This is a genomic window from Cellulosimicrobium composti, from assembly GCF_009711085.1.
Lineage (GTDB): Bacteria > Actinomycetota > Actinomycetes > Actinomycetales > Cellulomonadaceae > Cellulosimicrobium > Cellulosimicrobium composti.
Genome location: NZ_WMKA01000003.1, coordinates 1 through 57,671 on the forward strand (window position 1 = coordinate 1; position 57,671 = coordinate 57,671).

A 57,671-nucleotide genomic window follows, 5' to 3' on the forward strand; every position below is an offset into this window, starting at 1 on the left:
CGGCCGCGGTCGCACGCGCGGCGTCGGGAGCGGGCGCCGGTGCAGCCGCGCGCGCGGGTGCGGCGCCGCCGACGCTGCCGAGCGGGACCAGGGGCTCGCGGTACGCGAGGTCGAGGTGCACGGGGCCGGGGTGACCCGAGCGCGCGCCGAGCGCCTCGCCGAGCGCGCGGCCCGCGAGCGCGAGCAGGTCGCGCACCTCGCCGGGCCGGCCGTCGGGCGCGGGGACGTCGGCCGCGAACCGCACGGCGGGGCCGAAGATCCCCGCCTGGTGCGTCGTCTGGTTCGCCCCCGTGCCGCGCAGCTCGTGCGGCCGGTCGGCGGTGAGCAGCACGAGCGGGACGCCCGTGTGGTGCGCCTCCAGCACCGCGGGGTGCAGGTTCGCGACGGCCGTGCCCGACGTCGTGACGACGGCGACCGGGCGCGGCAGCGCCACGCCCGCGCGGTCGAGCGGGCCCGCGCCGCGCGAGAGCCCGACGGCGAGGAACCCGGCCGAGCGCTCGTCGACGCGCACGTGCAGCGTCAGGAGCCCGTGGTCGGACGCCGCCGCGAGCGCGTAGGCGAGCGGCGCGCTGCGCGACCCGGGGGCGAGCACGACGTCGGCGACGCCGCCGAGCACGAGGCGGTGCACGAGCGCGAACGCGCTGCGCACCGCGGGGGGCTGGGCGTCGAGGCCGTCGAGCAGCAGGTCGCTCACCGGGCACCCCCCGCCGACGCGAGGAGGCCCGCGACGCGGTCGAGTCGCTCGCGCCAGCGCCGGTCCGTCCCGGGGTCGGGCGCGGTCGTGGCGAGCGCGGCGGCGGACGGGGCGGGGCGGGTCACGGGCAGGGCGCCGCCGACGGGGACGAGCGGGGCGTCCGTGACGTCCGCCGCGAAGAGGTTGACGGTCGCGAGCCCGCACGCGTACGGCAGCTCGGGCAGGGCCGCGGCGAGCGCGACGCCCGCGGCGATGCCGACGGACGACTCCAGCGCGGACGACACGACGACGGGCAGCCGCACCTGCTCGGCGAGGTCGAGGCACGCGCGCACGCCGCCGAGCGGCTGGACCTTGAGCACGACGACGTCCGCGGCGTCGGCGCGCACGACGGCGAGGGGGTCCTCGGCGCGCCGGATCGACTCGTCCGCGGCGACGGGCACGGCGGTGTCGCCGCGCTGGCCGCGCCGGACGGCCGCGAGCCCCGCGACGTCCGGGCACGGCTGCTCGACGTACTCGAGCCCGCCCGCTGCGCGGTCGAGGTGCGGCAGGCGCCGCAGCGCCTCGTCGGGGTCCCACGCGCCGTTCGCGTCCACCCGCACCCGGCCGTCCGGGCCGAGCGCGTCGCGCACGGCCTCGAGCCGCGCGACCTCGGCGTCGAGCGGTTCGAGCGCGCCGTCGGGGCCCCGCTGCGCGACCTTGACCTTCGCGGTCCGGCACCCGCCGGACGCCGCGACGAGCTCGCGCGCGCGGTCGGGCCCGACCGCGGGCACGGTGACGTTGACGGGCACGCGGTCGCGGACGGCGTCGGGCCACCCGTGGTGCGCGGCCTCGTGCGCCGCGCGCAGCCAGGCCGCGGACTCGGCGTCGTCGTAGTCCCAGAACGGTGAGAACTCGCCCCACCCGGCGTCGCCGCGCAGCAGCACGCCGTCACGCGTGTCGAGGCCGCGGAAGCGCGTGGTGAGCCGGGTGCGGTAGACGACGGTGCGGGAGTCGGGCACGCCTCCAGGCTATGTCACCACCGGCGGCAGCACGCCGCATCACCACCCGGGCGCCGCGCTCAGGAGCTGACGAGCACGACGACGACGAGGGCGACGATGACCGCGTTGAACGCGAACGCGACGACGGCGTGCGTCGTGACCATGCGGCGCGTGGCGGTGTCGAGCACCGTGACGTCGGCGGTGGAGAACGTCGTGCTCACGCCCGCGGCGAGGTACACGTAGTCGGCGAAGGCCCGCGGGCCGTCACCGGGGAACCCGAACCCGCCCGCGCCGCCGGCGGCGACGTCGCGGCGTGCGTAGTGCACCGTGTAGGAGACGAGGACCGTGACCCACGACGCGACGATCACCGCGACGCCGAGCACCGTCATCCCGGGGACGGCGGCCCACGCGGACCCCTGGGCGAGCGCGACCCCGACGAGCAGTGCCATGACGGCGAACTGGACCGACCACGCGGCCGACCCGCCCCCGAGGAGCAGCCTGCGGGCGCGCCCGCGCCCGTCCGGGTGGGCGTCGAGGAGCGCCCGCTCGAGCGCGCGCCCGCGGCGTCCCGCGAACGCGACGCACGTGAGCGTGCAGTAGAGCCCGGAGAGCACGGCCCACGCCAGGAGCCCGGCGGCCACGGGCACGCCGTCCGGGTCGAGGCCGAGCGGGCCCGCCGTGAGCACGACGACGAGCGGGGCGACGACGAGCGCGACGACGGTCGACGTGACGGCCCGCACGCCCTCCGGGACCAGGCGGTCGCGCACGGAGGGCCGGGGGGCTGGTGGTCGGCGGCTCATGGCCCGCGAGGCTACCGGGCGGCCGGGGCCGGTCGCGCCCGCCGCCCGCCGGGGTCAGCTCGCGGCGGCGCGCCCGACGAGGTCGGCGACGAGCTGGACGGCGAGCGCGCGCACGTCGCGACCCTCGCTCAGCGCGCTCACCGCGGCGCCGTCGACGACGGCCACGACGAGCGCGGGCGGGACGCTGCCGAGGCCGCGGACGGCGAGGAGCTGCGCGATCGCGTCGTCGAGGCCCTGGCGACCCTCGCCGTAGGCGCGCGCGAGCGCCGGGTAGCGCCCGGCCCCGACGAGGTGCTCGTAGAAGCCCCGCACCTCGGACTCGCCGCCCGGCGGCAGCACCGCGTCGACGAGCACGTGGGCGTCGAGGCGCGCGCGGTCGCCGCCGCGGGCCGCGCGCTCGGCGGCCCCGCGGGCGTGCTCGGCCCAGCCCGCGACGATGACCTCGCCGGCCGCGCCGATGAGGTCGTCGAGGCCCGTGAAGTAGTAGGTCGTCGCGGCGAGCGGGACGTCGGCGCGGGCCGCGACGGCGCGGTGCGTCACCGCGGCGGGGCCCTCGCGGAGGATGAGGTCGGCGGCGGCGCGCACGATCGCCTCGCGGCGTGCGACGCCGCGGGCCTGGCGGCGCGGCGCGGGCCGCGACGGGGCGGTCTCGGTCGGCATCGGTGTCAGTGCCCTCCCCCGGAGAGGTTGAGCCCGACGACCCCGGCGACGATCAGCACGAGGGAGATCACCTTGAGGACGGTCACGGGCTCGTCGAACAGGACGACGGCGAGGACCGCCGTCAGCGCGGCGCCGATCCCCACCCAGACACCGTAGGCCACGCCCACGGGCAGCGACTTCAGGGCGATGCTCAGCCCGACCATGCTCAGCACGAGCATGACGACGAACCCGACGCTGGGCCACAGGCGCGTGAAGCCGTGCGAGGCCTTGAGGCTCAGCGCCCAGCCGGCCTCGAGCATGCCGGACGCGATGAGGACGATCCATGCCATGGGGATGCTCCCTGGGGTCGGCGCACCGGGTGGCAGGGCCCGCCGTCGTGCGCAGAACTGGTACTAACGTACCAGTTCCTCGTCCGGCGTCAAGCACGCGGCCCGGAGCACCTGCACGACCCCCGGCACGTCGCCCTCCCGGACGCGTGCCGTGCCCACGACCACGCCGTGCCCGGCACGACCCGAGGACGTGCCCCCGAGAGGATCCGCCGGCACGCCCACGGCGCGCAGCCCCGCGACCGCGGCCGCTTCCGCGGCCGGGCCCGGGACGGGGACGACGAGGTGCAGCCCCGCCGCGACACCGCCCACGCGGACGCCGGGCAGGGCGGTCGCGAGCGCGTCGAGCAGCGCGCGCCGCCGCCGCAGATACACGAGCCGCGCGCGCCGCAGGTGCCGCTGGTACGCGCCCGAGCCGAGCAGCGCCGCGAGCGCCGCCTGCTCCGGCACGGACGTGCCGAGGTCCGCACGGCGCTTCGCCTCCACGAGCGGGCCCACGACGCGCGGCGGCGCGACGACCCAGCCGAGGCGCAGCGCCGGGGACAGGAGCTTGGAGACCGAGCCGAGCAGTACGACACGTTCCGGGTCGAGCGCCTGCACCGACGCCACGGGCCGGCGGTCGTAGCGCAGCTCGGCGTCGTAGTCGTCCTCGAGGACGAGCCGGTCCCCCGCCGCTGCCCACGCGAGCAGGGCACGGCGCCGCGCGGGCGCGAGCACGACCCCGAGCGGGAACTGGTGCGCCGGCGTCACGAGCGCGGCGCGCGCGTCGTCCGGCAGCAGGTCGGCCCGCAGCCCGTCCGCGTCGACCGGCACCCCGGCCGTGCGCAGACCCGCGTCGTGCAGCAGGTCGAGCGCCCCGCGCGACGACGGGTCCTCCACCGCCACGCGCACCGGATCCCCCGGCGCGGGGCCCCCGCGCACGCCCGGGCTCGGGGCGACCCGGCCGGTCGCGAGGAGGCGCGCGAGCAGCGCGAGCCCCTGCGCCACGCCGCTGACCACGACGACGTCGGACGCCGTCACGTGGGCGCCGCGCGCTCGGCGCAGGTGCACCGCGAGCGCCTCGCGCAGCGCGGGCAGACCCTGCGGGTCCGGGTAACCGAGGTCGGCGTCGGCGAGACCGCGGACGCCGTCGCGCACCGCGCGCGCCCACGCCGCGCGCGGGAACAGCGCCGGGTCGGGCGTGCCCACGCTCACCCCGCGCGGCGCACCGCCGCCCGGCGCCGGCTCCGCTCGGGTCGCCGCGCGCGCGGCGCGGTCGGGCGCGGGCAGAGACGCCACGACGACGCCCGAGCGCGGGCGCGACACGAGCAGACCCTCGCCCACGAGCACGTCGACGGCGGCCGTGACCGTCCCGCGCGAGACGCCGAGCGCCGCCGCGGCGTCCCGGCCCGAGGGCAGCACGGTCCCGGCCTCGAGCCGACCGTCCACGACCGCGGCGCGCAGCCCGTCGCCCAGCCACCGGCCGACGTCCCGGCCGGGGCGCGGGCCGAGGACGAGCAGCAGCGCGTCGGGCTCGAGGCGCGTCGTCATCTGGCCCAGTGAACCAGGCACGACCTGGCTCTGCACGGTGGTCCAGCACGCTCCTACGGTCGACGGGTGACCACCGCTCCCGCCCGCTCCCTCCCCACCGGGACGCTCGCCACCCGGACCGGCGACCTGCGCTGCGCGGCCGCCATGGCGATCGTCGGCGCCTCGTTCGTCGCGTCGGCCGCGCTCGCCGGCTTCCCCGTGCTCGGCGGTCAGGCCGTGCGCTACGCCGTCGCCGCGCTCGTGCTGCTCGCCGTCCTCGCCGTGCGGCGCGCGCCCTGGGTCGTGCCGTCGCCGCGCGCGCTGCTGCGGCTCGCCGCCCTCGCGGCGACGGGCCTCGTCGGCTTCAGCGTCCTCGTCGTCGAGAGCGCCGCGCGCACCGACCCGTCGCTCGTCGGGGCCGTCGTCGGAGCCTCGCCCGTCGTGCTCGCCGCGTCCGCCGCGCTGCGCGCCCGGCGCGTCGCCGCGCGCACGCTCGCGGCGGCGGTCGTCGTGACCGCCGGCGTCGTGGTCGTCGAGGGCGGCGGCTCGGGCGACGCCGTCGGCGTCGTGCTCGCGCTCGGCGCGCTCGCGTGCGAGGTGTGCTTCTCGCTCCTCGCGGTGCCGCTCCTGCCGACGCTCGGCGCGCTGCGCGTCTCCGCGTACGCGTGCGTGCTCGCCGTCCCCCAGCTCGCGGCGCTCGGCCTGGCCGCGCAGCACCTCGCCGGACGCCCCTTCCTCGCGGTGCCGGACGCCGGGGAGCTCGCCGCGCTCGGCTTCCTCGCCGTCGTCGTCACGGCCGTCGCGTTCCTCCTGTGGTACTCCGGGCTCGCGGCGATCGGCCCCGCGCGGGCGGGCCTCCTCGCGGGCCTGCTGCCCGTCGCCGCGCTCGCCGCGTCCGTCGTGCTCGGGTTCGAGGAGCCGGGCCTGCGGCCCCTCGTGGGGACGCTCGTCGTGGCGGCGGGCCTCGTCCTCGGCCTCACGACGTCGCGCGCACGCCGCCCGGCCGCGCACCGGCTACCGTGGCGGGCGTGAGCAGCACCGACGACTCCCCCGCCCTCCCCCGCCAGGTCTCCGAGACGTTCGACCCCCGCGCGTGGCGCGACGTCGACGGGTTCGAGGGGCTCACCGACATCACCTACCACCGCGGCGTCGAGCGCGACCCGGACGGCGCCGTCGTGCGCGACCTGCCGGTCGTGCGCGTCGCGTTCGACCGCCCGGAGGTGCGCAACGCGTTCCGGCCCCACACCGTCGACGAGCTCTACCGCGTGCTCGACCACGCGCGCATGACGTCCGACGTCGGGACCGTGCTCCTCACGGGAAACGGGCCCTCGCCCAAGGACGGCGGCTGGGCGTTCTGCTCGGGCGGCGACCAACGCATCCGCGGCCGCTCCGGGTACCAGTACACGACCGCGCCCGACGGTGGGGGCGACGTGCACACGCGCGATGCCGTCGACCCGGGGCGCGTGGGGCGCCTGCACATCCTCGAGGTGCAGCGGCTCATCCGGACGATGCCCAAGGTCGTCGTCGCGGTCGTCAACGGGTGGGCGGCCGGGGGCGGGCACTCGCTGCACGTCGTCGCGGACCTGTCGATCGCGAGCCGCGAGCACGCGCGGTTCAAGCAGACCGACGCGAACGTCGGGTCGTTCGACGGCGGCTACGGGTCGGCGTACCTCGCGCGGCAGGTGGGGCAGAAGCGCGCGCGGGAGATCTTCTTCCTCGCGCGGGAGTACTCGGCGCAGGACGCCTACGAGTGGGGCGCGGTGAACGAGGTCGCGGACCACGCGGACCTGGAGGCGCTCGCGATCGAGTACGCGCGAGTGATCGCGACGAAGTCGCCGCAGGCGATCCGGATGCTCAAGTTCGCGTTCAACCTCGCGGACGACGGGCTCATGGGCCAGCAGGTCTTCGCGGGCGAGGCGACGCGCCTGGCGTACATGACGGACGAGGCCGTCGAGGGGCGCGACGCGTTCCTCGAGCGGCGCGACCCGGACTGGGGCCGGTTCGGCTACGCGTTCTGAGCCACCGCGGGGTGGCTGCGAGCGGCGCGCGACCGGTCGGGTCAGGAGCCGCCGACGAGGCTCGTGAGCATCTCGATGAGGCCGCGGCCGACGAACGCCGCCGCGACGGCGAGGCCGAAGAGCAGGCCCACGGAGACGGCGACGGGGGCCGCCGAGCGCGCGACGCCCGGCTCGTCGTCGCGCGCGGCGCGCGGCGCGTACGACGGCGGGAGCGGCGTCGGCGAGGCGCCCTCGCGCGGGGCGTCGGGCTGGGACGGGTGGACGGGGTGCGGGACGACGGTTGCCATGACTCCACGGTGCCGTCCGCGGCCCCCTCGCCGCGTCGGCCCCGCGGCTCGACCTGCGCGGCGGCCGGTCCTCCTCGGGACGGAGCGGTCGTCCGCCCGCGGGATGAGCGCCGCACGAGCGGGCGCCCGCGCGTCAGCCGATCTCCCAGCTCCCCGAGCCGAGCGGGACGAGCTCGAGCCACGTCGTGCCCGGCTCGAGCTCGACGGGCGCCCCGTCCGCGCCCGTGAGCACGAGGGGCGCGTCGACGGCCTCCTTGGACCACGTCACGGACACCTGCCGGCCGCCGCTCGCGACCACGCCGTCCCCCGTGCCGACGAGCAGCGTCTCGGGCACGGGCACCCCGGCGGGGTCCTTGAACCGGGTGTTCTGCAGGGGCGCCGCGAGGAGCACGACGTTGGTCGCCGCGAGCCGCACCTCGTCGGACGACACGGCCGGGGCGTCGCCCTCGCTGCGCACCCAGCGCCCCTCGCCGCCGTCCCACTCCCACACCGCGCGGCTCGCGAACGTGAGCCGCACGTCGAGGCGCGCCGCCTCGGTACCCGTCGCGGTCGCGGTGCCCGTCCCCGGCTCGCGCGCGAAGACGAGCTGGGCGGGCGGTGGCGCGGCCCGACCGTCGTCGGCCTGCGCCCACAGCTCCTCGGGGCTCGCGTAGACGTTGTGGGGCGCGCGCCGGGCCCGCGTCGTGACGAAGCCGTCGTCGCCCTCGTCCATGACCACGGACTGGGTGCCGGCCGCCTCGACCGCGTCGACGAACGGCTCCTGGCCGCCCGTGTACGCGAGGACGCCGTGCAGCGGCGCGACGATCGCCGGGTCCATCGGGCGCACCGACCGGACGGGGCCCACGAGCTCGGGGACCTGCGAGTGGTAGACCGCGACGAACCGCGTGATGCCGCCCTCCACGACCTCCTCCCACACGACGTCGGCCTGCTCGAGGCCCGTCTGCGGGCGCGCCTGCTGGGCGTTCTCGATCTTCACCGCGAGCGCCGGCCGGTCCGCGACCTCCTCGGCCGCGACGCCGGTGAGCGGCCAGACGAGCGGGACCTCCGGCGTCGGGGGCGTGCCCTTGTCCGCGGCGACCTCCGCGTCGACCGTCTCGGTCACCGGCGTCGCGGGCTCCTCGCCGCCGCACGCCGTGAGCGCGAGCAGCGCCGCCACGAGCAAGACCGCCCGCGCGGGGCCGAGCCCGGCCCCTCGTCCCGTTCTCGTCACCCTCGACCCTCCCGTCGGCCCAGGGCCCGAGCCCCGTGACAGCCCCTCGACGGACGTGCGTCCGGGGTCACCCTACGGCCCGGCCTACGCTGATCCGGTGACCCGCGCCGTCGTCCCCGCCGATCTCGACGACCTCGTCCGGTCCGTGGGCGCCGCGCTCGACGGCGCGGGGCCGGCCGTCGCGCCCGTGCCCCTGCTCCCGTTCCGCGGTGCCGGACGGCCGGGTGCCGTGGACCTGCCGCCCGGGACCGCGCTCGTCCTGCGCACGTCGGGGTCGACCGGCGACCCGCGAGAGGTGCTGCTGACCGCCGCGGCCGTGCGCGCCTCGGGCGCCGCGACGCACGAGCGTCTCGGCGGGCCCGGGCACTGGCTGCTCACGCTGCCCGCCACCCACGTCGCGGGCGTGCAGGTCGTCGCGCGCGCGCACGCGGCCGGCCGCGGGCTCACCGCGGCCCCGGCCGGGGAGCCGTTCACCCCGCGCGGCTTTGCCGACCTCGTGGCGCGCTCCCCGCACGGCGAGCGCCGCTACGTCTCCCTCGTGCCCACGCAGCTGCACCGGCTCGTCGCGGCCGCGGACGCCGGCGACGACGACGGCGCCGCGGGCCTCGACGCGCTGTGCGCCCTCGACGCCGTGCTGCTCGGCGGCGCGGCGACGCCCCCGGTGCTGCTGCGCCGCGCGCGCGAGGCCGGCGCGCGCGTCGTGACCACGTACGGCATGACGGAGACGTCCGGCGGGTGCGTCTACGACGGCGTCCCGCTCCCCGGCGCGCGCGTCCGGCTCGTCCTGTCCACGGCGCAGGACGGCGCCGGTGTCGTCGAGCTCGCCGGGCCGTTCCTCGCGACCGGCTACCGCGGCGCCCCGGACGCGACCGCCGCCGCGTTCCGCACCGACGACGACGGCACGCGCTGGTTCCGCACGAGCGACCTCGGCCGGCTCGACGGTCCGCCCGGCGGCCCCGTGCTCGCGGTGCTGGGGCGCGCGGACGACGTCGTCGTCACGGGCGGCGTCAACGTCGCGCCGGCGGCGGTCGAGGACGTCGTCACGGAGGTCGACGGCGTGGGCGAGGCGTGCGTCGTCGGGGTCCCGCACGCCGAGTGGGGCCAGGAGGTCGTCGCCGTCGTCACGCTGCGCGACGCGGCGCGCGGCGACGACGTCCCCGACGGTGCCGCACCGGTCGCGGACGCCCCCGCCGACCTCGTCGCCGCCGTGCGGGCCCGCGTCGCCGATAGGCTGGAGCGGCCGGCCGCGCCCCGCCGCGTGCTCGTCGTCCCGGGACTCCCGAGGCGCGGGCCCGGCAAGGTGGACCGCGCCGCGGTCGCCCGGCTCGCCGCCGCGCACGTCGCGGCCCCGGGCGGCTGAGCCGCGACCCGCACCCCGCACGAGCCGCACGACCGAGACGGAGCACCATGGCCAGCACCACCGAGTGGATCGCGGGCGCCCGCCCGCGGACCCTGCCCGCCGCCGCGACCCCCGTCCTTGTCGGGTCGGGCGCCGCGGCCCAGGTGGGCGGCTTCGCGCTCGGACCCGCGCTCCTCGCGCTCGGCGTGGCGCTCGCGCTCCAGGTGGGCGTCAACTACGCCAACGACTACTCCGACGGCGTGCGCGGCACGGACCTCGACCGCGTCGGGCCGATGCGCCTCACCGCGACCGGGGCGGCCCGCCCCGGCCAGGTGCGCGCCGCCGCGTTCGGCGCGTTCGGCGTCGCGGCGGTGCTCGGGCTCGTGCTCTGCGCGGTCACCGGCCACTGGTGGCTGATCGCCGTGGGCGCGCTCGCGATCCTCGCCGCCTGGTACTACACGGGCGGACGCAACCCGTACGGCTACCGCGGCCTCGGCGAGGTCGGCGTGTTCGTGTTCTTCGGGCTCGTGGCCACGCTCGGCACCACGTACACCCAGGCGGGCGTCGTCACGTGGCCGTCGGTCGTCGGCGCCGTCGCCGTGGGCCTGCTCGCGTGCGCGATCCTCATGGTCAACAACGTCCGCGACATCCCCACGGACGTCGTCGCGGGCAAGCGCACGCTCGCCGTGCGGCTCGGCGACTTCCGGGCGCGCCGCGCGTACGTCGCGATGATCTGGCTCCCGCTGCTGCTGGCGGTCGTGTGCGCGTTCGCGTCGCCGTGGGCGCTCGCGACGCTCCTGCTCCTGCTGCCCGCGGCGCTGCTGAGCGTCCCCGTGATAGCGGGCGCGCGAGGCCCGCTGCTCGTCCCGGTGCTCGCCGGGACCGGCCTGTACGAGCTCGCCTACGGCGTGCTGCTGGGGGTCGGCCTCGCCCTGTGACCCCGGCCCCCGGCGAGGGCCGAACTCTCGACGAGGGCCGGGCTCCCGACGAGGGCCGCGGCTCCCGGTGAGGGAGTCCGCTCAGCGCGCGGGCGCAGCCCCGTCGCCGGCCGGCGCGTCGCCCGACTGCGCGTCGAGAGCGGCGTCCTCCGCGGCGGCGTCGTCCTCGATCTCGCGCGAGAACCGCTCCCCCGTGCGCGCGCGGTGCTCGGCGCGCGCCGCGAGGTAGCGCGAGGCAGCCTCGCGCGGCCCGCGCAGGGTCAGGTAGGAGAGCATGAGCGCGACGACCGCGGCGACGAGCACGAGGAGCCAGTCCCGCAGGCCGGCGAACCAGAGGACTCCCAGCGCGACCGCGAAGAGCAGCAGGCGCAGGACGGAGTAGACGACGACAGGCACGACTCCAGGGTACGGCCCGTAGGCTGGAGCCATGCTTCGCGTGCTGCTCCCTCTCCTCGCCGTCGGCCTCGCGGTCTACGCGCTCGTCGACCTCGCCTCGAGCGACGAGGAGGAACGCGGCGGGATCCCGAAGGGGCTGTGGGTGGTCCTCATCATCCTGCTGCCGTTCCTCGGGCCGATCGCGTGGATCCTCGTCAAGCGCGCGGGCCGCTCCGGCTCGCGCTACGCGGGCGGCCGACCGGGCACGCCGCCGGCGCCCGGTGCGCGGCGGCGGCGCAACGCGCCCGTGGCGCCCGACGACGACCCGGACTTCCTCTGGCGGCTCGAGCAGGAGCGCCGTCGTCAGGCGCGCGGCACGAGCCCCGGCACGGCGGACGGCCCGCCCACCCGCCCGGAGGACGACGGCGACGCCCCGCGCCCCGGCGCGAGCAACGGCTCGGACGACGGGGACGACTCCGTCCGCTGACCGCGGCCCGGCGGGGGACGCGGCGGCGCCGAGCATGCGGACGGCGCCGCGGCACGGGTGTGCGGCGGCGCCGTTCGCGTGGTGCCTCTCCTCCGTAGTGAGGCCCGGGTAGCCGGTGCCGCTACTCCGTGGTGAGGCCCGAGTAGGAGTGCTTGCCGTTGAACAGCAGGTTCACGCCCGTGAAGTTGAACAGCACGCACGCGTAGCCGACGAGCACGAAGTACGCGGCCCGGCGCCCGGACCACCCGCGGGTCGTGCGCGCGTGGAGGTAGGCCGCGTAGACGATCCAGACGACGAAGCTCCAGACCTCCTTGGGGTCCCAGCCCCAGTAGCGGCCCCACGCGTGCTCGGCCCAGATGGCGCCGCCGATGATCGTGAAGGTCCACAGCACGAACGCGACCGCGTTGAGGCGGAAGCTCAGCGCCTCGAGCTGCACCGGCCCGGGCGTCGTGTCGAGCCAGCGCCAGCCGCGCGCGCCGAGCACCGCGTTGCCGCCGTCCCGCGAGTCGCGCAGGAGCTGCAGCGCCGACGTGACGAACGCGACGGTGAAGATGCCCGTGGCGATGATCGCGACGCCCACGTGGATGACGAGCCAGTAGGACTGCAGCGCGGGCTGGACGCCCGTCGCGACGACGAAGAAGGCGTTCTGGGCGAGGCCGAGGAAGAGCACCGACAGGCCCGTGACGAACGAGCCGAGGAAGCGCACGTCGCGCGTGACGGACACGCCCAGGAACACCGCGAGCGCGACGAACGCGCCGACGAGCGTGAACTCGTACATGTTGGCCCAGGGCGCGCGCCCGGCGGCGATGCCGCGCGTGACGATCGCGACGAGCAGCAGCGCGGTGCCGAGCCACGTGACCGAGATCCCGATGTTCGCGGCCTTGCGCGACGGCGCGGGGGCCGCGGCCGGTGCCGCAGGGGCCACCGCACCGGGGCCGTAGGGCGAGGCGGGCGTCGTCCCGCCCGCGGCGGCGGTCGCGAGCACCTCGGTGCGCTCGGCGCCCTCGTCGTGCGCGTCCGCCTCGGCCTCGGGACGGCCCGCAAGCCGCGTGAGGTCGATCGCGAACGCGACGAGCGCCACGGTCAGCGCGGTCGCCGCGGCCCAGACGAGGTCCTGGCTCAGCTCGGCTACGGTCATCGGTCAGCCTTTCGTGCGCGGTCGCGCGCGGTCGGGTCCTGGGCGGGGGCCGCAGGCGTGGAGGTGCGGTCGGCCGGCGTGGGGCCCGCCGGGTCGGTGAGGTCGCCCTCACCCGATGGTGCCACGCCCGGGAGCGCGGCGAGAAGCGCGTCGACCTCGCCCTGCAGGCCGGCGTCGTCCCCGCGGGCCAGCCCGGCCACGGCGACGACCGTGCGCTCGCGCGGTGCGCCGTCGTCGTCCGACCCGGGCACGTCCTCGCGCCACGCGCGCACCCACACGCGGCGACGCGGCGTGAACAGCGAGACGGCGAGCCCGGTGAGCGCCCCGAGCGCGAACACGAGGACCCACGTGAGCGACGGGTCGTGGCGCAGGTCGAGCGCGACGTACCGGGGCAGCGAGTCGAACGAGATCGTGCCGAGGCCGTCCGGGAGGTCCACGGTCTCGCCCGGGGCGACGAGGAGGCGCACGCGCCGGCCGTCGGCGTCGACCGAGGGCGTGAGGTCGTCCGTGTCGAGGCGGTAGACGTTCTGCGGCAGCCCCTCGTCGAGGCCGAGGTCGCCGCGGTACACCTCGAGCACGAGCAGCGGGTTGATCGGCTGCGGGTACACGGACGTCGCCGTCGCGCCGTCCTCGCTGAGCTCCGCCGTCGGCAGGAAGTACCCGACGAGGCCGATCTGGTCGAGACCGGGCGAGACGTCCGGCACCTTGATGACGCCGCGCGACGTGTACATCGTGTCCTCGGGGAGGAACGGCACGCGGCCGGAGAACGCGACCTCGCCGTCGGCGTCGCGCACCGTGACCTCGGGCGCGAAGCCGTTGCCCTGGAGGTAGATCTTGGCGCCGCCCGCGGTGAGCGGGTGGTTGACCTTGATCGTCTCCTCGTGCGTCTCGCCGTCGGGGTCGCGCACGGTCACGGTCGCCGTGAAGTCCCGCGACTGGGCGAACGCGACGGAGTCGGCCGCGAACTCGGACTCGAAGGCGTCGAGCGTCATCGAGAACGGGACGAGCGACGACGGACGGAACCAGGCGCCGTTCTCGAACGTGTCGTAGTCGACGACGGCGTTCGCGAACCCGCGGCCCTCCGTGACGATCGCCTGCCCGCGGTAGTGCAGGAGCTGTCCCGTCGCGACGGCGACCAGGAGGCCGACGAGGGACAGGTGGAACAGCAGGTTGCCCGTCTCGCGCACGTACCCGCGCTCGGCCGACACCGTGCGCGCGGCGGGACGCGCCGCGGAGCGGCCGCGCGCGGGGGCCGCGTCCTCGGTCCCGGTGTCGACGCGGAAGGTCGGGAGCCAGGACAGCCGCCCGCGCAGGTGGGTGCTCGCCGCCGCGACGACGTCGTCGGGCGTCGCGTCCGTCACGGCGCGGGCCTGCGCGGGGAAGCGGTCGAACCGGCGGGGCGTGCGCGGGGGGCGCGTGCGCAGGGCCTGCCAGTGCGCCTTCGTGCGCGGCAGGATGCAGCCGACGAGCGAGACGAACAGCAGGAGGTAGATCGCCGAGAACCACACCGAGGCGTAGACGTCGAAGAAGCCGAGTCGGTCGAGCCACTCCCCCGTCGTCGGGTTCTCCTGGAGGTAGCGCAGCACCGCGGCCGGGTCCTGCGGGCGCTGCGGCAGGACGGAGCCCGGCACCGCCGCGACCGCGAGCAGCATGAGGAGCATGAGCGCGACGCGCATGCTCGTGAGCTGGCGCCACGTCCAGCGCAGGGTGCCGCGCCAGCCGAGGCTCGGGAGCGCGGGTGTCGTGCCCCCGCCGCCCCCGGCGGCGAACGCGTCGTCGATGCCCTCGGGGCGGTACCCCGCCGCCTGCTCGCCCGACCTCTCGGCCTGACCGGTCCGTTCGGTCATCTCACACCACCGTCACGTAGCCGCCGATCCAGCCCTGCAGCGACGTCGTCCACGTCGTCCACAGGCCCGTGACCAGCGCGAGGCCGATGAGCACCAGCAGACCGCCGCCGATCCGCATGATGGCGAGGCGGTGCCGGCGCAGGAAGCCGAGCATGCGCTGCGAGCTCTGGAGCCCGAGCGCGATGAGCAGGAACGGCACACCGAGGCCGAGGCAGTACGCGACCCCGAGGATCGCGCCGCGACCCGCCGAGGCCTCGCTCAGCGAGAGCGCCTGCACGGCGACGAGCGTCGGGCCGAGGCACGGCGTCCAGCCGAGGCCGAACACGACGCCCAGCAGCGGCGCCCCCCACAGCCCGGCCCGCGGGCTCAGGTGCAGGCGCCGCTCGCGCTGGAGGAACGGGACCGCGCCCAGGAACGCGAGCCCCATGAGGACGACGACCACGCCGAGGACGCGCTGGATGACGTCCTCCCAGCGGACCAGGTGCACGCCGACCGCGCCCGCCGCGAACATGAGCGCGACGAACACGAGGGTGAACCCGGCGACGAACAGCCCGACGCCCGCGAGGACGCGGCCACGGCTCGGCGCCGCGACGCGCGTGGCCGTCGTCGTGCCGCCGGACCCGACACGGCCGCCCCCGGCGCTCGCCGCGGCCATCCCCGAGACGTACCCGACGTACCCGGGCACGAGGGGCAGCACGCACGGCGACGCGAAGGACACGAGCCCGGCGAGGATCGCGACCGGGACCGCGAGGAGCATCGACCCGCTGAAGACCGTCGTGGCGAACGTGTCGCCCACGCTCGTCGCGGCGGCCGCGGGGAGCACGGCCGGGGCGGTGGCGGCGAGGGGCGCGAGGGAGACCACGATCAGCCGTCCGCCTCGTCCTCGCCCAGGACGTCGTCGACGAGCGCGGTGAGCGTCGAGCCCTCGGCGAGCCCGATGACGCGCGCGGCGACGCGGCCCTCGCGGTCGAGCACGACGGTCGACGGCACGGCCTGGAGCGGCACGGTGCCCGAGAGCGCGGCGACGACCTCGCCGCTGCGGTCGTCGATCGACGGGTAGGGCACCTCGAAGCGGCGCTGGAACGCCTGCGCGGCGCCGGCCTCGTCGGTCGTGTTGATGCCGAGCACCCGCACGCCGTCGTCGGCGCGGTCGTTCGCGAGGGCGACGAGGTCGGGCGCCTCGGCCCGGCACGGCGCGCACGCCGCGTACCAGGTGTTGAGCACGACGACGTCGCCGACCCACGCGCTCGTGTCGACGGGCTCGCCCTCGTAGTCCGTGCCGGTGAGCGTCACGACGTCGCCCCGCTCGCCGGCGTCCCACGTGCGGACCGAGCCGTCGCCCGAGACGTAGCCCTGGCCCACGACGTCGGTCGTCGCGCCGGAGTCCTGGGCGCACGCGGCGAGGCCGAGCGTCGCGGCGAGCGCGACCCCGGCCGCGAGCGCGCGGCGGCCGGCGCGGGGCGCACGGCGGCGCGGGGCCGGCGTCGGGCCGGTCGCGACGGGGAGGGCGTGCGCGTCGCGCGCGCGCGAGGGTGCGGTCACAGCGGCATCACAGGGAGCACCCTGCCCGCGGTTCCTGGACGCCACCTGGGAGACGTGACCTGCGCCACGCCCGAACGGGACGGTTCGGGCGCCGCGGCCCCCGCGACCGCACGGACCATGACCGACGTCACGCCCCCGCGACCTGCGCGGCGCCCGGCAGGAGGTCGGCGACCGGCTCGGTGTAGTGCAGCGCGACGAGGCGGTCGTCCTCGAAGTGCAGCGACGTGAGGGACGCGAGCGAGCACTCGCGCTTGCGGGGGTCGTGCCACAGGCGGCGGTTCTCGTAGCTGAGGCGGGTGAGCCAGACGGGGAGCTGGTGGCTGACGAGCAGCGCCTCGCGCCCCGCGGCCTTGTCCCGCGCGTCGGCGACGGCGGCCCGCATGCGCGCGACCTGCTCGACGTACGGCTCGCCCCAGGACGGGCGGAACGGGTTCCACAGGTGGCGCCAGTGCTGCGGGTGCCGCAGCGAGCCGTCGCCGACGCCGAACGTCATGCCCTCGAAGTGGTTCGCGGCCTCGATGAGTCGGTCGTCGGTGCCGAGCTCGAGGCCGAACGCCTCCGCGGCGGGCGTCGCCGTCTCCTGCGCGCGCTGGAGGGGGGACGCGACGACGACGGCGAGGTCGGCCCGCGGCCGCGACGTCCCGTCGGGGCCGGGCTCGCCCGCGAGGTGCGCGGCGACGCGGCGGGCCATCTCGTGGCCGCGCTCGGACAGGTGGTAGCCGGGGATGCGGCCGTACAGGACGCCGTCGGGGTTGTGGACCTCGCCGTGGCGCAGGAGGTGGACGATGGTGGAGACCATGCGCACCAGTGTCCCGCACTCCGCGGGCCGGGTGGCACCGCGCCCGGGTGACGCGCGACGTCAGGAGGCGCGTTCCCCCTTGCACGCGGCGGCGACGGCGGCCATCGCCTCGCCGAGCGCGCGGAACTGCTCGGGGGTGAGCACGTCGACCATGTACCGCCGCACGGCTGCGACGTGCGCGGGCGCGGACGCGACGAGCACGCGGTAGCCCTCGCTCGTCATCGCGCAGTTGACGCCGCGCCGGTCGCCCGTGCTCGCCGAGCGGCGCACGAGGCCGCGCGCCTCCATGCGCGCGACCGTGTGCGTGACGCGGCTGCGCGAGCGCGCGAGACCGTCCGCGAGCGCCGACATGCGCAGCGTGTGGTCCGGGCTCTCCGAGAGCCGCACGAGCAGCTCGTACTCGTTGAGGGAGACGTCGGAGCGCTCCTCGTGGTCGCGGCCCACGGCTTCGATGAAGCGCACCGTCCCGTCGAGGTAGGCGCGCCAGAGCCGCTGCTGCTCGGCGTCGAGCCAGCGGGGCTCGTCGGTCGCGGAGGCGGTGCGGGGTGCGGACGTCATCGGGGGGTTGTCGACGTCGTTGCTCGTCATGGGTCCTCGTGCGGTGTGCGGAGGGGCGCGGTCAGGTGCGGGGCGTCGTCCCACATTGTTCCACCCCACCGGGAATAGACGGATCGACCGTCGCTGTTGATACGCTCCGTACGAAGTTGAACCTTCAACCAAGTCGGTCCGCGGACCACGACCCTCACAGGAGCATCCATGGCCTCGTCGCTGCCCACCGGGCTTACCTCCGGCACCTACGCCCTCGACTCGTCCCACTCGCAGGCGGCCTTCAGCGTCCGCCACGCCGGCATCTCCAAGGTGCGCGGCACGCTCGCCATCACGGCCGGCACCATCACCGTGGGCGACGACCTCGAGTCGACCGCCGTGACCGCCGAGCTCGACGCCGCGTCCGTGAGCACGGGCGACGAGAACCGCGACAACCACCTGCGCAGCGCTGACTTCTGGGACGCCGAGAACAAGCCGACGTGGACCTTCACGTCGACGCGCATCACCGGCGACGGCGACGACTACGTCGTGGCGGGCGACCTGACCATCAACGGCGTGACCAAGCCGGTCGAGCTCGAGACCGAGTTCGCGGGCACCGCGACCGACCCGTTCGGCAACTCGCGCGCCGGGTTCGAGGCCACCACCGAGATCTCGCGCAAGGAGTTCGGCCTCACGTGGAACGCCGCGCTCGAGACCGGCGGCGTCCTCGTGGGCGACAAGATCAAGATCTCGCTCGACGTCTCGGCCATCAAGCAGGCCTGACGACGTCCCGGGGCCTCCCGGGAAGGGCGCTCCCGGCAGGGCGCCGGGCGACGGGGTCGCGTGCGCGAGCACGCGGCCCCGTCGTCGTTCCCCGGCGGGCCCGCCCCGGGTCCCGGACGGGCGCCGCGGCCCGTCGGCTCAGCGGCCCTGCGACTCCGCGAGGGCGCGCGCCTGCGAGTGGAACGCGAGGATCTGCAGCTCGCTGCCGACGTCGACCCCGCGCACGTCGACGTCCGGGGGCACCTGCAGCGCGCGCGGCGCGAAGTTGAGGATCTCGCGCACGCCCGCCGCGACGACCCGGTCCGCGACCGCCTGCGCGTGGGCCGCGGGCGTCGCGAGCACGACGATCGACACCTTCTCGCGCTCGACGACCTCCTCGAGCGCGTCGACGTGCTCCACGACCAGACCCGCCGCGCGCGTGCCCACCACGTCCGGCGACGCGTCCAGGAGCGCCGCGACGTGGAAGCCGCGCTGCTCGTAGCCCGAGTAGTTGGCGAGCGCGTGCCCGAGGTTGCCGATCCCGATGATCGCGATGCGGTGCTCGTCGACGAGGCCGAGGGCCTCGGTGATGTACTGCGCGAGCGAGTCGACGTCGTACCCGACGCCGCGCGTCCCGAACGAGCCGAGGAACGACAGGTCCTTGCGCAGCTGCGCGGGCCCGACGCCGGAGAGCTCCGCGAGCTCGACCGACGACGTCGTCGCCACCCCGCGCGACACGAGATCGCGCAACGCCCGCAGGTAGGAGGGGAGCCGCGCCACCGTCGCGCTCGGGATCCCCGGCGCCGTCACCTCACCGACTACCTGCTCAGCCACCCGTCACCTCGCCGTCACTGGGACCGTCCTCGTCGACGGTCGCGCTCTTCCGGGGGAATCATCCCAGGTCCGTGCGCGCGGCCGAAATCCTGGCGACCGCGCGCGCGAGCCGCCGGGCGTCGACCCGCCAGAAGCCCTGCTGCACGCCCCCGACCGTGACGACCGGGACGTACTCGCCGTACTGCTCGCGCAGCGCCGGGTCCGCGTCCGGGGCGTCGACGTCGACCTCCGCCCACGCGACCCCCGCCTCGGCGCACACCGCCTCGACGACGGCGCGCGCGTCGTCGCACAGGTGGCACCCCGCGCGGCCGTACAGCAGGACGGGAGGGGTCGGGGCGTCGGGCGTGCTCACGCCCCCAGCGTACGAGGAGCCGCGGGCGCGACCGCCTAGAGTAGACGCATGGCGACGTCTTCCGGCCCGGGCCCTGACCTGCCCCCCGGGTCGACCGGCGAGGACGCGCCCGGCGCCGGACGCCCCGCCCCACCGCCCCCGCACCGCGTCGCCGCGTTCTTCGACGTCGACAACACGATCATCCGCGGCGCCTCGTCGTTCCACCTCGCACGCGCCCTCTACCAGCGCGAGTTCTTCTCCACGCTCGACATCGTGCGCTTCGCGGTGCACCAGGCGCGCTACCTCCTCTTCGGCGAGAACAAGCAGCAGATCGACCGCATCCGGTCGCGCGCGCTCGCGCTCATCGCCGGGCGCTCCGTCGCGGAGGTCACCGCGATCGGCGAGGAGGTGTACGACACCGTCCTGTCGCTGCGCATCTACCCCGGCACGCGGCGCCTGCTCGACGAGCACCTCGCGGCGGGGCACCAGGTGTGGCTCGTCTCGGCGACGCCCGTCGAGATCGGCGAGCTCATCGCCCGCCGTCTCGGCACGACCGGCGCCCTCGGCACCGTCGCGGAGCACGAGGACGGCTTCTACACCGGCCGGCTCGTGGGCGACATGATGCACGGCCGCGCCAAGGCCGCCGGCGTGCGCGCCCTCGCCGAGCGCGAGGACATCGACCTGGCCGCGTCCTACGCCTACGGCGACTCGCTCAACGACGTCGCCATGATGGAGGCCGTCGGGCACCCGTGCCCCATCAACCCCGACGCGCGCCTGCGCCGCCACGCCCAGGACGTCGGGTGGCCGATCCGCGAGTTCCGCGGCCGGCGCCGCCGCGTCGCGCGCAGCAGCGTGCGCACCGCGAGCTGGGCCGGCGCCGCGTGGGCCGCCGCGCTCGTCCTGCGCTCCGTGCGCCGCGCCGTCGACCGCCGCATCGCCCGCCTCTGACGCCCTGGGGCTGCGGGTCGGCGGGGCGGTGGCGGCGCCGCACCGCGGGCGCAGACGCGTCGAGCCCGGTCCCTCGGGAGGGGCCGGGCTCGACGACGGGTCGGCGCGTCAGGACGCGCGCGACGTCACTTCTTGTTGCGACGCTGGTGACGCGTCTTGCGAAGCAGCTTGCGGTGCTTCTTCTTGGCCATGCGCTTGCGGCGCTTCTTGATGACGGAGCCCATACGGTCCTCGCAATGCTCGAACGGCGTGTCGGTCGGCGACCGGTCGACCGGCCGCGTGTGGTCCACGGTTGATCGGGGCGCCCCGGCGACCACTGGGGCGCCGCGAGCCGACCAACACGAGAGAAATCCGCCCCCTAGCCTACCTGCTCGCGCTCGTGCCCCGGTACGTGGACGGGCACCCGGGCACCGGACGGGCGCACGACGGCGCGCGGTCGGGCCCGCTCAGTCGAAGTGCGGGTCGAGGCCCAGGAGCGGGAAGACGGCGCGGCGCGTGGCGGCGACGGCGCGGTCGACCTCGTCGTCCGGGTCGTAGCCGCTGCGCCAGCGCCGCACCTCCACGGGCGGGCCGAACTCCCGCGGGGCGTCGAACCCGGCGACCTCGGCGACCCGCGCGCGCCACTCCTGCGGCAGCGGCGCGCCCGCGGTCACGGGACGGTGCACGACCTCCCCCACCACGGCCGACCACACGAGCGGCACGACCCGCGCGATCGCGTACCCGCCGCCGCCGAGCGCGAGCCACCGCCCGCCCGTGAGCTCGTGCGCGAGGTCGTGCACCCACGCGGCGGCGGTGCGCTGCGCGTCGACCGAGACGTCGAGGTCGGACAACGGGTCCTCGCCGTGGGCGTCGCACCCGTGCTGCGTCACGAGGACGTCGGGCCCGAAGGTCCGCAGCACCGCCGGCACGACGGCGTCGACCGCCCGCAGCCACCGCGCGCCGTCGGTGCGGCGCGGCAGCGCGACGTTGACGGCGGTGCCCTGCGCCCGGGGCCCCCCGACGTCCGTGGCGAAGCCCGTCCCGGGGAAGAGCGTCGTGCCGCTCTGGTGGACGGAGACCGTGAGCACGCGCGGGTCGTCCCAGAACGCCTCCTCGACACCGTCGCCGTGGTGCGCGTCGAGGTCCACGTACGCGACGCGCTCGACGCCCTCGTCGAGCAGGCGGCGGATCGCGACGGAGGCGTCGTTGTAGACGCAGAACCCCGACGCCGCACCCGCGCGCGCGTGGTGCATCCCGCCCGCGACGTTCACGGCGTGCACCGCGCGGCCCGCGGCGATCTCGCCCGCCGCGGCCCACGAGCCCGCGACGATCCGGGCCGCGGCCTCGTGCATGCCCGGGAACACCGGGTCGTCCTCCGTGCCGAGCCCGCGGTGCGGGTCGGTCGTCCCGTGCTCGGACGCGGCACGGACCGCCGCGACGTACTCCGGGTCGTGCACGAGCTCCAGCACCTCGTCGGACGCGGGCTCGGGGTGCACGAACGTCACGCCGGGGCCGTCGTCGAGCAGACCGAGCGCGCGCACGAGCCCCATCGTCAGGTCGAGCCGCGCGGGCGCCATCGGGTGGCCGGGACCGAAGTCGTACCCGAGGAGCTCCGGGCTCCACACGACGCAGGCTCCGGGTGCCGCGGCCGCCGCACGGGCGGCCTCGGGCGACGACGTCGGGTCGGTCGAGGGCATGGCTCACGGTAACGCCCGACGGCGCGCGCTCGCCCCGCCGGACCGTCGGACGGACCGGCGTCCCCCGCGCAGCCGCCCGGGAGGGCATGATGTCCCGGCGCCGGAGCGGCGACATGACGGGCCGCCCCGCCCGTGGCAGAGTGACGCGAGTGGTGAGGGAGGCTCCATGCCGACGAGCATGACGGGGCGCCTGTTCCGAGGGCGGGAGATCGTCGACCGCCTCGCCCGGCAGTCGCCCGCCCGCCTCGCCGTCACCGTGTTCGCCGCGGTCATCGCCGTCTTCACCGCCCTGCTCATGGCGCCCTGGGCCACCGCGAGCGGGCGCGCCGCGCCGTTCGTCGACGCGCTGTTCACCGCGACGTCCGCGGTGTGCGTCACGGGGCTCGTCGTCGTCCCGACCGGGACCTACTGGTCCACGTACGGGCAGGTCGTCATCCTGCTCGGCATCAAGATCGGCGGCCTCGGGGTCATGACGCTCGCGTCGATCCTCGGCATGGCCGTGTCGCGCCGGATCGGCCTCACGCAGAAGCTCCTCACCGCGTCGGAGACGAAGACGACGCGGCTCGGCGAGGTCGGCTCGCTCGTGCGCGTCGTCATCATCACCTCGACGTCGCTCGAGCTCCTCATCGCGCTGCTCCTGCTCCCGCGGTTCGTCGTGCTCGAGGAGACGTTCGGCGAGGCGGCGTGGCACGGCATCTTCTACGGCATCTCCGCCTTCAACAACGCGGGGTTCATCCCGACCGAGCAGGGACTCGCGCCGTACGTCGGCGACTGGATGCTGTGCCTGCCGATCATCCTCGGCGTGTTCATCGGGTCCCTCGGGTTCCCCGTGATCCTCAACGTCATGCGCAACCGCCGACGCGCCGCCAAGTGGAACCTGCACACCAAGCTCACGCTCTCCACGAGCGCGGTGCTCGTCGTCGTCGGGACGGTCCTCTTCGCGGCCCTCGAGTGGACGAACGAGCGCACCCTCGGACCGCTCGCGCTCGGCGAGAAGGTGCTCGCGTCCCTGTTCGCGGGCGTCATGCCGCGCTCCGGCGGGTTCTCCACCGTCGACACGGGAGGCATGCACGAGGCGAGCTGGCTCATCACCGACGCGCTCATGTTCGTCGGCGGCGGCTCCGCGTCCACCGCGGGCGGCATCAAGGTCACGACCCTCGCCGTCATGCTCATCGCGATCGTGTCCGAGGCCCGCGGCGACCGCGACATGGAGACGTTCGGCCGCCGCATCCCGCGCGACACGCTGCGCCTCGCCGTCGCGGTGTCGTTCGTCGGCGCGACCGCCGTGCTCGTGTCCAGCCTCCTGCTGCTCGAGATCACCGGCGAGACGCTCGACGTCATCCTCTTCGAGACCATCTCCGCGTTCGCGACCGTCGGCCTCACCACCGGCATCACGCCCGGGCTCCCCGACGCGGGCAAGTACGTGCTCGTCGCGCTCATGTTCGTCGGGCGCACCGGGACCATGACCTTCGCCGCGGCGCTCGCGCTGCGCGACCGCCGCCGCATCGTGCGCTACCCCGAGGAGCGCCCCATCATCGGGTGAGCGACCCGCCCGCGGCGCGCACCGCCGTCGGGCACCCGCCGACCCTCCGGACCGACGAAAGGCCCCACCGTGACCGACCCCTTCTCCCGCGCCGCCGACGGGAAGGACGACGCGCCCGCGGGCGCCGTGGCGCGGCGCATCGCCGAGCGGGGCCGCGCCGAGCGCGCGCGCCGCGACGAGGCGAAGGCGCCCCGCAAGGACGCCGGCGTCCTCGTGATCGGGCTCGGCCGCTTCGGCACGGCGATCGCGGCGACGCTCGACCGGCTCGGGCAGGACGTGCTCGCCGTCGAGCGCGACCCCGACCTCGTGGCCCAGTGGAGCGGGCAGCTCCCCCTCGTCGAGGCGGACGCGTCCAACCCCGTCGCGCTCGAGCAGCTCGGCGCACGGGACTTCCCCGTCGCCGTCGTCGGCGTCGGGACGTCGCTCGAGGCGAGCGTGCTCATCACCGGCAACCTCGTGGACCTCGGGACGCCGCAGATCTGGGCCAAGGCGGTCTCCGCCGAGCACGGGCGCATCCTCCAGCGCATCGGCGCCCACCACGTCGTCTTCCCCGAGGCCGACGCGGGCTCACGCGTCGCCCACCTCGTGTCCGGCAAGCTCCTCGACTACATCGAGGTCGAGGACGGCTTCACCATCGTCAAGATGCGCCCGCCGAAGGAGGTCCAGGGCTTCACCCTGGCCCAGTCGAAGCTGCGCGAGCGCTACGGCGTCACCGTCATCGGCGTGAAGTCCCCCGGTGAGGACTTCCTCTACGCCACGCCCGAGACCCGCGTCAGCGCCAACGACCTCCTCATCGTCTCCGGCCACGCCGACCTTCTGGAGCGCTTCGCCGCCCGCCCCTGATCCCCGCCGCCCGTGACGTCGGCAGTTCGTGTCGAGCTCGGCAGCTGCACCTGCCGAGCTCGGCACGAACTGCCGATCTCGGCGCGGGGTGCCGATCGGCGGACGGGCCTCAGGAGGCGGCGCCCGCGCGGCCCGCGCGTCGGCGCAGCACCGCACCCGCGGCGACCGCGAGCCCGGCGAGCACCGCCGCGGCCACCAGGCCGGTGCCGGTCGTGGCGAGGCCGCCCGGGCGCGGCGACGCCGTCGTCCCGCCGCCCGTCGCGCCCCCGTCCGACGTGCCGGCGGTCGGGTCGGTCCCCGGCTCCTGCGGCTCGCCCGGCGCGGCGAGCACGAGGAACGGCGCGGACACGACGTCGGTGCCGCCGGGGACGACGACCCGGACGTGGTGCTCGCCGGGGACGGTCGCGAGCGGGACGGTCGTCACGAGCTCGAACGCGCCCGCGGCGTCGGTGGTGACCGTCCCGAGGAGCACGGGGTCGCTCTCGAGCCAGACGGCGTACGACGTGCGCGGCGCGAGGCCGGACCCGCGCACGACGAGCTCTCCCCCGACGACGACCGGGCCGACGACGACGACGGCCGGCGGGGCGGAGGTCTCGCGCTCGCCGATCTCGACGCTCACGCGGACGCCGTCGGACGGGTCGGGCGCCTCGGCGGGGGCGGCCGAGGCGGCACCGGCGGGGAGGGCGAGAGACCCGGCGATCGCGAGGGCGGCGAGCAGCCTGCGGGTGGTCGTCGTCACGCGGTGAACCTCTTCGTCCGGCCCGGGGCGGGCGCTGCCAGGGTCCCCCCGAACCCGACTGGACGTGCGTCCAGCCGCGATCATCTTGCCATCTTGGACGCCCGAACTGAACAGGCGTCCAGGTATGTTCACCCGCTCGTCCGGACCCGGCCCCGGCGCCGGGCAGCGCTCGGCCCCCGCCGCTGCGAGGAGCGACGGGGGCCGAGCCGGACCCGGGCGGCGCCGGCACACCGCCCGGGGGTCGAGGGCCGCCCGGGGTGCCGGGCGGGGACGTCAGCCGCAGTCGAGCGCGTCGTACGGGGCGTCGACGCTCGCGGTCACCTCCTCGCCGTCGAGCACGGTCGTCGCCGTGACCGTCGCGGACCCCGCCGGGACCGCCGACGCACGCGCCGCGAACGACTGGTACGCGCTCCTGCCGGGCGTCACGTCCGCGAACGCCTTCTGGCCGAACGGCGTCGAGAGCGTCACCGCGACCGGGACGTCCTCGCCGTTCGTCGCGCGCACGGCCACGTACGCCGTGCCGGCCAGGCACCGCGGCGACACCTCGACGTCGACCGCGAGCGCCGGCCCCGAGCCGAGCGCGGGCAGCACGACCTGCTGCCGCGCCTCCTCGTTCCCGGCGGCGTCGGTCGCCGCGAACTCGATGACCTGGGGCTCGTCGGTGAGCGCGCGCGTGAACGGCTCGGTGTACGTGCCCCAGAACGTGCCGGGGCCCTCCCACTGGACCTTGTCCACACCGGAGCCCGCGTCCGTGGCCTGGAGCGTGATCTCGACGCTGCTGCCGGTCTCACGCAGCGTCGCGACGGTCACGGGCGCGACCGTGTCGACGCGCAGCTCGCGCGACCCGGTGCCGACGTTCCCGGCCTCGTCCGTGGCGCGCACCTCGACGGTGCGCACGCCCTCCTCGTCGACCGCGAACGGGCCCGCGTACGGGGCCCAGGGGCCGCCGTCGAGCGAGACCTCGACCGTCGGGGCGGGGTCGCGGTTGTCGGACGCCACGACCGAGACGGTCGGGTGCTGCACGTACCAGCCCGACGTCGCCGGGCCGGGTTGGGCGAGGACGGTCACCGTGGGCGGCGTCGTGTCCTCGCCCGTGTCCGGCGCGACGACGAACACGACGGCCTCGGCCGGGAGGTCCGTCCCCTCGACGTCGCCGGCGACGAAGAAGAAGAAGCCGTCGGGCTCGGCGTACTCCGCCGGGTCGACCGCGTCCCACGTGACCGGGACGCGGCTGTCCTTCGACGCGTCCTCGTACGCGGCCGTGACGGTCGCGGGGAGCCGCGGCGCGGCGCCGGCGAGCGTCACGACGCTCACGGTGTCGACGGCCGTGATCTCGCCCGGGTCGCCGTCGCGCACCCAGACCGTGCCGCTCACCGGCTCGACGAGCTCGGACGACGTGCCCGTGACGTCGAACGACCCGGGCTCGGCCACGTCGGAGGCCGCGACCTCCTCCCAGTCCACCGGCACGGTCTCGACCCGGCCGTCCGTGAAGACGGCGTCGATCTCGGCGGGCAGGTCCGGCAGGACGCCCACGTCGGTCGGCACGTGGACGGGCGTGAGGTCGATCGGCCCGTGGGGGTCGACGGGCTCGGGCTCGGCGACGCCGCCCGTGCCCCAGACCTCCCACTCGGAGACGCCGACCGCGGACCAGGTGCTCACGGTGGCGTCGCGCAGGGCCTGGAACGTGGCGCGCAGGCGTGTCGTCGTGACCGCGTCGAACGTCGTCTCGTTGAGCGCGAGCCGCTCGGTCGGGTAGCCGCTCGGGTTCGGCACGTCGACGAACGCTCCCGCGTCGGCGTCCCAGTACTGGATCACCCAGGACGCCGGGACGCGCACGTTGTCGCCGTTAGCGTCGGCGCCGTCGGTCCAGAACCGCACGACCGACCGGTCCACGGTGACGGGGGCGGGCCACGAGTACTCGAGCCACTGGCTCGCGGGCCGGTCGCCGCTCCACGTGGCCCACGTCGCGTCGTGCGCTCCCCCGGTGCTCACGCCGGCGCCGTCGTTCACGGCCTCGACCCGGTTCCACGACGCGGTGTAGCTCGCCTCGGGGGTGCCGATCAGGGCGACGTTCGACGACGCCTCGTCCGCCGCGGCGACGAGCTCGCGGTCGGCGGAGCCGCCGACGGCCCACGCCCCGACGCCCGCGCCCGTGAGGGCCAGGGCGAGCGCGGCCGCCGTGGCGACCACGCGGCGTCGGGCCCGGGACGCACCCGCCCCGGGCCGCTCGTCGAGCGGGATCACGACGGTCCCGCGTGATGCCTCGGTACGCCCGTTCATGCCAGCCTCGCCTTCCCCGCGGTGACCAGGACCCTCTGACCGTCGCGGCGGCTGAGGAGGCCGTCCGCGGTGAACTGCTCGACCGTGCGCTGGACCTTCGTGAGGAAGTCGGCGCGGTCGGCGAAGCCGCCGTCGCCCCACACGGCGTCGAGGAACGTCGTCCCGTCCGGCCGGGACGCGTTGGCGACGCCGCTGTCGAGACCCGCGAACACGACGCGGGGCTCGGAGCGCTCGACGTACATGTGGTACTGGGTGTCGTCGCCCGACCACGCGGGCTCGAACGTGAGGTCGCCGAGGCGGAAGTACCCGTCGCCCAGGTCGGTGAACGCGCCGTCGAGCGTGCCGTCGAGGCCCATGTGCGCGTACAGCGAGAGCCGGAGGTACTCGCGCGACGCGCTGCGCGCGAGGAGGACGGTCGGCCCGTTCTCGATGCTCTGGATCGCGGGGTTGTCGATCGTCGGCACGGCGCGGATGCTCAGCGGCATCGTCACCTCGACGACGTCGCCGGGCGACCACGAGCGGGACACGCTCACGTACGTGCCCGGAACGGCGTCGAGCTCCTGCTCCACGCCGTTGACCGTCACCGTGAAGCCCTTGCGCACCCACCCGGGCACGCGCAGGCGCAGGTCGAGGGGTCCGGTGCCGTGCACGGTGAGGCGCGTCGCCCCGACCTTCGGGTACTGCGTCTCCTGGACGACCTCGAAGCCCTTCTCCTCCCACGTGAGCGTGGAGGCGAGGTAGAGGTTGACGTACAGCACGTCGCCGTCGACGGACCGGAAGTAGACCGAGTCGCGGTACTTCACGTGGTTCTCGAGCCCGGTGCCGCCGCAGCACGTGCCGGTGTTGCCGTACTCGCGGCGCGTGCCGGGGTTGACGCCGTACATGTACGTGACGTCGGGGCTCGTCGACGACTGCGTGTTCCGCTTGGAGCCCACGACGTGGTTGAGCAGGCCGCGCTCGTAGAACTCCATGTACTTCGGGTCGAGCGAGTGGAAGTACAGCAGCCGCGAGAGCTTGAGCATGTTGTACGTGCCGCACGTCTCGGCGTTGCGCGCGCCGATGTCGCCCGCCACGGTGTTCGGCGGGCCGAACAGCTCGCCCTCGCCGTGCCCGCCGTGCGCGTACGTGCGCCCGGGCACGACCATGCCCCAGAACCCCTCGACCGCCCGGAGGTAGCGCTCCTCGCCCGTGCGGTCGTAGACCTTGAGGTAGCCGGGGAACTGCGGGATGTGCTGGTTCGCGTGCTTCCCGTCGAGCGTGTCCGTCCCGGCGGCGCAAGCGTCGACGAGCGTGTTGAGGTCGAACAGCCGCGCCGTGGCGACGTGCGTGTCGTCGCCCGTGATCGCCGCGATGTCGGCCAGCGCCTCGTTCATGCCGCCGTACTCGCCCGCGATGTAGATGCCCCACATGCGGTCGAGCTGGCTCTGCGGGAGCACGGAGAGCCGGCTGTGCACCCACGCCGCCATGGACGTGGCGATCTCGAGCGCCTGGTCGTTGCCCGCGAGGCGGTACGCCTCGACCAGGCCCGCCATGATCTTGTGGCACGTGTAGTACGGCGCCCAGATCTCCCCGTACGGCGCGTACTTCTCGAGCTGGCTGAACTGCCACTCGCCGTACGCGGCGAGGAACCCGGGGTGGCTGAACCGGCCCATGGCCGCGAGCGCCGCCTGGACCTCCCCGAGGCCCTCGACGATCTGGTCCACCTTGTCGCGGAACACGGTCTCGCCCGTGCTGGCGTACGCGAGGGACACCATGGACAGGAAGTGCCCGCCGTAGTGCCCGCGCAGGAGGTTGGCGGTCTGCGTGCTCGCGCGGCCCGGGTAGTCGTCGGGGCCCCACGGCTCCTCGTTGGCGTGGCCGAAGCCCTCCCAACCGCCGGGTGCGGAGGCGCCCTGGGTGTCGAGACCCGCGTTGCGCCGGAACACGGCGAGGACGCGGTCCACCGGGTACTGGCGCGCGAGGTGCAGGATCTGGTCCTGCGAGCGCGTCGCGACGCTGGGCGCGAGCGTCACGTCGGACATGGGGAACGGCTCGGCGACCCAGCCGTCGAGCGTGACCGACCGGTCGAGGGACCGCAGGAAGGCCCGGCTCACCGGGGGGCCGGACGGGACGGGGAGGGCGGGCACCGGTGGTGCGGCCGCGGCGCCGCCCGCGAGGGCGACGGCGCCGGTGGCCCCGGCGGCCAGGGCCCCGAGCCGCAGGACGGCCCGTCGCGAGAGGGTGGAGTCGTGCACGTGCATGAGCTGTCGCTCCTTCTCACTCGTCGTCGAGTGGTGGGAAGCGCCGTCGGCGGCAAGGAGGGAAGCCCCGCGTCCGACGCTCGTGCTGGTCGTCCGGTCGCCGTGCGCCGAGAGGGCGGCGTGCCGCGAGGGAGGGGCCGGTCGTGCGTACCCGGCCCCTCCCCCGCCGGCCGCGCCTCGGTGGCGGCGACCTCGCGGTGGTGCGTCAAACGCAGTCGAGCGCGTCGACCTGCGCCTCGTGCGTGGTCGTCACCTCCTTCCCGTCGATCGTCGCGACGCCGGTGACGGCGGCGGTCCCGGCCGGGACCGCCGTCGCGCGGGCCGCGAACGACTGGTAGGCGTTCGTGCCCGGCGCCACGTCGGCGACGGTCTTCTCGCCGTACGGCGTCGCGAGCGTGACCGTCACGGGGACGTCCTCGCCGTTCGTCGCGCGCACGGCGACGTAGGCCTTGCCGGCGAGGCAGCGCGACGTCGCCTCGACCGCGAGGTCGAGCTCGGGCGCCGGCGGCTGCTCGCCGTAGGCCGCGAGGAGCGCGGCGTGCTCCGCGGCCGTGATGGGCAGGACGGTGCCGTGGCGCGGGCTGCTCGGCAGGTGCGCGTCGACGGACGTCCACACGCCCGAGTCGAGGTCGGTGGACTCGAGCGGCAGGTAGCCCTGGCCGCCGTGGTAGCTCGGCTGGTCGACGAAGAGGTACCACCTCTCCTCGGTGTTGGACTTGAAGACGGTCGGTCCCTCGCCCGCGGTGAGCGTGCCGCCCCACGGGTTGGGCTGGCCGTAGCCGATCTTCTCGGCGACGAGCTCCCAGTCGGTCGAGCGCAGGTCGGTCGACTTCTCGAGGCGCGGGATCATGTACGCCTCGTCCTTCGTGAACCGGTAGTAGGTGCCGTCGTGCTCGACGATCGACGAGTCGATCATCCCGAGCCCGTTGCCGCGCTTCTCGTCGATCCACACCTGCGGCTCGGAGAACGTCACGAAGTCGCGCGTCGTGGCGTACATCATGCGCTGGTAGGAGTCGGCGATGCGGCGGCCGTCGGTCGACGTCGTCGGGTACAGCGCCGACGCCCAGTAGACGATGTACTCGCCGCGCTGCGCGTCCCAGAACGCCTCGGGCGCCCACGTGTTGCCGGCGTACGCGCTCGACACGGTGACCATGCGCTGGTCGGACCAGTGCACGAGGTCGGTCGACTCCCAGATCATCAGCGCGCGCGACCCGCGCTCCTGCGCGTTGCCGAAGTCGTTGCCGCCGTAGATGCGCAGGTCGGTCGCGAGGAGGAAGAACCGGTCGCCCTCGGGCGAGCGGATGACGAACGGGTCGCGCAGGCCCTTCTCGCCCAGCGACGACGTGAGCACGGGCTCGCCGTCGTTCAGCTCGACCCAGTCGAGCGGGTCGTTGCCGTTGCTCACGCTGAAGTAGACGGACTCCCCGTCGGGCGTGCTCTCGCCCTCGAAGTAGGGGAAGAAGTAGCCCTCGTAGTCCGCGTCGGCGGGCAGCGGAAGCACCGTGGCGTCGTAGGTGTGCGTCGCGGTCGCGCCCTCCTTCGTCGCGGTGACGGTGAGCTGCACGACGGCGGCCGGCTCGCCGTGCGGGGGCCGGGTCACCTCGCCCGTGGCGGAGACCGTGGCCGGGTCGGAGCTCTGCCACGCGAGCGTGGAGCCGTTCGCGCCCTCGGTGGGGAGCGTGAGGTTGCCGCGCACGTCGTCGAGGTGCGGCACGACGACGTGGCTCGCGTCCCACGCGACCGCGTCGGCGGGCGCGAGGTGGGCGAGGACGGTGACGTCCACCTGCGTGGTCCGTGCGACGGCGCCGCGCGTGACGAGCGCGGTGAGCGTGACGGTCGCGTCGTCCTCGCCCGCGGCGGGGCGCGTGACGGCGCCCGTGGCGGACACCACCGACGGGTCGGACGACGTCCACGTGATGATCGAGCCCTGCGCGCCGGAGGTCGGCAGCGCCAGGTCGTCCGTCACGGCGCTCGTGTCACCGAGGTCCAGCGCGGCGAGGTCGGCGTCGGCGGCGGCCGTCGAGGTCTGCTCGGCGAGCTCGACCGCCTCGCCCGCGCTCAGCGCGCGGTCGTAGAGGCGGAAGTCGCGCACCTGGCCCTTGAGGTAGCGGTCGCCCGAGTAGAGCGAGCGGCCGACGTAGTTCGCGGTCGTCTGCCCGCCGCCGATCTGGCCGGGGTCGGTCGTGACGTCCGTGGCCTGCGCGACCTGCACGCCGTCCTCGTAGAGCGTCGCGGTCGTGCCGGCGAGCGTGTACGTGACCGTCTTCCACACCCCGCGCTGGAGGTTGGAGCCCTTGGTGACGGTCTGCTCGGTCGTCCAGTTCCCCGTCGCGACCGACGTCCGGTACGCGTTGCCCGTGGTGAACAGGTAGCCGTCGCCGTTCGACCCGCTCGAGTTCCCGAGGCCGTAGACGAAGTACGGCGTGCCCTGGTCCTGGGCCACGAGCACGTCGAGGCTCACCGTGACGTCGGTCAGCCCGGCGAGCAGGTGGTCGGGCAGGTCGACGTAGTCGTCCGTGCCGTCGAGCGTCGTGCCGTCGGCCGCCACCGTCCCGCCCACCAGCGTGGCCGGGCCGAACGACGAGCCCTCCGCGAGGTTCGCCGTCGTGGTGCCGGTCGTGCTGGCGGCGTCGAGCGGGTACCAGGCGACGAGCCCGTCGTCGGTGGGCCCGCCGACGTCTGCGGCCGCGGGTGCGGCGACCGCGGCGGCGAGCGTGGAGACGGCGAGCGCCCCCACCAGCCCGGCGGCGAGCGCCGGGCGTGCTCGGTGTGTCCGTTCCATGTGTTCCTCTCCTCGTCGAGATGAAGGTCGTGCTCGTGAGGCAGAGCCCGCGGTCGCGGGGGAGAGCTCGGGGAGCCCTCCCCCGCGACCTGCGGCTCGACCTCGGGGGCGTCAGCCGCAGGCGTGCGCGGCGAACCCGACGTCGTACGTCGTGGTGACGGGGGCGCCGTCGAGCACCGCCGTCCCGGTGACGGTGGCCGTGCCCGCGGGGACGGAGTCCGCGCGCGTCGCGAACGACTGGTACGCGCTCGCCCCGGGGGCGACCCCGGTGACGGTCCTCGTGCCGTAGGGCGTCGCGAGCGTGACGTCGGCGGGCACGTCGCCCGCGTTGGTCGCGCGCACCGCGACGTAGACCTTGCCGGCGAGGCACCGTGGCGCCGCCTCGACCTCGAGGTCGACCGTGGGTGACGGCGACGCGTCGACCGGGTCCACGCTCTCCAGCGTCGGCACGACCTTCCGGATGAGGCCGTCGTCGCCGAACGTCAGACGGTCGATCGTCGTCTCGCGGTTCGTCCCGTTGCCGCCCGGGATCGCGAACCGGTGGTACGCGATATACCAGTCGTCCGTGCCCTCGACGTTGAGGATCGAGCTGTGCCCGGTCCCGAGGATGCCCTGCGAGGCGTCCTTCTCGAGGATCACGCCGCGGTACGTCCACGGGCCGTCGATGCTGTCCGACGTCGCGTAGCCGACGCGGTAGTTCTCCGAGCCCGTGTCGTCGATCGAGTACGTGAGGTGGTAGACGCCGTCCCGGTAGTTGAGGAACAGGCCCTCACGGAAGTCGGTCAGGCCGGGGATCCGCCGCAGCGTGTCCTGCTTGATCGACGTCATGTCGTCGCCCAGCTCGGCCATGACCGGGCCGTTCGACGGCCCGCCGTTGCCCCACAGGAGCCAGTACTTCCCGGTCTCCGGGTCGCGGAACGCGGCCGGGTCGATGGCCTGGCCGGACGTGACCGCCTCGCCGTTCGTGATCATCGCCGTCGGCTGCGCGGTGAACGGCCCCTCGGGGCTGTCGGCCACCGCGACGCCGATCGTCTTGCGGTCGTACGTCGGGTTGTGGCCGGAGAAGTAGAACCAGTACTTCCCGTCCCGCTCGATGATCGTGGGCGCCCACGCGTTGCCCGTCGCCCACGGGACGTTCCCGTTCGCGCCGTCGAGCGTGAGGAACGGCTGCTCCGAGCGCTCCCACATCACGAGGTCGGTCGACTTCCAGACGTAGAAGTCCTTGCCGCCCCACCCCGGGGTGCCGTCGGTGGTGGCGTAGAGGTAGAACGTGTCGCCGAACTGCGCGATGTTCGGGTCGGCGTACGTCCCGGGGAGCACGGGGCTGCCCATGACCTTCGCCTGGACCGTCCACGTGCGCGACGACCCGTCCGGTCCCGTGACGGTGTACTCCACGGGCTGCGTGAAGTCCTGCACCGAGCCGTTCTCGGGTGCCACCGTCGCGCGCGGCGACACCGTGAGGACCGGCGCGAGCGCGGAGACGTCGGTGCCCGGCTCGACCGCGAGCGTCACGGTCGAGCTCGCCCCGTCGACGATCGCCGGGACCTTGAGCGCGTCGAGCTCGGCGCCCGTGACGGCCGTGTGGTCGGCGCCGACCTGGTAGGCCTCGTCGGCGGTCAGCGCGCGGTCGTAGACCCGGAAGTCCCGCACCGAGCCCTTGAGGTAGCGGTCGCCCGAGTACAGCGAGCGGCCGATGTAGTTGGCGAGCGTCGAGCCGTTCCCGATGTCCTTCGGGTCGATCGTGACGCCGGTCTGGCGGCCCACCTCGACGCCGTCCTCGTAGAGCACGGCCGTCGTCCCGGACAGCGTGTACGTGAGGTGCTTCCACATCCCGCGCTGGAGGTTCGCGTTCTTGGTGACGGTCTGCTCGGTGGTCCAGTTCCCCGTCGCGATCGACGTGCGGTACGCGTCGCCCGTCGTGAACAGGTACCCGTCGCCAGCGGTGCCGCTCGTGTTGCCCAGGCCGTAGATGAAGTACGGCGTCGCCTGGTCCGTGGCGACCTTGACGTCGAGCGCGACCGTGACGTCGGTCAGGCCCGCGAGCAGGTGGTCCGGCAGGTCGACGTAGTCGTCCGTCCCGTCGAGGGTCACGCCCTCGCCCGTCCCGGAGAACGACGCGCCGTTGGCGAGCGTCGCCGGGCCGAACGACGACCCGGGCGCGGTGTTCGCCGCCGACGTGCCGCTCGTCTCGTCGAACGCGTACCGCACGACGAGGCCCGGGATCTCCGTGGTCACCTCGACGGCGACGTACGCGGTGTGCGACCCGTCGGCCGTGGTCGCCGTGACCAGCGCGTGGCCCTCCCCGACGCCCGTGACGAGGCCGTCGGCCGAGACCGTGGCGACGTCCGCGTCGTCCGACGCCCACGTGATCGCGCGCGCCGTCGCGTTGGCCGGCGTGACGGTCGCGGTGAGCTGCCGCGTGCCGCCGACGCCCACCTCGAGCGACTCGGGGGTGACGCTCAGGCCCTCGACGGGCACGACGTCGTCGGTCACGGTGACGACCGCGCGGGCCCGGACGCTCACGCCGCCGCCGACGGTGCCCAGGACCTCGAACGAGCCGGCCTGCGCGTACGACGCCGGGTCGACCGCGTCCCACGTGACGTCCACCGAGCCCGTGGAGCCGTCGGCGAAGCGTGCCGTGACGGTCGCCGGGAGCACGGGCGCGAAACCGGTCTGGACGGTCACGGCGACGTCGTCGACGGACTCGACGAACGCGTCGGGCTGGTACGTCCGCAGCAGGCGGTCGTACTCGGCCTGCGTCACGGGGAGCACCGTGCCGTGGCGCGGGCGCGACGGCATCTCGTAGTCGGTGGACATGGTCCACTCGGCCGCGTCGAGCGAGGTCGACTCGAACGGCACGTAGCCGCGGCCGCCGAACTCGTCGATGAAGAGATACCACTTCTCCTCGGTGTTCGACTTGAAGATCGTCGGCCCCTCGCCCTGGTTGATCCCGCCGCCGAGCGAGTTCGCCTTGCCGATGCAGTCGGTGATGAACTCGTAGTCCGTCGAGCGCAGCTCGGTCGCCTTCTCCGCGAGGATGAACTTGGAGCACGGCGTGGACGACGTGTTGTTCCGCTCGTCCTTGGTGAACCGGTAGTACTGGCCGTCGTGCTGCGTCACGGTCGAGTCGATGACCGAGTAGCCCGGGTCGACCCACACCTGCGCCTCGCTGAAGGTCACGAAGTCTCGGGTCGTGGCGTACATCATGCGGTTGTACGTGTTGCCCGTGTGGTCCGGGTCGTCCTCGGCGTAGAGCTTGGACGCCCAGAACACGACGTACGCGCCGATGGTCTCGTCGTAGTACGCCTCGGGCGCCCACGTGTTGCCCGCGGTGTCGGGCGAGACCTGGACGAGGCGCTGGTCGGTCCAGTTCACGAGGTCCGTGGACTCCCACACCATGATCGACTTGGAGCCCGTGCGCTGGGACGCGTCCCAGTCCCCGTTGCCGTAGATCTTGAGGTCGGTCGCGATCTGGTAGAACTTGTCGCCCTCGGGCGACCGGATGATGAACGGGTCCCGCAGGCCCTTCTCCCCCAGCTCCGACGTGAGGACCGGCTTGTTGTCGTTGAGGTTCTGGTACTTCAGCGGGTCGTTGCCCTGGCTGAGCCCGAAGTAGACCTGCTCGCCCGTGGCGGTGCCCTCGCCCACGAAGTAGGAGAACAGGTAGCCCGCGAGGTCCTCCTGCTCGGGCAGCGGGGGCACGTGCGCCTCGAGCTCGCGCGTGGCGGTGGCGGCGCCGACCGTCACCGTCGCCGTGAGCGTCACGGTCTCGGCGTCCTCGCCGTGCGCGGGGCGGGTCACCTCGCCCGTCGGGGTGATCGTGCCCGACGACGACGCCCACGCGACGCCCGCGCCGTGCAGGCCCGTCGTGGGCAGGGTGAGGTTGCCGCGCACGTCGTCGAGGTTCGTCACCTCGAGCGCGGCGGCCGCGGCGTCGGCCTTCGCCTGGTCACCGTCTCCCGGCAGGACCGTGACGTCGAACGTGCGCGTCTCGGTCGCGCCGCGGAGCGTCACCGTGGCGGTGAGCGTCGCCGTCGCGGGCTCGTCGCCCGCGGGGCGCGTGACCGCGCCGCTCGCCGAGACGACGCCCTCGTCCGAGCTCGTCCACGCGACGGCGGAGCCGCCGACGCCCTTCGCGGGCAGCGCGAGATCCGTGACGACGGCGCTCGTGTCTCCCAGGTCGAGCGCGGCCGCGTCGGCCGCGACCGCGTCCTGTGCTGCGGCGGACGCGAGGTCGGCGACCTCCTGCGCGGTGAGCGCACGGTCGTAGAGCCGGAAGTCCTTCATGCGGCCCTTGAAGAGGTTGTCGGCGGCGTAGGCCGACTTGCCGAGCGCGTTCGCGGTCGTCGTGCCGCCGCCGATCGCGCCGGGCGTGATCGTCACCGCGGTGTTCTGCCCGACCTGCGCGCCGTCCTCGTACAGCCGCGCGGTGCCGCCGCCGAGCGTGTACGTGACGGTCTTCCACACGCCGCGCTGCAGCGCGGCCGCGGGAGTCTTGACGGTGTTCTGCTCGCGGCCCCACGCGAGGTCGGAGATCGTCGCGCGGTAGCTCGCGTTGCCCGTCGAGAAGAGGTATCCGTTCCCCGACTGCGGGCTCCCGACCGCCGGGTTGCCGAGGGTGTAGAAGAAGTAGTTGCCGCTCAACGACGCGTCGACCCACACGTCGGCGCTCACCGTGACGGCGTCGTAGCCGGCCAGGAGGTCGTCCGGGAGGTCGACGTGGTTGGACCCGCCGAAGGTCAGTCCCTGGCCCTCGCGCCACCCGCCGCCCGTGCCGACGAGCGTGGCGTCGAGGCCGTGGCCGGACGCGTCGTGCGCGACCGTGCCCTCGGTCTCGTCGAGCGGGAGCCACAGCCGGAGCCCGTCCGCGGTCGGCTCGGCCGCCGTCGGGACCGGAGCGGGCGCCGTGGGCAGCGGGCCGGCGGCCGCCGCGCCCACGGGCGCGAGCGGTGCGACCAGCGCGAGGCCGAGCAGCGCGGCGAGCGAGCGGCGCCGGCGTCGGGTGCGGGGCTCCGCGGGCGTCGGGGGTGGTTCGTGGCGTGAGGTCATCGGTGACTCCTCGTCGTCGTGCCCGGCGTCGGCGCCGGTCGCGGGTCCGCCGTCGGACGCGCGTGTGAACGCTAACATGTGAGCGCAAACATGACCAGGGCCTCCTGTGCCGACAACGATGTCGAACTGCGACGAGCCCTCCCGCGGCCCCGCGGAGCAGCGGCCCGGCGCGCCCGCGGACGGTCCGCCGCACGTCCCCGGCCGTCGCCCGACGACGTCGCCCGGACGTCGACGGCGGCCCGCACCACCGGGTGTGGTGCGGGCCGCCGTCGGTCACCGTGCGGGTCGTCGCGGAGCGTCAGCCGCAGGAGAGGTCGCCGTAGGCGGCCTCGTGCGCGGTCTCGACCGCGGTGCCGTCGAGCACCGCGGCGCCCGTGGCGCTCGCGACCCCGGCCCCGAGCGACGCGGACCGCGCCGCGAACGACTGGTAGGCGTTCGCGCCCGGCGCGACGTCCTCGGCGACGCGCGTGCCGAACGGTGTGGCGAGCGTGACGTCGGCCGGGACGTCGCCCAGGTTCGTCGCGCGCACCGCCACGTACGCCTTGCCCGCGAGGCAGCGGGCGGACGCGGTCACGTCGAGCTCGACGGCCGGGCCGGCGGCGTCGGCCGCGAACTCCCACGTGTCCACCTCGACGAGGTCGACGCCCGCGGGGCCGGCGAACGTGAAGTACACGTCGTGGACGCCGCTCACGCCCTCGAGGGCGGCGGTCACGTCCGCCCACTCGCCCACGGGGGTGTCGAGGTCGAGGGTGCCGACCACGGCCCCCTCGCGGTCGTCCAGGCGCACCTCGACCGTGGCGCCCTCGACGAGCGGCTTCACGCGCGCCGTGACGCTCGCGGCACCGACGCCGAAGTCGACCGAGGACAGCGCCGACCAGTCGCCGTCGTCCACGTCGCGGACGACGAGGTTCGGCGCCTGCGTGCCGAACTGCGCCGAGCCGCCGTCGACCTTCGCCGTGGCCAGGCCCTGCTGCCAGGCGAAGGTCTCCGCCTCGATCACCCGGAACGGGTCGAGGTCCTTGACCTGGTCCACGCCCGCGTAGTCGCCGACGACCTGCTGGACCGTGCCGTCCGCGTTGAACGTCAGCTCCTGGATGTGCGGGCTGCGGTAGCCCTGCGTGGTGCTGCCGTTGATGCGCTTGTTGAGCGTCGGCGCGTGGTACGTGAAGTAGTACTTGCCGTCGAACTCGAACACCGACTGGTGGTTGTTGCCGCCCGTGCCCGCGCCGAAGAACTGCGACTGGTTCGGGAACATCACGCCGGCGTACGTCTCCTTGGGGAACGACATAGGGTCATCGGAGATCATGTAGCCGATCTGCCCGCCGCCCGGGTACCCCGGGAGCGTGGCCTGGTTGCCGCCGAAGTCGTTGCCCCCGAAGTGCGACGAGTACGACAGGTAGTACTTGCCGTCGCGCTCGAAGACCTGCGCCGCCTCGAACGCCACCGGAGCGTCCACGACGGCCGCCGTGCCCTGCGTCGAGACCATGTCGTCGCCGAGCTCGATGACGCGGATGTTCTTCGGGTTGTTGAACCGCTCCGCCGCGGGCATCGACGTCGACGCCGGGCCGCCGCCGAAGTAGAGGTACGCGCCGTCGTCGGTGACGAGCGGCGCCGGGTCGAACTTCCAGGCCACGGCCTCGGCGCCCGGGGTGCGCCCGTCGATGAGCGTGCTGTCGCGCTCGCTCGTCCACGGCCCGAGCGGCGACGCGCCCGTGATGACGTTCGACGACCCGCCGCCGTTGGCGTAGAAGAGGAAGTACTTGTCGACGCCGTCGACCGTCTTCTTCGCCATGCCCGGCGCCCACGAGTTGTTCGTGAACGGCGCGACGCCCTGCGGCCCCGCGACCTGGATCTCGCCGTGGTCCGTCCAGTTCACGAGGTCCTCGGACGAGATGAGCGTGATCTGGTTGATGCTGCCGTAGTTGATCTGCGGCGAGACGCCCGTCACCGGGTCGGGGGCGTAGCCCTGCGTGTCGTTCGTCATGTACATGTACACGCGCCCGTCCTCGACGAACCCGAACCCGTCGGCCCCGAACTTGTGGGAGATGAGCGGGTTGTGCTCGCCGGGCACCTTGCCGAGCACCTCGATCGTCTTCGAGGGCGGCCCGGGCGGGGCCGCGCCGACGACGGAGACGTCGTCGAGCACGAAGTCCATGAGGTGCGTCGCCGGGTCGGCGGACGGGTTGCTCGTCCACGGCGTCTCGAAGAACAGCCGCGCGGTGCCGACGTTCTGGTCGGCCGGGATCGTGAACCGGCCGTCGAACGTCGCCCACTGGCCCTTGGTCGCGGTGACGCTCACCAGGTTGGTGTACGTCCCGCCGCCGTAGTGCATCGTGGCGAAGAACTGCTTGGTGGCCGGGGCCGCGGCGGCGTCGTAGCGGATCTTCGCGGTGAGCTCGTACGTCTCACCCGCGCGGACCTTGCCGCTGAGGTCCTGCATCGGGCCGGAGCCCGTCGTCGCGCGCTCGGTGGTGAGCACGGCGGCCTCGCCCGAGAACGCCTGGTCGGTCGTCGACAGCACGGCCTTGTCGGTCGCGTTGCCGTTGTTGACGAACCAGCCGGTCGTCCCGTCCTCGAAGCCGCCGTTGACGATCAGCTCCTCGTCCGCGGCGTACGACGGCAGCGCGGCCAGCGACGCGGAGAGCAGCGTCGCGAGCGCGGCTCCGGCGACGGCGCCGCGCAGGCGACGTCGTCTGCGGTGGTGCGTGTCCATGGATCCTCCTCGATCGATGTGGTGCGCGTCCGCGCGCCTCGCGCGGACGGTCGTGCCCGACGGCGGTCCCCCGCCGTCGTCCTGCGTCCTCCCTCCTCTCGTGCCGACCCGGCGAGCAGCCGGGGCGGCTCACCGGGTCGGCCGCGGTCAGCGGCCGTACGACACCGCGCGGGTCGTCGTCACCGCGTCGGTCGAGCGCGTGACGGTGACCGTGGCCTCGCCGGCCGGGGCCTGACCGAGCCGGCTCGCGAACGCCTGGTACGCGTTCGCGCCAGGCTCCACGCCGGCGAAGGTCCGGCTCCCGTACGGGGTGCTCACGACGACGTCCACCGGGACGTCCTCCTCGTTCACCACGCGCACGGCGACGTAGTCCTTGCCGGCGAGCGCGCGAAGGCTCGCCTCCGCCGCGAACGCGACGCCCTGGGTCGGGGCGGGCTCCAGCGACGCGACGGCGAGCGCGAGCGCCCGTGCGGGGGCGTCGGCCTGGTTCTGGGTCGACGGCGCGGTCGTCGACCGCGCCCAGGCGAGCGCCTGCTCGACCGCGGCCCAGGAGTCCGGCGTCCAGCCCGTCGGGTCGAGTCCCTCGGCCTCGGCGACGACGGCGTCGAGCGCCGTCCGGTCGGCGCCGCCGTCCGCGTCGAGCACGTCGCTCAGGAGGAAGTGGTCGAAGTCGACGTGCCCCCCGGTCTGCTCCTTCGCGTAGGAGAAGAGGCCGAACCGGTAGCCCATGAAGTGGGACAGGCTCCAGTCCATGACGAGCGGCCCCTGGCGCGGCCCGAGCGGCTGCCACGTGCGCCCGTCGAGGCTGTAGGAGTACTGCACCCAGAGCTGGCCGTCCGGCGAGGCGAAGTCGGCGTCCGCCTTGAGGTGCACGTCCGTGCGCTCGCCGAGCGGGACCTGCGAGCCGGGGACGAACGACTCGACCGCCTCGCGGTCGATCGTGTCCGTGAACGGCTGGAGCCGCGTGACGAGTCCCAGCGTGCGCTCGCCGGCGACCTGCTGGACGCCCGCGTACGCGAAGCTGCGGCCGTAGACGGCCAGGCCGGCGACATCGCCGTCGAGCATCCCCGACACGTCGAGGCGGGTCTCCGCGGAGGCCGTCGGCCCGAAGGTGCGCTGGCCGAGCGTGTTGCGCGCCTCCTCGAGGTAGGTGAGGTCGCGCCCGGGCGCCTTGGTGTACTCCGCCTCGCCGGTCACGACGTGCCCGTTGGTCAGGCGCAGCCAGCCCTCGCGCTCGGTGAGGGACCAGTACCGGTTGTCCGGCGCGTGGTTCCACTGCCAGGCGAGGTCGAGGTCCGAGCCGTTGTACGACACCTCCTCAAGCGTGGGCGTCTCGACGTCCGGCGCGCGGCCGACCACGGACACGTCGTCCAGCAGGTACTCGACGCTCGACGACGGCGGCTGCGGGTTCGCCCACGGCGTCTCGACCGCGAGCTTGAACGCGCTCACGTCCGTGCCGGCCGGCACCGTGTAGGTGCCGCTGACCGTGGTCCACTCCCCCGGGGTCGTGTCCGCCCAGGCCAGGGTCTTCACGCCCGCGCCCCAGTCGCCGACGAGGTTGAAGCGGACCTGCGCGGGCCCGGTGGCGTACCGGACCCGGGCCGAGACCTCGTAGGTCACGCCCGCCTGGATCTTCCCGCCGAGCTGCTGGTTCGGTCCCGACCCGTTGAGCGTCCGGCCGCTGACGCGCAGCGCCGCCGCCCCCGACGCCGGGCTGCTCCGGTCGAGCGCCAGGGTCGCCCCGAACTGCGCGGCCCAGGGCGCGGTCGTCGCGTCCTCGAACCCGGGGTTGGCGACGAGCTCGACGCCGAGCAGGGACTCGTCGTACGTCGGAGGCTCCGGGACCTCCCAGACGGTGTCGCTGAACGCGCGGTGCTCGGCGTCGTTCGCGAAGTCGTCGGAGGCGACGATGCTCTTCAGCCGCTCGCGTCGCTCGGTCGCCTCGTCGAGCACGATCGGCTTGGCGAACGTGTCGCCGACGCGGACGACGCCGTCGTCGCCGAACGTCGGCCAGCCGTCCTCCCACGTCGCCGGGATGAGCGCGGGGATGCGGCCGAGCGGGTAGGTGTCGCGGAAGAACATCCCCCACCACTCGTAGCCGCCCGCGCCGTCGGGCACCTCGACGAGCCCGCCCTGGGCGAAGCCGTCCGAGTTCAGCGCGCTGCGCGCCTCGTACGGGTTCGACCCGTCGGCGGTCTCGTAGCGCCCCAGGAGGTGCGGAGAGCGGAAGAGCACCTCCTGCCGGTTCTGGCCGCTGGGCCACGTGATGATCGCGACGTAGTACTCGCCGTCGATGTAGTGCACCTGGGCGCCCTCGAACAGCCCGCCGATGAACCGCTCGCCCGCGTAGTCCTCGGCACGGAAGATGTTCGGGAAGTCCGCCTCGATCGCGGTGAGGTCGTCGTTCAGCCGGACGGCGCTCGTCGCGCCCGAGCCGTAGAAGATGTACGGCGTCCCGCCGTCGGCCTCGTCGAAGAACAGCGACGGATCGTGGAACCCCCGGCCGAGCGCCGTGCGCTCCCACGCGCCGTGCTCGACGTCGTCCGTGCGGAACAGGTAGGACCCGCCCAGGTCGTTGGTGTTGAACACCACGTAGAAGGTGCCGTCGTGGTAGCGCAGCGACGACGCCCACTGGCCGTTGCCGTAGCCGTTCCGACCGTTGCGCAACGACGACACGTCGCCCACGCCGAGCCGGTCGTAGACGTACCCGACGATCTCCCAGTTCACCAGGTCGTAGGACTTCATGATCGGCGCACCCGGAGCGAGGTGCATCGTCGTGCTGATCATGTAGTAGACGTCGCGCCCCTCGTCGCTCTCGGCGGCGGGAACGCGCGCCACCGAGATGTCGGGGACGTCGCTGCGCAGCAGCGGCACGCCGTACGTCCCGTCACCGCGGTCGGTCGTGGTCAGTCCGGTGATCGTGCCTGCTCCCCCCGGTGCGTCGTCCGACTCGCCCGGCACCACGGCGGACGCCGTGCTCGCGCCGAGCGCGAGCACCCCCGCCAGCGCCGCGGCGACCACGGTCCTCACCTGTCTGCTCATCTCGTTCTCCTCCTCGTCGAGGTCGTGCTCGGATCGTGCGGAGATCGGTCTCGATACCGATATCGACCTCCGGCGCCGCCGGGGAGGGCCCCGGTTCGCCGAGGGAGCCCAGGGCTCGCGGCCCCGGCACTCCCTCGACGAACCCTGGTGCTCCCCCCCGGCGGACTGCGGTTCTAGGCGCAGGCGCGGGCGTCGACGGCGACGTCGTACGCCGTGGCGACGGGTATGCCGTCGACCACCGCCGTGCCGCTGACGGTGACGACACCCTCGGGCACCGACGTCGCGCGCGACGCGAACGACTGGTACGCGCTCGCGCCCGGGGCGACGGCCGTGAACGACCTCTCCCCGAACGGCGTGGTCAGGGTGACGTCCGCCGGCACGGCGCCCGTGTTCGTCGCCCGCACGGCCACGTAGGCCTTCCCGGCGAGGCAGCGCGAGGACGCCTCGACGTCGAGCGGCACGACGGCCGCCGTCCCGGGCACGATCTGGACCGTGTACGTCGTCGCGGTCACGTGGTCCTGCGCGACGCCGACGACCTCCACGGTCCGGGCGCTCCCGTCCGCGGAGAGCGGCACGACCCGACCCTGCGTGTCGTCGACCAGCACGCCGTCGACGCGCACGAGGCCGCTCGGCACGTGCGGGTCGGCGTCGAGCACGACGCTCGTCGTGCCCTCGGGCACGGTGAGCGTGTAGTCCGTCACCGCCGGGTCGAACGCGGGTGCGAGCGACCCCGTGTCGAAAGCGAGCGCGGCGAGCCTCGGTGTCGTGTCGTACGTCGCGGCGCGGTCGACACGCACCCCGAACACTCCCCCGGCCCAGCCGCCCGTCGCCTGGAAGCGCACGGTCACCACGGGGATGCGCTCACCGTCCTCGTCGAGCACGTACTCGCCCGCGCTGTCGACCTTCCAGCGCGTGCCCTCCCCGATCTCGAGGTACTTCGCGGGGAGCTGCGTCGTGTCGACGTAGAACCCCTGCTCGTCCTTGGTCGGGGCGTTCGCGACGGTGGTGATCGTCTTCAGCTTCTCGTCGTTGACGTACACGTCGAACACGCGGCCCTGGTCGCCCGAGTAGAGCGTGACACCCAGGTGGTTCGACGTCGACGCCGGGTCGATCATCAGGTCGTAGCTGAACCAGCCGGTGCCGTTCGCGTGGCGGAACTGGCGGCCCGAGAACGTCCCGACCGACGACCCGCTCTGCTGGAGGTTCTTCGCGTTCTCGAAGTTGTTGTTGTCGAAGCTCGTGAGGCTGTCGACGGTGCGGTCGGCGTCGCGCAGCTCCTGCTTGGCGCGCAGGATGCGCTCCTGCGACGCCGCCGAGTCCGGCTCGTCGAGGTCGAGGTAGAGCCCGTAGGTCACGTCCCAGTTGGTGTGGTGGGGCGTGAACACGAGGTCGCCGCCGTCGGCGGTGTTGCGCAGACGGAGCTGGATCCGGCCGTCCGCGTCGTCCTCGACGCGCACCAGGTTCTCGGTGATGCGCTCCTTCCACTCGTCCGCGCCCATGCCGGCGGCGGTGATGGTGGTCTGCGCGTCGGCATCGCGCGTCGACGAGCGCACGAGGATGCCCGTGCTCTGCGACGCCGGCTCCGGCACCTCGCCGAGGTCCGCCGACAGGACGACCGGCCCGTACCGGAAGGCGACGAAGTACGGGTTGTCGGGGGTGTCCACGACGGACGCCGCCATCGGCATCGTGTACCGGACGACGTCGCCCGCGGTGACGGGCAGCACGACGTACCCGCGCGACACGTGCGGCTCGACGGCGGCGCCGTTCACCTCGACGCCCGGGTCGCCGGCGATCCACGACGGCACGCGCAGGCGCAGGGTCGCGCCCTCGGCGACCGCACCGCCCTCGAGCGCGTCGACACGGAAGGTCACCGTGTCCTCGTTCGGCAGGTTCGCCTCCTGCGTGAGCCGCAGGTTCTGCTCCGCGTGCTCGACCGTCGAGGAGAAGAACATGTTGACCCACACGGAGCCCTGCCCGGTGAAGTAGATCGAGTCACCGAGCTTGGAGAAGTTCTCCATGCCCGTGCCGGTGCAGCACCAGAACTCGGTGAACGGCAGGTTGTACACGCGGTGGTAGCCCGAGGCCATGGGGTTGAAGTACGTCGTCGTCCCGGTCTCGGGGTTCTGCGACGCGAGGATCGTGTTGATGAACGCGTTCTCGTAGTAGTCCGCGTACCGCACGTCCTTGCTCAGCTTGAACAGCTCGCGCGCGAGCTTGAGCATGTTGTACTCGTTGCACGTCTCGGCCGTCTCGGCGTTGCGCGCCGTGCCCTGCTCGGCCGCGTGCTCGTGCAGCGAGCCGGGTGCGTGGAAGTGCTCCGCCTGGCTGTTGGCCCCGGTGACGTACGTGTGGTCGCGCACGACGATGTCGAAGAAGTTCTCCGCCGCCGCGAGGTACATCGGCAGCTCGTCCTTCTCCGCCGGGGTGAGCAGGTCGTAGTACTCGGGGTTCTGCGTGAACACGCGGTAGCGCTTGAGCGCGCCGAGCAGCTTGGGGATCTGCGTGTTGGCGTGCTTGCCCGGGAGCACGTCCTGGCCCGCGGCGAGCTGGCGGAAGAACGCGACCTCGTCGAACGCCTCGGCCGCCTCCTTGATGCGCACGTCGCCCGTGAGGTCGAACAGCTCGTACAGCGCCTCGTTCATGCCGCCGTACTCGGTGCGCAGCATGACGTCGGTGCTCGGCAGCTTCGAGACGCGTCCCTCCACGTACAGGCCGAACTCCGTCGCGACGGAGAGCGCCTGGTCCCCGACCGGCCCGTCCACGTACTCGGCGACGTCGAGCAGCCCCGCGAGCACCTTGTGGAGGTTGTACCAGGGCACGATGACGTTCTCGTCCGACGTCCCGGTGCCCTGCACCTGGTCGAGGATCGACTCGCGGAACGCGGACACGTACCCCGCGGAACCGGGGTGGGCCGCCGCGTAGGCGTCCTGCACGCGCGAGAGCCCCCCGACCGCCTCCTCGATCTCGGTGAACAGCGCGTCCTTGGTCGCCGGGTCCTGCGTCGACGACCACGACATGGCGAGCGCGGACATGTAGTGGCCGAACGCGTGGCCGCGGAAGTTCACGGCGTTGCTGCGCTCCCAGCCGCCGTAGCCCGCCGGCGTCGTCGGGGCGAGCCCGCCGACCTTGTAGAACTCGTAGAGGAACGTCTCGGAGTCGAGGCTCAGCAGGTACTCGTGCTCCTTCGCCGCGGCGTTCTGGAGGAAGTCGTCCGAGAGCAGCACCGACGGCAGCCCCGTGTCCTCGAGCGGCGTCTCGTCGACGAGCGCGGGCACGACGACCTCGAGGTCGCGCGTCACGGGATCCCCGTCGAGGTAGCGCACCGTCGCCGTGAGCGTCACGTGCGCGTCGTCCTCGCCGATCGCCGGCCGGACCACGGTCCCGTCGGTCGCGACCACGTCCGGGTGCGACGACCGCCACGTCACGGTCGACCCACGCGAGCCCGTCGTCGGCAGCACGAGCGCGACGGTCGCGCGCTCGGGCAGCGACAGCGCGTCGGCGTCGTCCTGCGCGATGGCGTCGCGGTCGACCGTGCGCCCGCTCTCCTCGTAGAGCCCCACGACGTCGCCGAGGCCGGCGACGGCGTCGTACACGCGGTAGTCGTCGAGCGCCGCCTTGAGGTAGGCCCCGTTGTACTGCGGCCCGTTGAACCCGATCGTCTTGGGCAGGGCCGGGTCCGAGCCGAGCACGCCGGTCGCGTCGCCGCCGACGGCGTTCGCGACCGTGGACGGCACCTTCTCCCCGTTGCGGTAGAACGCGACGTCCTTGGTCGCGTGGTCGTACGTGACGACGACGTGCGTCCACTCGTCCGCGGGGAAGAACGCCGCGCGGTCGGAGCTGGCCACCCGCACCTTGTACGGCTGGCCCGACGCCGGCCCGACGGACAGGGCGAGCGGCACGGTGTCCGACTCGCTCGACAGGTACCAGCCGTCCGAGTTGTACGCGCGCTTGTTCCACGTGATGACGTGCTCGCCCGACAGCTTCCCGCTGGGCTCCACCCAGAACGAGAGCGTGAGGTCCTCGGGCTGCAGCGCGGTGGAGGTGCCGAGGTCGAGGTACGTGCTCCCGGCGAGGCGCAGCGCCTGCCCTCTCCCGTCGACCCCGTCGACGTACGAGTAACCGGTGGGCGGCGAGCCGTCGTGGCCCTTCAGCGTCACGGGGTGGGCGAGCGCGCCGGAGTCGGCGACGTCGCCGTCGAACGCGAGGTCGAGGACGGGCGCGGGCAGCGCGTCGGCCGCGACGGCGGACGGCGCCCACGTGGTCAGGGCGAGCGCGGCGGCGGCCGCCACGGCGGCCAGCCGGGTCGCGCCGCCGGGTCGACGGCGGACGCCGTCCGTCGGTCGGGGGTGCATCGTTGCTCCTCAGGGTCGCGCGCGGGCGTCGTCGCCCGCGTGTGGGAGGTCGAACAGGTGGTCACGCGACGGCGTCGTCGCGCGGTCGTGCGAGAGCGGCCCGCGCACGACGCGCGGGCCGCGCCCTCGTGGCCCGCCGGACCGGCCACGAGGGAAGCAGGCACTCGCGAAGGAGGACCGGCGGTCGCGAGGTAGGGCTCGAGGCCTCTCCCCCGCGACCAGAGGTCCTCCCTCGCCGGGTCAGCCGCAGTCGAGCGCGTCGTAGGGGACGTCGAGGGTCGCGGTGACCTGCTCACCGTCGACCACCGCCGTGCCCGTGACGGTCGCGGTGCCGGCCGGGGCCGACGTCGCGCGCGCCGCGAACGACTGGTACGCGTTCTTGCCGGGCGCCACGTCCGCGAACGCCTTCTGCCCGAACGGCGTCGCGAGCGTCACCGAGACCGGGACGTCCTCGCCGTTCGTCGCGCGCACGGCGACGTACGCCCTGCCCGCGAGGCAGCGCGGCGAGGCCTCGACCGCGAGGTCGAGCTCGGGCGCCGCGTCGGGCGCGTGCAGCCGGACGAACGTGATCGAGTGCGCGGGGAACTCGTAGGAGAACTCCTCGCCGACGCCCGACAACGTCCGCTCCACCGGGACGACCCGCTCGGGGTCGGCCTTGGTGTTGGTGTCCGACGGCGCGCCCACCATCTCCGTGACCGTCGCCTCGGACGCGATGCCCTCGGAACCCTCGACGTGCACCTGCGTGCGGGCCGCGGTCGCCGTCGGGTTGACGACCTTGACGACGACGTCGCCCGTGTCGTCGTCGCGCGTGACGACCTGGTAGAGCGACTTGGTCGACGGCTGCTCGTAGGACATCTGGAGCTCGCCGTCGAGGTAGAGCTCGATGGTCGAGCCCTCGACGACGACCTTGACGTGGTACGGCTGGCCGGCCTCGATGCTGTGGTTCTCGACGGCCTTCACCTCGTTGGCGCTCCCGCCCGACGCGCGCTGGAGGGCCTGGCGGGTGTTGTTCCAGCCGCCGAGGTTCCACCAGTAGTAGTCGTTCGGGCCGCCCGCGGCGAAGCCGACGAGGAAGCCCTCGGCGCCGGAGGTCTTGCGCGCGTCGAGCTCGAGCGTGTAACTCGACCAGTCCTTCGCGTACGCACCGGCGACGATCGACCGGGCGTCGGTGACGTTCGTCGCCGACTGCACGTAGGCGCCGTCCTGCGCGGCCCACGTGCCGGCTTGCGGCTCCCACCGGTCGGCGCCGGACTCGAAGTCGTCCGAGAAGAGCACCTCGCCGCTCGCGTTGTCGGTCACGCGGACGTTGTCGTACTGCGCGGCCGTGTTCCACGTGGAGAGGAACACGCCGCCGTCGACCGTCGCGTCGGCCGGCGCCGGGCCGGAGTGCGTGCTGGGCACCACCTCGTCACCGGCGTTCGCGGAGAACAGCTGCTGGACGTAGTAGTTCACCGAGCCCCACGACTCGTCGTTGTCGAACCAGATCGCGTCGGGCGACCACTGGACGTACGACTCGTTGGCGAGGAGCGGTGCGTACGACGCGAGCCGGACGACGTCGGAGTTGCGCTCCAGACCGGTCATGAACGACGCCTCCGCGAGCGCGTTGGCGAACGTGTTGCCGCGCGACGCGTACTCGCCGAGGAACACGTGCGGCCCCTCGCGGTCGTAGGAGTCGTAGCGCTCGTCGTTCTCGAGGAACCACTGCGGGTCGTTGTAGTAGTGCTCGTCGACGAGGTCGACGTCCTGCTCGCGGTTGAACTCCCAGAGCTCGTCGAAGCGCTGTCCGGTGTCGTCCGGGCCGGAGTTCGAGATGATCTGGATGTCCGGGTAGGCGGCCGCGATCGCGTCGCGGAACGCCGGGAAGTTGGCCTCGAACGTCTTCGTGTTCTCCTCGTTGCCGAGCCCGATGTACTTCAGGCCGAACGGCTCGGGGTGGCCCAGCTCGGCGCGCACGGCGCCCCACTCGGTCGTGACGTCGCCGTTCGCGAACTCGATGAGGTCGACCGTGTCGTCGACCCAGCGCTGGATCTGCGCGGGGTCCTTCATCTCGGGGATGGTGCTGCCGCAGCCGTTGGCGCCGACCGACACCACGGGCAGCGGCGTCGCGCCGAGGTCCTCGGCGAAGAGGAAGTACTCGAGGTACCCGATGCCGTACGACTGGTTGTAGCCCCAGAAGTTCCAGTTGGTCGCGCGCTCCTCGACCGGGCCGATCGTCTCCTTCCACTGGTACGTGCGGCGACGGTCGGTGAAGCCCGACTCCTCGTACGAGCGGAACGTGCCGACGTTCGTCACGCAACCGCCGGGGAAGCGCAGGAACTGCGGGTCGAGCGCGTCGATCTTCTCCGCGAGGTCCTTGCGGAGCACGGACTTCCCGTTGACCGGGCCGACCCAGGTGTCCTGCGGGAAGAGCGAGACCTGGTCGAGAGCGAGCGTGCCCGCCGCGCCGGAGAGGAGCGCGAGGCGCCCGGCGTTCGTCGTGCCGGTCGCGGTGAGCGTGACGTCGTACTTCTTCCACGCGTTCGAGCCGTCGACCGCGACCTGGCCGGTCGCGTACGCCGTGGTCCCGGCAGCGTCCTCGACGCGCACGGTGACGGTCTGCGCCGTCGCCGACCGCGCCCAGACGGAGAAGTCGTACGACCCCCCCTCCTCGACGAACAGCCCGGTGTTGTACCCGGCGTTGCGCACCCCGGCGCCCGCGGCGGTCGTCGTGAGGGCGAGATAGCTGCGGTTCGTCGCGTTGAGCCGCCCGGCGTCGTTCACGACCTGCGTCGTCGCCGTGGCCCCGCCCCTGTTCGCGGTGCTCCACGCGGTGAGGCCGGTGAAGGACCCGTTGTCCTGGTTGTTGAACTCGAACGACCGGTTGCGCACGAGCTCGGCGTACAGGCCGCCGTCGGCCGCGTAGTTGATGTCCTCGTAGAAGATGCCGTACAGCTCGTCGCTCATCTCGGTGCGCTCGCCGGCGAGGTCCACGGTGATCTCGTGGTCCGCGCTCGTGGCGGGCGTGATCCTGAGCTTCGTGGCTGCCTCGCGCGGGCCGAGCACGAGCGCGCCGTCGGACGCACGCACGCCGGCGTACAGCTCGGGGTCCGCCGCGCTGCGCAGCCAGACCTTGCCGCCGCCCGCGTCGGTGAGCCGCAGCGCGGCGGCCTCCTCGCCCGCGGCTCCGAGGGAGAGCCGGGACGAGCCGGAGACGACGACGGGCCGGACGCCGACGGCGAGCGTCACCGGGGACGTGCCCTCGGCGCCGTCGACCGCCGTCGCGTCGAGCGCGACCGTCGTCGCGGGGCGCTCGTCGTCGAGAGCGAGGCCGTCGTCGGCCGCCACGAGGTACCGGGCCTCACCCGGGCCCACGAGCGTGAACGCGCCGTCGGGGACCTGGTCGGCGCCCTCGGCGGTCTCGAGCGCGACGTAGTCGAACACCGCGGTGTGCGCCGCGCCGTCCTGCGCGGCGAGCGCGTAGAGACCGACCTGCGTGGTCGGGAAGTCGACCGTGACGGAGCCCGCCGGCTGCCACGCGGTGCCGTCCCAGTAGGACGTGGTGACGGTGTCGCCCGTGCGCTGCATGCGCAGCGTCTCGCCCGTCGACCCCGGGCGGTCGGTGAACGCGGCCGCGGAGAAGACGCCGCCGGTCTCGACGTCGTTCTCGATCGCGCGGCCCGAGGGCGACAGGTCGCCCACGAACGTCAGGCCGGAGCGGACGTAGTTGTCCATGTCCTGCCACGCGATGAGCCCCGCGCCCTGGTAGACGGAGGCGACGGGCGCCTCGAGCCGGGTGACGACGGTGAAGTCGCCGGCGGGCACGTCGAGCAGGACGACGTTCTTGGCGCTGTTCGCGTCCTGGTAGGTGTCGCCCGGCTGGGACGTGAGCCGCAGCGCCCCGCCGGAGACGGCGAGCGCCTCGGGGACGGGGTTGACGACGGTCCAGTCCGCGTCGAGCGCGGCGCCGTCGAACGTGTCGACCCGCGCGCCGTCGGGCAGGTCGGGCTCCGCGGCGGAGGCGGGCAGGGACGTCGCGAGCGCGACGGTGCCGACCATGCCGGCCACGAGCGCGAGCGCGACCGCACGTCGGCGGCGCGCCGTTCCGGGCCGTGGAGGGTGAAGGGACGTATCCATGGGCTTCCTCTCTTCGTCGAGAGACACGCACCATTGCGTGTGAGCGTTAACAGGATCGTGACCGAGCCTAGTGTGAACGCTCACATTCGACAAGGGTCGTATCGTGACACTCCGTCGCCCGGGCACGCGCCCGGCCGACCCAGGGGTGCCGGCCCCCGTCCAGCTCCGGTGATCCCCGGGCGAGACGCCCGGGCAGACGGCCGCGGTGCCGGGCCTCACCCGCACGACGTCGCACGACGTCGCAGGGCGGCCCGGCACCGCCGGCTCACCTCCGCCTGACGACCAGCACGCGCTGCAGGATCACGAAGACCAGGAGCAGCACGCCGATGACGATCTTGGTCCACCACGAGCTCAGCGTGCCCTCGAAGGTGATGATCGTCTGGATGAGACCGAGCACGAGCACGCCCAGCACGGACCCGAGCACGAAGCCCGTCCCGCCCGTGAGCAGCGTGCCGCCGATCACGACCGCCGCGATCGCGTCGAGCTCCATGCCCACGCCGGTGAGCGAGTAGCCGGACCGCGAGAACATCGCGAAGAGCAGGCCGCCGATGCCGGCGCACGTGCCGCTCACCACGTACACGAGCACCTTGGTCCGCGCGACGGGCAGGCCCATGAGCATCGCGGACTGCTCGCCGCCGCCGATCGCGTACACGGTGCGGCCGAACTGCGTGTAGTGCAGCACGTAGAACGCGATCGCCACCACGACCAGGGCGATGATGACCGCCGTCGTGACGCGCCACCCGTCGCCGAACTGCTGGCTCCAGCTCGCGAGCGCGACGAACGACTCGTCCGTGATGGGAATCGACTGGAGCGAGATGACGTAGCACAGGCCGCGCGCGAGGAACATCGCGGCGAGCGTCGCGATGAACGGCTGGATGTCGAACACGTGCACCATGAGTCCGACCACGAGGCCGAGCACCGTCCCGATGAGCACCGAGACGAGGAGCACGACGGCCACGGGCCAGCCGCTCTGCAGCAGCGAGGCCGTCGTGATGCCGGACAGCGCGACCACGGCCCCGACCGACAGGTCGATGCCGCCCGTGAGGATGACGAAGGTCATGCCCACGGCGAGCACGATGAGAAACGAGTTGTTGATGAAGAGGTTCGAGACGACGCGGGCCGAGAGGAAGTTCTCGTACCGGCTGCCGCCCACGACGAGCATGAGGGCGAGCACCGCGAACGTCCCCACCACCGGCAGGTAGCGCCGGTCGAGACGGACACGGCTCGTGAGTCGCTCGGTCATGCGCGGGCCTCCGGAGGCGGCGGTGTCGGCGCCCCGGGGGTCGGGCGGCGAGGTGGGGGCGGGGGTCTGGACGGCGGACATCAGGCGCTCACCTCCGCGGCCGCGGCGGCCGTCGGGGCCGCGCGGCGTCGTCGGGCGGCGACGAGGTCGCGCACCTTCGGCGACTGCGCGAGGCAGACCGCGATGACGACGATCGCCTTGAACAGGGGGGTGACCGACGGCGAGATGCCGAGCATCGTCACCGTGAGCGTGAGCGTCTGGATGATGAGGACGCCGACGAGCGTGCCCGAGAGCGAGAACTTGCCGCCCGCGAGCGACGTGCCGCCGATGACGACGGCGAGGATCGCGTCGAGCTCGATGAACAGTCCGGCGTTGTTCGCGTCGGCCGCCATGGTGCTCGACGAGATCATGAGGCCGGCGAGGCCCGCGAAGAGCGCGCACACCGCGTACACGGTCCAGATGATGCTGCGCGCCTTGACGCCCGCGAGGCGGCTCGCCTCGGGGTTGATGCCGACGGACTCGATGAGCATGCCGAGCGCGGTGCGGCGCGTGAGCAGCGCGACCGCGGCGAACACCAGGCCCGCGAGTACGACCGCGACGGGGACCCCGAACCAGAACCCGGAGCCGATCGCCTTGTACGGCGCGCTGTTGACCGTCGTGATCTGACCGCCCGTGATGAGCATCGCGACGCCGCGGCCGGCGGTCATGAGCACGAGCGTCGCGATGATGGGCTGGATCCCGAGGACCGAGACCAGGAAGCCGTTCCACACGCCGAGGACGAAGGACAGCGCGAGCGCGATCCCGACGGCGACCAGGACCGTCGTCAGGCTGTCCGGCGAGGGCGACGACGCGATGAAGCTCAGCGCGACCGCGCCCGAGATCGCGACGACCGCGCCGACGGAGAGGTCGATGCCGCGCGTCGCGATGACGAGCGTCATGCCGAGCGCCACGAGGAGCAGGGGTGCGCCGTTCTTCAGCAGGTTGACGAGCGAGCCGAACAGGTGACCGTCCTGCAGCCGGATCGACAGGAAGCTCGGCCGGTTGATCGTGTTGACCGCCAGCAGCACGACCAGCGCGACGATCGGCCAGAAGAGCCGGTGCTGGGTGGCGCGCTGCCAGGCGGGTGCCGTGGTGCTCATGACTCCTGCCCTCCGCTCGCGATGAGCTCGACGACGTCCTCGACCGTGACGTCCTCGTCGTTGGTGATCTCCGCGACCTTGACGCGGTCGCGCATGACGGCGATGCGGTGGCTGAGCCGGAGGACCTCCTCCAGCTCGGCCGAGATGAACACGACCGACATCCCCTCGCCCGCGAGCTCGGCCACGAGCTTCTGGATCTCGGCCTTGGCCCCGACGTCGATGCCGCGCGTCGGCTCGTCGAGGATCAGCAGCCGGGGGGCCGTCGCGAGCCAGCGCGCGAGGAGCACCTTCTGCTGGTTGCCGCCCGAGAGGTTCTTGATGAGCGCGTCCGGGTTGGCGGGACGGATCGCGAGCGCGTCGATGTACTTCGCGACGATCTCGTCCACCTGCTTGCGCGGCAGCCGGCGGGCCCAGCCGCGCTCGGCCTGGAGGCCGAGGACGATGTTCTCGCGGATCGTCAGGTCGCCGACGATGCCCTCGGCCTTGCGGTGCTCGGAGGAGAACGCGATCTTGCGCTGCATCGCGCTGCGCGGGGTGCGCAGGCGCGCGAGCGCGCCGCCGACGCGCACCTGGCCGCTGTCCGCACGGTCCGCGCCCGCGAGCAGGCGTGCGAGCTCGGTGCGGCCCGAGCCGAGGAGGCCGGCGAGGCCGACGACCTCGCCCGGGTACACGTCGAGGTCGAACGGCTGCACGGAGCCCTTGCGGCCGACGCCGAGCGCCTGGACGAACGGCGTCGCCTCGCGGTCGGCCACCGAGCGCTTGGGTGCCTCCTCGAGCTCCTCGAGCACCTCGAGCGAGGTGCCGATCATCTTGGAGACGAGCTCGAGGCGCGGGAGCTCGGCCGTGACGTACTCGCCGACGAGCTTCCCGTTGCGCAGGACCGTCATGCGGTCGGAGATCTCGTACACCTGCTCGAGGAAGTGCGAGACGAAGAGGATCGCGACGCCCTCGTCGCGCAGGCGGCGCACGACGGCGAAGAGCTGGGCGACCTCGTCCGCGTCGAGGCTGGACGTCGGCTCGTCGAGGATGAGGACCTTGCACTCGACGACGAGCGCGCGGCAGATCGCGACGAGCTGCTGCACGGCGAGCGAGTGGGAGGCGAGCGACGACGCCGGGTCGAGGTCGAGGTTGAGGCGGGCGAGCATCTCGCCCGCGCGGCGACGCGTCGCACGCCAGTCGATCGCGCCGAGGCGGCGCGGCTCGTGGCCGAGCATGATGTTCTCGGCGACCGAGAGGTTCTCGCAGAGGTTGACCTCCTGGTACACCGGCGAGACACCGGCGGCCTGGGCCTCGCCCGGGCCCGAGAACGTGTGCTCGGCGCCGTCGACGACGATGCGACCGGAGTCGATCGAGTAGACGCCGGTGAGCGCCTTGATGAGCGTCGACTTGCCGGCGCCGTTCTCGCCCATGAGGGCGTGGACCTCTCCGGGCCGGAGCGTGAGGTCGACTCCGTCGAGCGCCTTGACGCCCGGGAACTCGATCGAGATCCCGGTCATCTCGACGACGGGTCGACCGTCGGGGACGGCGGTAGTCATGGGTGACCTTCCGTGCAGCGGTGGCGACGGGGCTGCCGGGCCCCGGGGCGCCTCAGGACGCCGGCGACGTCGGCATGCCGGCGGTGGTGCGTCGGCCGCGCGCCGGGGAGACGTGCTCTCCCGGCGCGCGACCCGTCCGTGGTGGCGGGGCCGGTCGGCGTCGACCGGCCCCGCCGGGCGGGCGTCCTCTCGGATCGCTCCGAGAGGACGCCGAGCGCCGGTCAGTACTCGCGCGTCGGGAGCGCCTCGACGGCCTGCTCCTGGGTGAAGGACTGGTCCTCCACGACGATGCGCTTCTCGACCTCCTCGCCCGCGACGACCTTCTTGATGATCTCCGCCAGGTCCGGGCCGAGGAGCGGGTTGCACTCGACGATGAAGTTGATCTTGCCGTCGGCGAGCGCCTGCATGCCGTCCTTGACCGCGTCGACGGTGACGATCTTGATGTCCTCGCCCGGGACGAGACCGGCGGCCTCGATGGCCTCGATGGCGCCGAGGCCCATGTCATCGTTGTGCGCGTAGACGAGGTCGATGTCGTCGTGCGCCTGGAGGAAGCCCTCCATGACCGTCTTGCCCTCGGCGCGCGTGAAGTTGCCGGTCTGCGAGTCGATGATCGTCACGTTGGGGTTGTCCTTCGTGGCGTTCTCGAAGCCGGTCTTGCGGTCGATCGCCGGCGCGGCACCCGTGGTGCCCTGGAGCTCGACGACGTTGATCGGCTCGGTCGCGACGTTCTCGGAGACCCACTCGCCGGCCATCTCGCCCTCGAGGACGAAGTCGGAGCCGATGAACGACGCGTAGAGGGTCTCGTCCTCGGAGTCCACGGCGCGGTCGGTGAGGATCACCGGGATGCCGGCCTGCTTGGCCTCCTCGAGCACCGCGTCCCAGCCGGACTCGACGACCGGGGAGAACGCGATGACGTCCACGCCCTGCGCGATGTAGGAGCGGATCGCCTGGATCTGGTTCTCCTGCTTCTGCTGCGCGTCGGAGAACTTGAGGTCGAAGCCGTTCTCGGCCGTGAGCGTGTCCTGGATGGACTTGGTGTTCGCCGCGCGCCAGCCGGACTCGGCGCCCACCTGCGAGAAGCCGACGACGATCGTGTCGCCGCTGCCGCCGTCGCCGCCCGCGTCGTTGCTGCTGCCGTCCGTGCTGCCGCCCCCGCTGCTGCACGCCGCGAGCGCGAGGACCGCCACGCCGGCGAGGACACCCGTCAGACGCGTGCGCGCCTTGGTCGTGCTGAACATGCTCTCCTCCTTGAGATGCGACCTCGGCGCCGTGCCGAGGGTCGTCGGGTCGTACCAGCCCGCCATCGGACTGTTGACTCTTGTTGATACATGTTTGCTTGTGTCAATGTCTAGCGGTGTCAGGGCCTCCCCCGCAAGCCCCGACCCGGCATTCCGCATAACCGTTCGGTAACCGTTGCGGCCGCCGTCCGGCACAGCGGTGTGCCGTGAGCGCGGAGGCCCCGTCGGACCCGGGCCCCGCGCCGTCCGTGTGTGATCGTTCACACCCTCCCGAGGCACGATGTTAGCGCTCACACGATCGGAGGGGAAGCCGTCCCTCGTCACGGTTCGGTCACGACCCCGCGGGGCCCGGACCGGACGGACGGACGGCCTCCCCCGGACCTCAGAGGCCCTGTGCGAGGCGGTAGTACACCTGGTTCCACCGCACCTGGTCGCGGAAGCCGCGGCGCGTGGTGCTCTCGTCGATGACGAGCAGCTCGGTGCGCGCGATGTCCGCGAACACCTCGAACGCGTCGATCCCGGCCGCCGTCGAGAGCACCGTGTGGTGCGCGCCGCCGGCCGTGAGCCACGCCTCGGCGGACGTCGGGAAGTCGGGGCGGGGCTCCCACACCGCGCGCGCGACGGGCAGGTGCGGCAGCGGGGCGGACGGCGCCACGACGTCGACCACGTTCGCCGTGAGGCGGAACCGGTCGCGCATGTCCGCGAGCGACACGACGACGCCGACGCCCGGGTCCGCGTCGAACACCATGCGGACCGGGTCCTCCTTGCCGCCGATGCCGAGCGGGTGGATCTCGACCC

General features: G+C 73.9%; 42 protein-coding genes (1 of these 42 running past the window's edge). 9 read left to right on the forward strand and 33 right to left on the reverse strand.

What is annotated here, in order from left to right; all coding sequences use genetic code 11:
• The 6 genes from GJV82_RS01780 to pdxR form a co-directional block, all read right to left on the reverse strand.
• A partial coding sequence (locus GJV82_RS01780) for a thiamine pyrophosphate-binding protein (RefSeq protein ID WP_318657172.1) occupies window positions 1-694 on the reverse strand: 694 nt, incomplete at its 3' end.
• Window positions 691-1,692 (reverse strand): o-succinylbenzoate synthase, encoded by a 1,002-nt coding sequence (locus GJV82_RS01785; RefSeq protein ID WP_318657173.1) that lies wholly within the window; start codon window positions 1,690-1,692, stop codon window positions 691-693. The genes GJV82_RS01780 and GJV82_RS01785, both read right to left, overlap by 4 nt.
• Before the next feature lie 59 nt (window positions 1,693-1,751).
• Complete coding sequence (locus tag GJV82_RS01790; RefSeq protein ID WP_155098036.1) at window positions 1,752-2,471, reverse strand: DUF1345 domain-containing protein; 720 nt, start codon at window positions 2,469-2,471, stop codon at window positions 1,752-1,754.
• A gap of 54 nt (window positions 2,472-2,525) precedes the next feature.
• Entirely contained in the window at window positions 2,526-3,131 is a 606-nt protein-coding gene (locus GJV82_RS01795) for a TetR/AcrR family transcriptional regulator (protein ID WP_155098037.1), read from the reverse strand.
• A gap of 5 nt (window positions 3,132-3,136) precedes the next feature.
• Window positions 3,137-3,460 carry a DMT family transporter gene (locus tag GJV82_RS01800; RefSeq protein WP_155098038.1) on the reverse strand — a complete coding sequence of 108 codons (324 nt, stop codon included), beginning with the start codon at window positions 3,458-3,460 and terminating at the stop codon, window positions 3,137-3,139.
• 63 nt (window positions 3,461-3,523) lie between these two features.
• Window positions 3,524-4,987, reverse strand: coding sequence for a MocR-like pyridoxine biosynthesis transcription factor PdxR (gene pdxR / locus GJV82_RS01805; protein ID WP_155098039.1), 1,464 nt, complete (start codon window positions 4,985-4,987; stop codon window positions 3,524-3,526).
• 66 nt (window positions 4,988-5,053) lie between these two features.
• On the opposite strand from pdxR, the gene GJV82_RS01810 reads away from it, so the two are divergent.
• Together GJV82_RS01810 and GJV82_RS01815 are read left to right on the forward strand one after the other, a co-directional pair.
• Complete coding sequence (locus GJV82_RS01810) at window positions 5,054-5,998, forward strand: DMT family transporter (protein WP_318657174.1); 945 nt, start codon at window positions 5,054-5,056, stop codon at window positions 5,996-5,998.
• On the forward strand, window positions 5,995-6,984 hold the full coding sequence (locus GJV82_RS01815; protein WP_318657175.1) for a 1,4-dihydroxy-2-naphthoyl-CoA synthase: 990 nt from the start codon (window positions 5,995-5,997) through the stop codon (window positions 6,982-6,984). Before GJV82_RS01810 ends, GJV82_RS01815 begins: the two co-directional genes overlap by 4 nt.
• A gap of 41 nt (window positions 6,985-7,025) precedes the next feature.
• Here the strand turns inward: GJV82_RS01815 and GJV82_RS01820 are convergent, their stop codons facing one another.
• Entirely contained in the window at window positions 7,026-7,271 is a 246-nt protein-coding gene (locus GJV82_RS01820; RefSeq protein ID WP_024841810.1) for a hypothetical protein, read from the reverse strand.
• A gap of 133 nt (window positions 7,272-7,404) precedes the next feature.
• Entirely contained in the window at window positions 7,405-8,481 is a 1,077-nt protein-coding gene (locus tag GJV82_RS01825; protein ID WP_318657176.1) for a DUF3048 domain-containing protein, read from the reverse strand.
• A 97-nt stretch (window positions 8,482-8,578) separates the two neighbouring features.
• On the opposite strand from GJV82_RS01825, the gene GJV82_RS01830 reads away from it, so the two are divergent.
• The gene (locus GJV82_RS01830; RefSeq protein ID WP_318657177.1) at window positions 8,579-9,841 is read left to right on the forward strand and encodes an AMP-binding protein; all 1,263 of its coding nucleotides are present in this window, start codon (window positions 8,579-8,581) and stop codon (window positions 9,839-9,841) included.
• Window positions 9,842-9,888: 47 nt separating this feature from the next.
• Complete coding sequence (locus GJV82_RS01835; protein ID WP_155098042.1) at window positions 9,889-10,758, forward strand: 1,4-dihydroxy-2-naphthoate polyprenyltransferase; 870 nt, start codon at window positions 9,889-9,891, stop codon at window positions 10,756-10,758.
• A gap of 81 nt (window positions 10,759-10,839) precedes the next feature.
• Here GJV82_RS01835 and GJV82_RS01840 read toward each other — a convergent pair whose 3' ends face one another.
• Complete coding sequence (locus tag GJV82_RS01840; RefSeq protein ID WP_024841806.1) at window positions 10,840-11,154, reverse strand: DUF4229 domain-containing protein; 315 nt, start codon at window positions 11,152-11,154, stop codon at window positions 10,840-10,842.
• Between the two features lie 31 nt (window positions 11,155-11,185).
• Here GJV82_RS01840 and GJV82_RS01845 point away from each other — a divergent pair, with 31 nt between their 5' ends.
• The gene (locus tag GJV82_RS01845) at window positions 11,186-11,620 is read left to right on the forward strand and encodes a PLD nuclease N-terminal domain-containing protein (protein WP_115942017.1); all 435 of its coding nucleotides are present in this window, start codon (window positions 11,186-11,188) and stop codon (window positions 11,618-11,620) included.
• Between the two features lie 121 nt (window positions 11,621-11,741).
• Here the strand turns inward: GJV82_RS01845 and ccsB are convergent, their stop codons facing one another.
• The 6 genes from ccsB to GJV82_RS01875 form a co-directional block, all read right to left on the reverse strand.
• Window positions 11,742-12,758, reverse strand: a complete 1,017-nt coding sequence (gene ccsB / locus GJV82_RS01850; protein WP_155098044.1) for a c-type cytochrome biogenesis protein CcsB — start codon at window positions 12,756-12,758, stop codon at window positions 11,742-11,744.
• Window positions 12,755-14,605: a cytochrome c biogenesis protein ResB gene (resB, locus tag GJV82_RS01855; RefSeq protein WP_155098045.1), complete on the reverse strand. Its 1,851-nt coding sequence runs from the start codon at window positions 14,603-14,605 to the stop codon at window positions 12,755-12,757. The genes ccsB and resB overlap by 4 nt, the downstream gene beginning before the upstream one ends.
• Before the next feature lies 1 nt (window position 14,606).
• A complete protein-coding gene (locus GJV82_RS01860) occupies window positions 14,607-15,401 on the reverse strand; it encodes a cytochrome c biogenesis CcdA family protein (protein WP_318657198.1) in 795 nt (264 codons plus the stop codon).
• A 68-nt stretch (window positions 15,402-15,469) separates the two neighbouring features.
• A complete protein-coding gene (locus tag GJV82_RS01865; RefSeq protein ID WP_404812910.1) occupies window positions 15,470-16,147 on the reverse strand; it encodes a TlpA family protein disulfide reductase in 678 nt (225 codons plus the stop codon).
• 127 nt (window positions 16,148-16,274) lie between these two features.
• The gene (locus GJV82_RS01870) at window positions 16,275-16,946 is read right to left on the reverse strand and encodes a histidine phosphatase family protein (protein WP_155098046.1); all 672 of its coding nucleotides are present in this window, start codon (window positions 16,944-16,946) and stop codon (window positions 16,275-16,277) included.
• Between the two features lie 60 nt (window positions 16,947-17,006).
• The gene (locus tag GJV82_RS01875) at window positions 17,007-17,534 is read right to left on the reverse strand and encodes a MarR family winged helix-turn-helix transcriptional regulator (RefSeq protein ID WP_024841799.1); all 528 of its coding nucleotides are present in this window, start codon (window positions 17,532-17,534) and stop codon (window positions 17,007-17,009) included.
• A 168-nt stretch (window positions 17,535-17,702) separates the two neighbouring features.
• On the opposite strand from GJV82_RS01875, the gene GJV82_RS01880 reads away from it, so the two are divergent.
• Window positions 17,703-18,254 (forward strand): YceI family protein, encoded by a 552-nt coding sequence (locus tag GJV82_RS01880; protein ID WP_024841798.1) that lies wholly within the window; start codon window positions 17,703-17,705, stop codon window positions 18,252-18,254.
• Window positions 18,255-18,392: 138 nt separating this feature from the next.
• Here GJV82_RS01880 and GJV82_RS01885 read toward each other — a convergent pair whose 3' ends face one another.
• Both GJV82_RS01885 and GJV82_RS01890 read right to left on the reverse strand, forming a co-directional pair.
• A complete protein-coding gene (locus tag GJV82_RS01885) occupies window positions 18,393-19,067 on the reverse strand; it encodes a redox-sensing transcriptional repressor Rex (RefSeq protein WP_081772463.1) in 675 nt (224 codons plus the stop codon).
• Window positions 19,068-19,125: 58 nt separating this feature from the next.
• Window positions 19,126-19,419: a glutaredoxin family protein gene (locus GJV82_RS01890; protein ID WP_312028591.1), complete on the reverse strand. Its 294-nt coding sequence runs from the start codon at window positions 19,417-19,419 to the stop codon at window positions 19,126-19,128.
• Window positions 19,420-19,467: 48 nt separating this feature from the next.
• On the opposite strand from GJV82_RS01890, the gene GJV82_RS01895 reads away from it, so the two are divergent.
• A complete protein-coding gene (locus tag GJV82_RS01895; RefSeq protein ID WP_115942013.1) occupies window positions 19,468-20,346 on the forward strand; it encodes an HAD family hydrolase in 879 nt (292 codons plus the stop codon).
• A gap of 125 nt (window positions 20,347-20,471) precedes the next feature.
• Here GJV82_RS01895 and GJV82_RS01900 read toward each other — a convergent pair whose 3' ends face one another.
• Together GJV82_RS01900 and GJV82_RS01905 are read right to left on the reverse strand one after the other, a co-directional pair.
• Complete coding sequence (locus GJV82_RS01900; protein ID WP_003792170.1) at window positions 20,472-20,570, reverse strand: 30S ribosomal protein bS22; 99 nt, start codon at window positions 20,568-20,570, stop codon at window positions 20,472-20,474.
• 222 nt (window positions 20,571-20,792) lie between these two features.
• Window positions 20,793-22,022 (reverse strand): acetoin utilization protein AcuC, encoded by a 1,230-nt coding sequence (locus GJV82_RS01905; protein WP_155098047.1) that lies wholly within the window; start codon window positions 22,020-22,022, stop codon window positions 20,793-20,795.
• A 166-nt stretch (window positions 22,023-22,188) separates the two neighbouring features.
• Between GJV82_RS01905 and GJV82_RS01910 the strand changes: the two genes are divergently transcribed.
• Both GJV82_RS01910 and GJV82_RS01915 read left to right on the forward strand, forming a co-directional pair.
• Window positions 22,189-23,565 carry a TrkH family potassium uptake protein gene (locus tag GJV82_RS01910; RefSeq protein WP_155098048.1) on the forward strand — a complete coding sequence of 459 codons (1,377 nt, stop codon included), beginning with the start codon at window positions 22,189-22,191 and terminating at the stop codon, window positions 23,563-23,565.
• A gap of 138 nt (window positions 23,566-23,703) precedes the next feature.
• Window positions 23,704-24,408: a potassium channel family protein gene (locus tag GJV82_RS01915; RefSeq protein WP_024841792.1), complete on the forward strand. Its 705-nt coding sequence runs from the start codon at window positions 23,704-23,706 to the stop codon at window positions 24,406-24,408.
• 109 nt (window positions 24,409-24,517) lie between these two features.
• Here the strand turns inward: GJV82_RS01915 and GJV82_RS01920 are convergent, their stop codons facing one another.
• The 14 genes from GJV82_RS01920 to araA form a co-directional block, all read right to left on the reverse strand.
• On the reverse strand, window positions 24,518-25,147 hold the full coding sequence (locus tag GJV82_RS01920) for a hypothetical protein (RefSeq protein ID WP_155098049.1): 630 nt from the start codon (window positions 25,145-25,147) through the stop codon (window positions 24,518-24,520).
• A gap of 273 nt (window positions 25,148-25,420) precedes the next feature.
• On the reverse strand, window positions 25,421-27,427 hold the full coding sequence (locus GJV82_RS01925; protein ID WP_155098050.1) for an Ig-like domain-containing protein: 2,007 nt from the start codon (window positions 27,425-27,427) through the stop codon (window positions 25,421-25,423).
• Window positions 27,424-29,667 carry a glycoside hydrolase family 127 protein gene (locus tag GJV82_RS01930; protein WP_155098051.1) on the reverse strand — a complete coding sequence of 748 codons (2,244 nt, stop codon included), beginning with the start codon at window positions 29,665-29,667 and terminating at the stop codon, window positions 27,424-27,426. Before GJV82_RS01930 ends, GJV82_RS01925 begins: the two co-directional genes overlap by 4 nt.
• Window positions 29,668-29,872: 205 nt before the next feature.
• A complete protein-coding gene (locus GJV82_RS01935; protein WP_155098052.1) occupies window positions 29,873-32,449 on the reverse strand; it encodes an immunoglobulin-like domain-containing protein in 2,577 nt (858 codons plus the stop codon).
• A gap of 111 nt (window positions 32,450-32,560) precedes the next feature.
• A complete protein-coding gene (locus GJV82_RS19810; protein ID WP_225873016.1) occupies window positions 32,561-37,498 on the reverse strand; it encodes a family 43 glycosylhydrolase in 4,938 nt (1,645 codons plus the stop codon).
• Window positions 37,499-37,796: 298 nt separating this feature from the next.
• Complete coding sequence (locus GJV82_RS01950; RefSeq protein WP_155098053.1) at window positions 37,797-40,211, reverse strand: family 43 glycosylhydrolase; 2,415 nt, start codon at window positions 40,209-40,211, stop codon at window positions 37,797-37,799.
• Between the two features lie 147 nt (window positions 40,212-40,358).
• Complete coding sequence (locus tag GJV82_RS01955) at window positions 40,359-43,253, reverse strand: beta-xylosidase family glycoside hydrolase (RefSeq protein WP_155098054.1); 2,895 nt, start codon at window positions 43,251-43,253, stop codon at window positions 40,359-40,361.
• 173 nt (window positions 43,254-43,426) lie between these two features.
• Window positions 43,427-47,605, reverse strand: coding sequence for a beta-L-arabinofuranosidase domain-containing protein (locus GJV82_RS01960; protein ID WP_155098055.1), 4,179 nt, complete (start codon window positions 47,603-47,605; stop codon window positions 43,427-43,429).
• 240 nt (window positions 47,606-47,845) lie between these two features.
• Window positions 47,846-51,718 (reverse strand): alpha-L-arabinofuranosidase C-terminal domain-containing protein, encoded by a 3,873-nt coding sequence (locus GJV82_RS01965; RefSeq protein WP_155098056.1) that lies wholly within the window; start codon window positions 51,716-51,718, stop codon window positions 47,846-47,848.
• A 265-nt stretch (window positions 51,719-51,983) separates the two neighbouring features.
• Window positions 51,984-52,961, reverse strand: coding sequence for a galactofuranose ABC transporter, permease protein YjfF (gene yjfF / locus GJV82_RS01970; protein ID WP_024841785.1), 978 nt, complete (start codon window positions 52,959-52,961; stop codon window positions 51,984-51,986).
• An 80-nt stretch (window positions 52,962-53,041) separates the two neighbouring features.
• Entirely contained in the window at window positions 53,042-54,100 is a 1,059-nt protein-coding gene (locus GJV82_RS01975) for an ABC transporter permease (RefSeq protein ID WP_155098057.1), read from the reverse strand.
• Window positions 54,097-55,635, reverse strand: a complete 1,539-nt coding sequence (locus GJV82_RS01980; RefSeq protein ID WP_155098058.1) for a sugar ABC transporter ATP-binding protein — start codon at window positions 55,633-55,635, stop codon at window positions 54,097-54,099. The genes GJV82_RS01975 and GJV82_RS01980 overlap by 4 nt, the downstream gene beginning before the upstream one ends.
• Before the next feature lie 221 nt (window positions 55,636-55,856).
• Window positions 55,857-56,873 (reverse strand): ABC transporter substrate-binding protein, encoded by a 1,017-nt coding sequence (locus tag GJV82_RS01985; protein ID WP_155098059.1) that lies wholly within the window; start codon window positions 56,871-56,873, stop codon window positions 55,857-55,859.
• Window positions 56,874-57,255: 382 nt separating this feature from the next.
• Window positions 57,256-57,671, reverse strand: partial view of an L-arabinose isomerase gene (gene araA, locus GJV82_RS01990; RefSeq protein ID WP_024838817.1) — the 3' portion only. The gene runs 1,093 nt beyond the window's last position; the window shows 416 of its 1,509 coding nt (coding positions 1,094-1,509); the start codon falls outside the window, past its right edge; the stop codon is at window positions 57,256-57,258.

Excerpts from the sequence above, each read along its gene's own strand:
- GJV82_RS19810 (WP_225873016.1), bottom strand. The coding sequence starts at position 37,498 with ATGACCTCACGCCACGAACCACCCCCGACGCCCGCGGAGCCCCGCACC.
- GJV82_RS01960 (WP_155098055.1), bottom strand. The coding sequence starts at position 47,605 with ATGCACCCCCGACCGACGGACGGCGTCCGCCGTCGACCCGGCGGCGCG.
- GJV82_RS01880 (WP_024841798.1), top strand. The coding sequence starts at position 17,703 with ATGGCCTCGTCGCTGCCCACCGGGCTTACCTCCGGCACCTACGCCCTC.
- GJV82_RS01835 (WP_155098042.1), top strand. The coding sequence starts at position 9,889 with ATGGCCAGCACCACCGAGTGGATCGCGGGCGCCCGCCCGCGGACCCTG.
- GJV82_RS01875 (WP_024841799.1), bottom strand. The coding sequence starts at position 17,534 with ATGACGAGCAACGACGTCGACAACCCCCCGATGACGTCCGCACCCCGC.
- GJV82_RS01950 (WP_155098053.1), bottom strand. The coding sequence starts at position 40,211 with ATGGACACGCACCACCGCAGACGACGTCGCCTGCGCGGCGCCGTCGCC.
- GJV82_RS01820 (WP_024841810.1), bottom strand. The coding sequence starts at position 7,271 with ATGGCAACCGTCGTCCCGCACCCCGTCCACCCGTCCCAGCCCGACGCC.
- ccsB (WP_155098044.1), bottom strand. The coding sequence starts at position 12,758 with ATGACCGTAGCCGAGCTGAGCCAGGACCTCGTCTGGGCCGCGGCGACC.
- GJV82_RS01985 (WP_155098059.1), bottom strand. The coding sequence starts at position 56,873 with ATGTTCAGCACGACCAAGGCGCGCACGCGTCTGACGGGTGTCCTCGCC.
- GJV82_RS01905 (WP_155098047.1), bottom strand. The coding sequence starts at position 22,022 with ATGCCCTCGACCGACCCGACGTCGTCGCCCGAGGCCGCCCGTGCGGCG.
- GJV82_RS01800 (WP_155098038.1), bottom strand. The coding sequence starts at position 3,460 with ATGGCATGGATCGTCCTCATCGCGTCCGGCATGCTCGAGGCCGGCTGG.
- GJV82_RS01795 (WP_155098037.1), bottom strand. The coding sequence starts at position 3,131 with ATGCCGACCGAGACCGCCCCGTCGCGGCCCGCGCCGCGCCGCCAGGCC.
- GJV82_RS01980 (WP_155098058.1), bottom strand. The coding sequence starts at position 55,635 with ATGACTACCGCCGTCCCCGACGGTCGACCCGTCGTCGAGATGACCGGG.
- GJV82_RS01900 (WP_003792170.1), bottom strand. The coding sequence starts at position 20,570 with ATGGGCTCCGTCATCAAGAAGCGCCGCAAGCGCATGGCCAAGAAGAAG.
- GJV82_RS01925 (WP_155098050.1), bottom strand. The coding sequence starts at position 27,427 with ATGAACGGGCGTACCGAGGCATCACGCGGGACCGTCGTGATCCCGCTC.
- yjfF (WP_024841785.1), bottom strand. The coding sequence starts at position 52,961 with ATGACCGAGCGACTCACGAGCCGTGTCCGTCTCGACCGGCGCTACCTG.
- GJV82_RS01895 (WP_115942013.1), top strand. The coding sequence starts at position 19,468 with ATGGCGACGTCTTCCGGCCCGGGCCCTGACCTGCCCCCCGGGTCGACC.
- resB (WP_155098045.1), bottom strand. The coding sequence starts at position 14,605 with ATGACCGAACGGACCGGTCAGGCCGAGAGGTCGGGCGAGCAGGCGGCG.
- GJV82_RS01975 (WP_155098057.1), bottom strand. The coding sequence starts at position 54,100 with ATGAGCACCACGGCACCCGCCTGGCAGCGCGCCACCCAGCACCGGCTC.
- GJV82_RS01955 (WP_155098054.1), bottom strand. The coding sequence starts at position 43,253 with ATGAGCAGACAGGTGAGGACCGTGGTCGCCGCGGCGCTGGCGGGGGTG.
- GJV82_RS01790 (WP_155098036.1), bottom strand. The coding sequence starts at position 2,471 with ATGAGCCGCCGACCACCAGCCCCCCGGCCCTCCGTGCGCGACCGCCTG.
- GJV82_RS01930 (WP_155098051.1), bottom strand. The coding sequence starts at position 29,667 with ATGCACGTGCACGACTCCACCCTCTCGCGACGGGCCGTCCTGCGGCTC.
- pdxR (WP_155098039.1), bottom strand. The coding sequence starts at position 4,987 with ATGACGACGCGCCTCGAGCCCGACGCGCTGCTGCTCGTCCTCGGCCCG.
- GJV82_RS01870 (WP_155098046.1), bottom strand. The coding sequence starts at position 16,946 with ATGGTCTCCACCATCGTCCACCTCCTGCGCCACGGCGAGGTCCACAAC.
- GJV82_RS01965 (WP_155098056.1), bottom strand. The coding sequence starts at position 51,718 with ATGGATACGTCCCTTCACCCTCCACGGCCCGGAACGGCGCGCCGCCGA.
- GJV82_RS01935 (WP_155098052.1), bottom strand. The coding sequence starts at position 32,449 with ATGGAACGGACACACCGAGCACGCCCGGCGCTCGCCGCCGGGCTGGTG.
- GJV82_RS01910 (WP_155098048.1), top strand. The coding sequence starts at position 22,189 with ATGCCGACGAGCATGACGGGGCGCCTGTTCCGAGGGCGGGAGATCGTC.
- GJV82_RS01845 (WP_115942017.1), top strand. The coding sequence starts at position 11,186 with ATGCTTCGCGTGCTGCTCCCTCTCCTCGCCGTCGGCCTCGCGGTCTAC.